The organism is Nocardia rhizosphaerihabitans (assembly GCF_014646295.1).
GTDB classification, from domain to species: Bacteria; Actinomycetota; Actinomycetes; order Mycobacteriales; family Mycobacteriaceae; genus Nocardia; species Nocardia rhizosphaerihabitans.
Genome location: NZ_BMNE01000003.1, coordinates 115,344 through 171,164, shown reverse-complemented (window position 1 = coordinate 171,164; position 55,821 = coordinate 115,344). Strand labels below are relative to the sequence as shown.

At 66.9% G+C, this 55,821-nt stretch carries 53 protein-coding genes and 7 pseudogenes (1 of these 60 cut by a window edge); 36 read left to right on the top strand and 24 right to left on the bottom strand.

All coding sequences use genetic code 11. The features are described 5' to 3' along the window. Positions 1-384: 384 nt before the first annotated feature. The gene (locus tag IEY60_RS13580) at positions 385-804 is read right to left on the bottom strand and encodes an Hsp20/alpha crystallin family protein (RefSeq protein ID WP_189027886.1); all 420 of its coding nucleotides are present in this window, start codon (positions 802-804) and stop codon (positions 385-387) included. Positions 805-961: 157 nt separating this feature from the next. Between IEY60_RS13580 and IEY60_RS13575 the strand changes: the two genes are divergently transcribed. The 3 genes from IEY60_RS13575 to IEY60_RS13565 all read left to right on the top strand — a co-directional run bounded on the left by IEY60_RS13575 (position 962) and on the right by IEY60_RS13565 (position 1,971). Beyond that, complete coding sequence (locus tag IEY60_RS13575) at positions 962-1,267, top strand: MerR family transcriptional regulator (protein ID WP_189027883.1); 306 nt, start codon at positions 962-964, stop codon at positions 1,265-1,267. Positions 1,268-1,372: 105 nt separating this feature from the next. Continuing rightward, positions 1,373-1,747, top strand: coding sequence for a hypothetical protein (locus IEY60_RS13570; RefSeq protein ID WP_189027881.1), 375 nt, complete (start codon positions 1,373-1,375; stop codon positions 1,745-1,747). Then, positions 1,744-1,971, top strand: a complete 228-nt coding sequence (locus IEY60_RS13565) for a hypothetical protein (RefSeq protein ID WP_189027876.1) — start codon at positions 1,744-1,746, stop codon at positions 1,969-1,971. The genes IEY60_RS13570 and IEY60_RS13565 overlap by 4 nt, the downstream gene beginning before the upstream one ends. Positions 1,972-2,232: 261 nt before the next feature. Here IEY60_RS13565 and IEY60_RS13560 read toward each other — a convergent pair whose 3' ends face one another. Together IEY60_RS13560 and IEY60_RS13555 are read right to left on the bottom strand one after the other, a co-directional pair. Continuing rightward, positions 2,233-2,799 carry a GNAT family N-acetyltransferase gene (locus IEY60_RS13560; RefSeq protein ID WP_189027874.1) on the bottom strand — a complete coding sequence of 189 codons (567 nt, stop codon included), beginning with the start codon at positions 2,797-2,799 and terminating at the stop codon, positions 2,233-2,235. Between the two features lie 139 nt (positions 2,800-2,938). Continuing rightward, positions 2,939-3,313 (bottom strand): annotated as a pseudogene (locus IEY60_RS13555) (alpha/beta fold hydrolase); the annotation flags it as partial. On the opposite strand from IEY60_RS13555, the gene IEY60_RS13550 reads away from it, so the two are divergent. Next, on the top strand, positions 3,300-3,611 hold the full coding sequence (locus IEY60_RS13550; RefSeq protein WP_229739803.1) for a TniB family NTP-binding protein: 312 nt from the start codon (positions 3,300-3,302) through the stop codon (positions 3,609-3,611). The pseudogene IEY60_RS13555 and the gene IEY60_RS13550 sit on opposite strands and share 14 nt — an antisense overlap. A 440-nt stretch (positions 3,612-4,051) precedes the next feature. Here IEY60_RS13550 and IEY60_RS13545 read toward each other — a convergent pair whose 3' ends face one another. Further along, a complete protein-coding gene (locus IEY60_RS13545; RefSeq protein WP_189027868.1) occupies positions 4,052-4,417 on the bottom strand; it encodes a DUF6086 family protein in 366 nt (121 codons plus the stop codon). 579 nt (positions 4,418-4,996) lie between these two features. On the opposite strand from IEY60_RS13545, the gene IEY60_RS13540 reads away from it, so the two are divergent. The 4 genes and pseudogenes from IEY60_RS13540 (at position 4,997) to IEY60_RS13525 (ending at position 9,369) form a co-directional block, all read left to right on the top strand. Further along, positions 4,997-5,653: a 2OG-Fe dioxygenase family protein gene (locus tag IEY60_RS13540; RefSeq protein WP_229739802.1), complete on the top strand. Its 657-nt coding sequence runs from the start codon at positions 4,997-4,999 to the stop codon at positions 5,651-5,653. Positions 5,654-5,741: 88 nt separating this feature from the next. After that, complete coding sequence (locus tag IEY60_RS13535; RefSeq protein ID WP_189027863.1) at positions 5,742-7,310, top strand: MFS transporter; 1,569 nt, start codon at positions 5,742-5,744, stop codon at positions 7,308-7,310. Positions 7,311-7,372: 62 nt separating this feature from the next. Then, positions 7,373-7,801, top strand: coding sequence for a hypothetical protein (locus IEY60_RS13530; RefSeq protein ID WP_189027861.1), 429 nt, complete (start codon positions 7,373-7,375; stop codon positions 7,799-7,801). Positions 7,802-8,120: 319 nt separating this feature from the next. Then, a pseudogene (locus IEY60_RS13525) lies at positions 8,121-9,369 on the top strand (IS110 family RNA-guided transposase). 20 nt (positions 9,370-9,389) lie between these two features. On the opposite strand, the pseudogene IEY60_RS13520 reads toward IEY60_RS13525, so the two are convergent. Then, positions 9,390-9,949 (bottom strand): annotated as a pseudogene (locus IEY60_RS13520) (transposase). A gap of 276 nt (positions 9,950-10,225) precedes the next feature. On the opposite strand from IEY60_RS13520, the gene IEY60_RS36505 reads away from it, so the two are divergent. After that, the gene (locus IEY60_RS36505; RefSeq protein ID WP_189027858.1) at positions 10,226-10,705 is read left to right on the top strand and encodes a glycosyl hydrolase family 65 domain-containing protein; all 480 of its coding nucleotides are present in this window, start codon (positions 10,226-10,228) and stop codon (positions 10,703-10,705) included. On the opposite strand, the gene IEY60_RS13510 is transcribed toward IEY60_RS36505, so the two are convergent. After that, positions 10,663-12,048, bottom strand: coding sequence for an MBL fold metallo-hydrolase (locus IEY60_RS13510; protein WP_189027856.1), 1,386 nt, complete (start codon positions 12,046-12,048; stop codon positions 10,663-10,665). The genes IEY60_RS36505 and IEY60_RS13510 overlap by 43 nt on opposite strands. A gap of 126 nt (positions 12,049-12,174) precedes the next feature. Here IEY60_RS13510 and IEY60_RS13505 point away from each other — a divergent pair, with 126 nt between their 5' ends. The 6 genes from IEY60_RS13505 (at position 12,175) to IEY60_RS13480 (ending at position 16,574) form a co-directional block, all read left to right on the top strand. Continuing rightward, positions 12,175-12,345 carry a DUF8730 family Cys-rich protein gene (locus tag IEY60_RS13505; protein WP_189027854.1) on the top strand — a complete coding sequence of 57 codons (171 nt, stop codon included), beginning with the start codon at positions 12,175-12,177 and terminating at the stop codon, positions 12,343-12,345. Between the two features lie 147 nt (positions 12,346-12,492). Further along, complete coding sequence (locus tag IEY60_RS13500; protein WP_189027851.1) at positions 12,493-14,679, top strand: MMPL family transporter; 2,187 nt, start codon at positions 12,493-12,495, stop codon at positions 14,677-14,679. Positions 14,680-14,765: 86 nt separating this feature from the next. Continuing rightward, complete coding sequence (locus IEY60_RS13495) at positions 14,766-15,035, top strand: metal-sensitive transcriptional regulator (RefSeq protein ID WP_189027849.1); 270 nt, start codon at positions 14,766-14,768, stop codon at positions 15,033-15,035. 19 nt (positions 15,036-15,054) lie between these two features. Then, positions 15,055-15,300, top strand: a complete 246-nt coding sequence (locus IEY60_RS13490; RefSeq protein WP_189027845.1) for a YgaP family membrane protein — start codon at positions 15,055-15,057, stop codon at positions 15,298-15,300. A 39-nt stretch (positions 15,301-15,339) separates the two neighbouring features. After that, on the top strand, positions 15,340-15,744 hold the full coding sequence (locus IEY60_RS13485) for a DUF302 domain-containing protein (RefSeq protein WP_189027843.1): 405 nt from the start codon (positions 15,340-15,342) through the stop codon (positions 15,742-15,744). A gap of 56 nt (positions 15,745-15,800) precedes the next feature. Beyond that, a complete protein-coding gene (locus tag IEY60_RS13480; RefSeq protein WP_189027841.1) occupies positions 15,801-16,574 on the top strand; it encodes a sulfite exporter TauE/SafE family protein in 774 nt (257 codons plus the stop codon). Positions 16,575-16,723: 149 nt separating this feature from the next. On the opposite strand, the gene IEY60_RS13475 is transcribed toward IEY60_RS13480, so the two are convergent. Beyond that, entirely contained in the window at positions 16,724-17,698 is a 975-nt protein-coding gene (locus IEY60_RS13475) for a helix-turn-helix transcriptional regulator (RefSeq protein WP_229739801.1), read from the bottom strand. A gap of 82 nt (positions 17,699-17,780) precedes the next feature. On the opposite strand from IEY60_RS13475, the gene IEY60_RS13470 reads away from it, so the two are divergent. The 4 genes from IEY60_RS13470 to IEY60_RS13455 all read left to right on the top strand — a co-directional run bounded on the left by IEY60_RS13470 (position 17,781) and on the right by IEY60_RS13455 (position 21,378). Further along, entirely contained in the window at positions 17,781-18,356 is a 576-nt protein-coding gene (locus IEY60_RS13470; RefSeq protein WP_189027835.1) for a VOC family protein, read from the top strand. A 223-nt stretch (positions 18,357-18,579) separates the two neighbouring features. Beyond that, positions 18,580-19,847 (top strand): IS3 family transposase gene (locus IEY60_RS13465; RefSeq protein WP_189027832.1). Its coding sequence is split into 2 segments (ribosomal slippage): positions 18,580-18,853 and positions 18,853-19,847, totalling 1,269 coding nucleotides; the frame shifts between segments, so codons are not numbered across the junction. Positions 19,848-20,444: 597 nt separating this feature from the next. Beyond that, on the top strand, positions 20,445-20,630 hold the full coding sequence (locus IEY60_RS36500; RefSeq protein ID WP_373291725.1) for a hypothetical protein: 186 nt from the start codon (positions 20,445-20,447) through the stop codon (positions 20,628-20,630). A gap of 196 nt (positions 20,631-20,826) precedes the next feature. Continuing rightward, the gene (locus IEY60_RS13455; protein ID WP_189027829.1) at positions 20,827-21,378 is read left to right on the top strand and encodes a M56 family metallopeptidase; all 552 of its coding nucleotides are present in this window, start codon (positions 20,827-20,829) and stop codon (positions 21,376-21,378) included. 495 nt (positions 21,379-21,873) lie between these two features. On the opposite strand, the gene IEY60_RS13450 is transcribed toward IEY60_RS13455, so the two are convergent. Both IEY60_RS13450 and IEY60_RS13445 read right to left on the bottom strand, forming a co-directional pair. Next, positions 21,874-22,839: an NAD(P)H-dependent flavin oxidoreductase gene (locus IEY60_RS13450; protein ID WP_189027827.1), complete on the bottom strand. Its 966-nt coding sequence runs from the start codon at positions 22,837-22,839 to the stop codon at positions 21,874-21,876. Positions 22,840-22,880: 41 nt separating this feature from the next. Further along, complete coding sequence (locus tag IEY60_RS13445; protein WP_189027825.1) at positions 22,881-24,437, bottom strand: class I adenylate-forming enzyme family protein; 1,557 nt, start codon at positions 24,435-24,437, stop codon at positions 22,881-22,883. Between the two features lie 90 nt (positions 24,438-24,527). Between IEY60_RS13445 and IEY60_RS13440 the strand changes: the two genes are divergently transcribed. The 7 genes from IEY60_RS13440 (at position 24,528) to IEY60_RS13410 (ending at position 33,516) form a co-directional block, all read left to right on the top strand. Continuing rightward, on the top strand, positions 24,528-25,721 hold the full coding sequence (locus IEY60_RS13440; RefSeq protein WP_189027822.1) for a thiolase family protein: 1,194 nt from the start codon (positions 24,528-24,530) through the stop codon (positions 25,719-25,721). A gap of 53 nt (positions 25,722-25,774) precedes the next feature. Next, complete coding sequence (locus IEY60_RS13435; RefSeq protein WP_189027820.1) at positions 25,775-26,716, top strand: winged helix-turn-helix transcriptional regulator; 942 nt, start codon at positions 25,775-25,777, stop codon at positions 26,714-26,716. Between the two features lie 176 nt (positions 26,717-26,892). Continuing rightward, on the top strand, positions 26,893-28,554 hold the full coding sequence (locus IEY60_RS13430) for an aldehyde dehydrogenase family protein (protein WP_189027817.1): 1,662 nt from the start codon (positions 26,893-26,895) through the stop codon (positions 28,552-28,554). Positions 28,555-28,556: 2 nt separating this feature from the next. Next, the gene (locus IEY60_RS13425; RefSeq protein ID WP_189029342.1) at positions 28,557-29,753 is read left to right on the top strand and encodes a thiolase family protein; all 1,197 of its coding nucleotides are present in this window, start codon (positions 28,557-28,559) and stop codon (positions 29,751-29,753) included. 34 nt (positions 29,754-29,787) lie between these two features. Then, positions 29,788-31,527: a class I adenylate-forming enzyme family protein gene (locus IEY60_RS13420; RefSeq protein WP_189027814.1), complete on the top strand. Its 1,740-nt coding sequence runs from the start codon at positions 29,788-29,790 to the stop codon at positions 31,525-31,527. A gap of 1 nt (position 31,528) precedes the next feature. Then, the gene (locus tag IEY60_RS13415; protein WP_189027812.1) at positions 31,529-32,041 is read left to right on the top strand and encodes a PaaI family thioesterase; all 513 of its coding nucleotides are present in this window, start codon (positions 31,529-31,531) and stop codon (positions 32,039-32,041) included. Further along, on the top strand, positions 32,038-33,516 hold the full coding sequence (locus IEY60_RS13410) for a carotenoid oxygenase family protein (RefSeq protein ID WP_189027809.1): 1,479 nt from the start codon (positions 32,038-32,040) through the stop codon (positions 33,514-33,516). The genes IEY60_RS13415 and IEY60_RS13410 overlap by 4 nt, the downstream gene beginning before the upstream one ends. Positions 33,517-33,621: 105 nt before the next feature. Here IEY60_RS13410 and IEY60_RS13405 read toward each other — a convergent pair whose 3' ends face one another. After that, positions 33,622-34,869: an acetyl-CoA acetyltransferase gene (locus IEY60_RS13405; RefSeq protein ID WP_189027806.1), complete on the bottom strand. Its 1,248-nt coding sequence runs from the start codon at positions 34,867-34,869 to the stop codon at positions 33,622-33,624. 255 nt (positions 34,870-35,124) lie between these two features. On the opposite strand from IEY60_RS13405, the gene IEY60_RS13400 reads away from it, so the two are divergent. Beyond that, on the top strand, positions 35,125-36,057 hold the full coding sequence (locus tag IEY60_RS13400) for a winged helix-turn-helix transcriptional regulator (protein WP_189027804.1): 933 nt from the start codon (positions 35,125-35,127) through the stop codon (positions 36,055-36,057). 260 nt (positions 36,058-36,317) lie between these two features. Here IEY60_RS13400 and IEY60_RS13395 read toward each other — a convergent pair whose 3' ends face one another. Continuing rightward, positions 36,318-36,458: a hypothetical protein gene (locus IEY60_RS13395; protein ID WP_189027802.1), complete on the bottom strand. Its 141-nt coding sequence runs from the start codon at positions 36,456-36,458 to the stop codon at positions 36,318-36,320. A 139-nt stretch (positions 36,459-36,597) separates the two neighbouring features. Between IEY60_RS13395 and IEY60_RS13390 the strand changes: the two genes are divergently transcribed. After that, positions 36,598-37,068, top strand: a complete 471-nt coding sequence (locus IEY60_RS13390; RefSeq protein ID WP_505827673.1) for an SNIPE associated domain-containing protein — start codon at positions 36,598-36,600, stop codon at positions 37,066-37,068. Between the two features lie 60 nt (positions 37,069-37,128). On the opposite strand, the gene IEY60_RS13385 is transcribed toward IEY60_RS13390, so the two are convergent. Genes IEY60_RS13385 through IEY60_RS13375 form a run of 3 tightly spaced genes read right to left on the bottom strand, consistent with a single transcriptional unit; the run spans position 37,129 to position 40,310 of the window. Then, the gene (locus IEY60_RS13385; RefSeq protein ID WP_189027797.1) at positions 37,129-37,944 is read right to left on the bottom strand and encodes an alpha/beta fold hydrolase; all 816 of its coding nucleotides are present in this window, start codon (positions 37,942-37,944) and stop codon (positions 37,129-37,131) included. Beyond that, a complete protein-coding gene (locus IEY60_RS13380) occupies positions 37,941-38,993 on the bottom strand; it encodes an FAD-dependent oxidoreductase (RefSeq protein ID WP_189027795.1) in 1,053 nt (350 codons plus the stop codon). The genes IEY60_RS13385 and IEY60_RS13380 overlap by 4 nt, the downstream gene beginning before the upstream one ends. 33 nt (positions 38,994-39,026) lie before the next feature. Beyond that, positions 39,027-40,310, bottom strand: coding sequence for a carboxylesterase family protein (locus IEY60_RS13375; RefSeq protein ID WP_189027793.1), 1,284 nt, complete (start codon positions 40,308-40,310; stop codon positions 39,027-39,029). A 97-nt stretch (positions 40,311-40,407) separates the two neighbouring features. On the opposite strand from IEY60_RS13375, the gene IEY60_RS13370 reads away from it, so the two are divergent. Together IEY60_RS13370 and IEY60_RS13365 are read left to right on the top strand one after the other, a co-directional pair. Continuing rightward, positions 40,408-40,992 (top strand): TetR/AcrR family transcriptional regulator, encoded by a 585-nt coding sequence (locus IEY60_RS13370; protein WP_189027791.1) that lies wholly within the window; start codon positions 40,408-40,410, stop codon positions 40,990-40,992. 883 nt (positions 40,993-41,875) lie between these two features. Then, positions 41,876-42,289 carry a hypothetical protein gene (locus tag IEY60_RS13365; protein WP_189027789.1) on the top strand — a complete coding sequence of 138 codons (414 nt, stop codon included), beginning with the start codon at positions 41,876-41,878 and terminating at the stop codon, positions 42,287-42,289. A 432-nt stretch (positions 42,290-42,721) separates the two neighbouring features. Here IEY60_RS13365 and IEY60_RS13355 read toward each other — a convergent pair. The 4 genes and pseudogenes from IEY60_RS13355 to IEY60_RS13340 form a co-directional block, all read right to left on the bottom strand. Then, positions 42,722-43,201: pseudogene (locus tag IEY60_RS13355) on the bottom strand (alpha/beta fold hydrolase); the annotation flags it as partial. 143 nt (positions 43,202-43,344) lie between these two features. Further along, positions 43,345-43,926 carry a class I SAM-dependent methyltransferase gene (locus IEY60_RS13350; protein WP_268241471.1) on the bottom strand — a complete coding sequence of 194 codons (582 nt, stop codon included), beginning with the start codon at positions 43,924-43,926 and terminating at the stop codon, positions 43,345-43,347. 14 nt (positions 43,927-43,940) lie between these two features. Then, the gene (locus IEY60_RS13345) at positions 43,941-44,864 is read right to left on the bottom strand and encodes an alpha/beta hydrolase fold domain-containing protein (protein WP_189027787.1); all 924 of its coding nucleotides are present in this window, start codon (positions 44,862-44,864) and stop codon (positions 43,941-43,943) included. A gap of 33 nt (positions 44,865-44,897) precedes the next feature. Further along, complete coding sequence (locus IEY60_RS13340) at positions 44,898-45,392, bottom strand: phenolic acid decarboxylase (RefSeq protein WP_189027785.1); 495 nt, start codon at positions 45,390-45,392, stop codon at positions 44,898-44,900. A 47-nt stretch (positions 45,393-45,439) separates the two neighbouring features. Here IEY60_RS13340 and IEY60_RS13335 point away from each other — a divergent pair, with 47 nt between their 5' ends. After that, a complete protein-coding gene (locus IEY60_RS13335; protein WP_189027783.1) occupies positions 45,440-45,907 on the top strand; it encodes a MarR family winged helix-turn-helix transcriptional regulator in 468 nt (155 codons plus the stop codon). 326 nt (positions 45,908-46,233) lie between these two features. Here the strand turns inward: IEY60_RS13335 and IEY60_RS36730 are convergent. From IEY60_RS36730 to IEY60_RS13320, 4 genes and pseudogenes are all read right to left on the bottom strand, one after another. Further along, positions 46,234-46,440: pseudogene (locus IEY60_RS36730) on the bottom strand (DUF4913 domain-containing protein); the annotation flags it as partial. Between the two features lie 21 nt (positions 46,441-46,461). Beyond that, positions 46,462-48,204: a phytoene desaturase family protein gene (locus tag IEY60_RS13330; protein WP_229739799.1), complete on the bottom strand. Its 1,743-nt coding sequence runs from the start codon at positions 48,202-48,204 to the stop codon at positions 46,462-46,464. Positions 48,205-48,312: 108 nt separating this feature from the next. After that, positions 48,313-49,933: pseudogene (locus IEY60_RS13325) on the bottom strand (MFS transporter). 160 nt (positions 49,934-50,093) lie between these two features. Continuing rightward, positions 50,094-51,104: an AurF N-oxygenase family protein gene (locus tag IEY60_RS13320; RefSeq protein WP_189027781.1), complete on the bottom strand. Its 1,011-nt coding sequence runs from the start codon at positions 51,102-51,104 to the stop codon at positions 50,094-50,096. 197 nt (positions 51,105-51,301) lie between these two features. On the opposite strand from IEY60_RS13320, the gene IEY60_RS13315 reads away from it, so the two are divergent. Next, a complete protein-coding gene (locus tag IEY60_RS13315) occupies positions 51,302-51,874 on the top strand; it encodes a TetR/AcrR family transcriptional regulator (protein WP_189027778.1) in 573 nt (190 codons plus the stop codon). Positions 51,875-52,131: 257 nt separating this feature from the next. Here the strand turns inward: IEY60_RS13315 and IEY60_RS35720 are convergent, their stop codons facing one another. Continuing rightward, a complete protein-coding gene (locus tag IEY60_RS35720) occupies positions 52,132-52,395 on the bottom strand; it encodes an NAD-binding protein (RefSeq protein ID WP_229739798.1) in 264 nt (87 codons plus the stop codon). 38 nt (positions 52,396-52,433) lie between these two features. Next, complete coding sequence (locus IEY60_RS35715; RefSeq protein WP_229739797.1) at positions 52,434-52,592, bottom strand: hypothetical protein; 159 nt, start codon at positions 52,590-52,592, stop codon at positions 52,434-52,436. Positions 52,593-52,885: 293 nt separating this feature from the next. Between IEY60_RS35715 and IEY60_RS13305 the strand changes: the two genes are divergently transcribed. From IEY60_RS13305 to IEY60_RS13290, 4 genes and pseudogenes are all read left to right on the top strand, one after another. Further along, positions 52,886-55,045 (top strand): MMPL family transporter, encoded by a 2,160-nt coding sequence (locus IEY60_RS13305; protein ID WP_189027776.1) that lies wholly within the window; start codon positions 52,886-52,888, stop codon positions 55,043-55,045. A gap of 83 nt (positions 55,046-55,128) precedes the next feature. Then, the gene (locus tag IEY60_RS13300; RefSeq protein WP_189027774.1) at positions 55,129-55,398 is read left to right on the top strand and encodes a metal-sensitive transcriptional regulator; all 270 of its coding nucleotides are present in this window, start codon (positions 55,129-55,131) and stop codon (positions 55,396-55,398) included. 43 nt (positions 55,399-55,441) lie between these two features. Further along, complete coding sequence (locus IEY60_RS13295) at positions 55,442-55,687, top strand: YgaP family membrane protein (protein WP_189027772.1); 246 nt, start codon at positions 55,442-55,444, stop codon at positions 55,685-55,687. Positions 55,688-55,721: 34 nt separating this feature from the next. After that, a pseudogene (locus IEY60_RS13290) lies at positions 55,722-55,821 on the top strand (DUF302 domain-containing protein); it runs 134 nt beyond the window's last position.

Here is a 55,821-nt window from a genome sequence, read left to right as displayed (position 1 = left end):
TCACCGGAAGAGTTCTTCGGGGATCGGTCGATACCCATCACCTCACTTTCGATGCCGGATCGGTCGAAACCAGCGGGCGCGCCTGCTACCTGCGAAGCGGACGGCGGCGGAGGGCTGCGCTGGGTTGCCGCTACCCGAGCCGCCGGCCGTCTTCGAGTTCGCCGGCGCGGCGCCGGGGGTGCTTCCAGGCGGTGCTGTGGCGGCTCATGCAGGCGAGGCGGGCACCACCGTGGCCGGGCGCCGATGGCGTCGATCTCGGCGATCAAGGCCGCGTAGTCGGGATCGAGCGCCACCAGATCGGTGTCGCACCACCACACTCGCCCGGGGCCGGTGTCGTAGCCGTTGTTGATGATCGAGGCTGACATCGTCGACCTCCACCACGGCTCAAACGTTGATGGCCTGACGTTCGCCGTCGCGGGCGATCTCGATCTTGCGTGGCTTGGCCTTCTCCGCGACCGGGATCGACAGGCGAAGTACCCCGTTGCGGTAGTCGGCGCGGATCTGGTCTGTATCGAGGCTCTCGCCCAGGAACAGCTGGCGGCTGAACACCCCGCGGGGGCGTTCAGCGGCGATCATCGACCGATTCGCGTCCAGGCCTGGCCGGGAGGCTCGCACGGTCACCACATTGCGTTCGACATCGAGGTCGAGGGAGTCCGGGTCGATACCGGGCAGGTCGAACTCGACGACGAACTCGTCACCGTCGCGCCAGGCATCCATCGGCATCGCTGCCGGCTGTGCCGCTGTGCCGAACACCTGCTGGGTCCACCGGTCCAGATCACGGAAAGGATCGGTGCGCATCAACATGGTCGCCACCTCCAACTCACTCCATTCGCGGTAGGATTGTCGTCAGATAACCTCTGCCATCTGACATAGATATTATTTAGCACTCAACCCAGATGAGTGCAAGTGCCGAAGCCAAGTAATCTGAGAGACAACCATAGGAATCGAGGTCAGGGCGCAGATGGTCTCCCTGCACGACCCAGTACCGGCAGCGCAGGCGGTGTACGCGATCTCCGTGGCCGCGGAGCTGGCCGGCATCGGGGTCCAGACCCTGCGCCTCTACGAGCAGCACGGCCTGCTCACCCCCGCTCGCAACGCGGGCGGCACCCGCCGCTACAGCGGCGAGGACCTGACCCGCCTGCACCGCATCACCACACTCACCAGCGAGGGTGTCAATCTGGCCGCGGTGGCCCGCATCCTCGAACTCGAGGACTCCGTGGCGGCCCTGCGCGCCGAATGCGATCGACTGCGCGCCAAGCGAAAGTAATCCCCCGAATGCGCCATCGGTCGATGACGCTTCAGTCCTCACCGGCGCCGCCTGGCGTGCGGTGAGCGTTGCGGATTTTGTCCTGCAGACAGCGGATCGCCGCGAATGTCGACCACGGGTCGCTCACGGTCAGGCCACCTCACAGCGGTCTGGCTCACCGACTTCGGCTACGGCTCCGGCTCGGAGCCCCGAGGACAACCCCACGTCGAGTCCGGTCGAGCCTTTGGCAGCCAGCGCGCGACTGATCGAGTGCCTCATGCGGTTCCGACCTCGGTCATCAACGACGCGAGCGCCGCCGGCAAGACCTGGGCCGAGATCAGCGCCGCGCTCGGCATGAGCGCCCAGGGCGCCATCGACCACCACCAGCACCAACGCGAGCTCATCGCGGACCAAGCCGATGGGGCAAGAGATCGCGCTTCGTCCGACCCTATGATCGCCCTGGCACTGGATGAACCGGTCAGGAGGCGCGAAAACGGATGAGCGCGAAAGTTCCTCGCAAGAAATTGACCATCGAGTTCGACGAACCCCTCCCGGCGGAGCTGTACGCGAACCTGGCTTCGCTGGTGTGGATGCAGCTACGCACGATCGCCGACGCGGCAGACTTCGAGTTCACGGTCTGCCATGACGGTCCTTCCTCGATGAACAAGGAGCTGAACCAACACTGGGATCAGTTCGCCCAGCAAGCCCAATGGGAGACCGAATAGCCGGGTTCCCAGGTGGTAATCCATCCGATCGGCGCCAACAGTTGATCGCGCGGGTCGAGCAAACGCGGACCTCTGCGGCGAGGGTGGGGCCCCGGTCGGGATCGTGGTCTGCCAGGCACAGGCCGCGCGCGGCCAACGCGCTTCGATCTCGGCGATCATCAGTGCGCCGAAGCTGCGGATCGTTCCAGATCGGATCGGCTGTACTCCAGCAGATCAGCGAGGATGTCGAGCCCCTGTCGCCCGAGTATGTTCGCCACCCGGTCACTCAGCATCGCGCGTAACCGGGTCGTCGCCGGATCCTGGGGCGCGGCGGCCTCGCTCATGCGCTCCACCCAGGCAGCGGGCCATGTCCAAAGCCATCAAGACGTCATCGACATAGCTATCACGGACAAGGAACTGGCCGACGAGTCTGCCTTCGACGCGGTAGCCGTGTGCAAGATAGAGCGACTGGGCTCGTGTGTTGGTCCCCAAGACACGGAGGGTGATCCGGCGGGCTCCGCGTTCGATCGCCTTGATCCGTGCTGCGTACAGAAGGAGGTGGCCGATGCCGTGGCCCTGATGGTTCGGGCCGACGGCGAATCCGTTGATCTCTTGGACATGGCCACTGGATGCAGGCACCGGGGAAGGTCGCAGCTTCACATATCCGAGGACGGCGTTGTCGTCGTATGCGAGCAGAACATTCTCCGGTGTTGTCCGATCGTCGAAGAACGGGGTTTCCCGCGGCCAGAGTGGGGCGGGACTCACCTGCGTCGACCAAGTGGCGTAGTCGATGGCAGCCAGCGCACGTTCGTCGCCATCGGCCGCGGTTCTTATCCCGATATCAGCCATCCCGTCCATGATTAGCGATGATCAACCCGGACGTGATGGGCTGACAAGCTATTTCGGACCCCAAGTGTGGTTCGGTCGATGGTCGAGCCCTCGGCCGCGTCCCGCGGCCAGGAGCAACGACTGACCGAAGATGACGCGATCAGCGGCGCAAGAACTCAATGCTGACACGCTCGCAGGCGTCCTTGGCCTCGGTGTTCACCCAATGGCCGCAGTTGGGGAACACATGCAGTTCGGCGTTGGGAATCAGCCGCAGCGGGATCGCCGCCATGTCCAGTGGGCACTGCCGGTCATCGAATCCCCATGTCAGCAAGGTGGGGCACTGCACCTTGTGCAGCATCGACCAGTATGGCGGCGTAGCCGACTGGGCGAGGAATTGTTGTTGCAGCGCAAACGCTTCCGCGCTGTACATCGCCTTCATCGTCTGTAGTGCGTCCGCGTGGTTCGCCGCTTGCCAGCGTTCCTCGATCAGATCGTCGGTGACCAGCTTCGGGTCGGACAACATGCAGTTCAGCCACTACCCGCAGTTCTATAGCCGTGTCGGGTTCGCCCACCACTACCGGCCACTCACCGGCGAAGAACTCACCATCGTCCTGAACCGGCACTGGCACAAACTCGGTCTCGAACTCGACCCTGACGACTTCATCGACGCCCAAGCCGTGGCCGCGGTCGCCCGCATCATTGGCGGCAATTTCCGTCTCCTGCAACGACTTTTCGCTCAGATCCACCGCATCTTGAAGATCAACGAACTCCATACCATCACCGCCGACGTCGTCGAAACCGCCCGCAGCACACTCGTCATCGGCGCCACCTGAGAGTGTGAGAACACCGCCATCTACTGCTGCGAGTCACACGTCTTCCCGGCCGGTCGTGGGTGTGGTGTTGGGGTACACCCCAGGTGGACGGACCTACCTACGGTTTTTCGGATCGTGTGGCCTGCGCTGGGGCGATTTCGAACAACCGAATGGCCGATTCGATGTCCACGACGCGGCGATCCTGGCCCAGGCGCTGCACCGGGTCGCCTACTGTCTGCACTCGCTGTCCACCGCCCTTCACTCGGTCACAACCGCAGAGGGTGGCACACTCGCACCCGCTGCCGCGCGCGCGATGGCCCGCGCGGCCGGCCGCCACCTTCAGCACTCTGTCCATGCATGTGATGCGGAATTGAACACCACCGCCGAGTAGACGTGAGGCCCGGATAGGGTTGGCGCCCAGCATCGTGACGCGGTCCGTCCAGATCCGTGAGCGGGTGCCGCTACCGAGGCATCGACTCCTGCATCGCTTCGATAGTGGCTACCAACTGCGCCTCTAGCTCGGATCTCTGTTCGAACGGTGTCCCCGTCCATGCGAGCATCGCGAGGGAGATCGCCAGGAAATTCTCGATCAGGCTGCGGTACACAGGATTCGAAGTCGACGCATAGTCATTCCGCAGCGATTCCGCGAACAACCTGAATTGGCCGAGGTCGACGTCGTATGCGTCGGGGTCGTTGCTTCGCTGGCGTAGACCGGTTGGCATATCGAGATAGGATTCGAGGCTGCTCGCGATCGCGATGAAGAGGCGTCCGGTTCGGGAACTCGGGTTCCAGACGGTATCGCCGTCTATTTCGAAACAGTGGCTCATGCGGCGAACTCCATTCCGCGTCGGCCGAGACCACCGTCCCGCGCCGCAGCACCAGTAGCGCCAGCAATCGCCGGTGCAGCACCCCGCTCGGTGTCACCTCCGCGCCGCCGGGCGCCCACACTCGCAGCGGTCCGAGCACCGCGCAGCGGAAGCGCTCGGACCTGCCTTCGTCACGCACCGGACAAGCCTACGACCGACGGTGCCGGACGCCGAGTTCCCGGGCGAACCCGAACAGCCACGAATCCGTCTGCGGCCGGTCTCCGGTGATCGTGCTTCCGCTCCTCGCGTTGCCGGTCATCAGAATGGCGCGGCACACGGAGAACGCCCTCGGGGCGCGCAGAGTCCGGCCACCGCGCGCCGCCGTCGTGCTCGGTGATCCGACCCGTTTCGCCTGCGGGCACGGGGGTACTCGCCCATCGCACGCCCGGAGGAAGGCAGGCCATCGTGATCAGAATGGCCGGCAGGTCACAGTCGACAGGGGCCGGGATGACAGCGGCCGGGCCATCCGCCGACCGGCCGCCCGCGGACCGTCGGCTGGACGAGGCCCGAGCGGCGCTGGTTTCTGTCGGCGCTCATGTCATGCCCGCTGCCGTCACGGCAGCCTGCCTCGATGTCTCGGGAACGCAGTGGGCGAACTTCGGTCGCCACTGGAACTCGCTGTGCGTGGACAGTTACGCCGCCGAGCGAGGAGCGTGCCGGCTGCGCCGGTACGGAAGGTTCGAGTTCACCGCGCCGACAGGGCCGATGAGACTGCTGCCACAGGAATCATTCGTGCAACCCGACGACAGCAATCCGCTCTACATCGACGTCGACCGCACGTTCGAGCCGTTGACCGATTCCTTCGTGGCCGACCCGATGCTGCGGGCGGTGCTGCGACTGCTCGGGCAGTCGGCGACGGCCCTGGACACCCCGGCATCGTGGCTGGTGAAGGTGCATCCTTTTCGGGGCGTGGCGTCGGCGGACGGGCAGGGACAGCCCACCCCCGAAGGACTGCACCGGGACGGCGTCACCCTGGTGTCATCGCTACTGGTCAGCCGACGCAACGCGACAGGTGGGCAGAGTTCGGTGTTCGATTCAGCCGGACGACCGCTGGTGACCACGACGCTCAGTGAGCCGGGAACGTTGTTGCTGGGCGACGACCGCCGCACCCTCCACAGTGTGTCGCCGATTCGTCCGTCGGACCCGAGCCATCCCGCGTATCGAGATGTGCTGGTGGTGACGTTCGCGCCGGGCTGAACCCGACGGCCGGATCGGCGTGCGTAGTCGACCGGCGGGTTTTCGCGTCATCGGAGAGCCGCAGACAACCAGCGCAGGAGGTGCCGCGATGGCCGAGGTTCGATCGAGAAGCGAGGCGACGCCGCTGCCTCTCATCCTCGCGCTCGCCATCGCCTTCACGGTCACAGTCGTCGACCCCCTGATATTCAGCCTGAATCTGCCGCAGGTCAGCCGCGCACTGGAGGTGCCATCGCAACTGGTCGGGTTGCTCGGCGGAGCGTCGACGCTGGTGATGGCCGCCGCTGTGCTCGCCGCGGGCAATCTCGGGGACGCTTTCGGACTCAAACGCCTGCTGATGCTCGGACTGGTCGTCGTGACGGTGGTCGACCTGGTCTCCATTTTCTCGCCCGGATACGGCTTCCTCCTGGTGATGCGCCTTCTGAACGGTCTGGGGATGACCGCCCTGCTCGGCGTGCCGCTGGCGTTGCTGAAGACATCGGTGTCGTCGAAGAAGCGGCCGGCCGCCATCGGTGTCTTCATGGCGATAGAAATGGTGCTGTGTGGGTCGATCCCCGCGGTGACCGGGTGGGCGGTGGCCGCCGCCGGCTGGCGGGTGCTGTTCGTGGTCGCGCCGCTGCTGTGCCTTTCCTCGCTGTGGCTGACCGCCCGGTACGTGCCCGAGGCACCCGTGCAGCAGCGCGGCCATCTCGACGTGGTCGGTGTCGGCCTGGTCGGCGCGGCCCTGCTGGCACTGGTCGTCGGCCTCGCGGCGGCGCAGAACGGCGTCACCCGGCCGACGACGCTGCTGCCGCTGGCGATCAGCGTGGCAGCGGCGGTCCTTTTCGTACGTCATGAACGTCGGGTCCCCGAACCAGCCCTGGACCTGGCGTTGTTTCGCAGCCGCCCGTTCAGCGTGGCACTCGCGGCAACCCTCACGCTGAACTTCCTCGTCGCCGGGCTCGGCATCGCCCTGGGGCAGTTCGGCAGCGTGGTGCTTTCGCTGTCTCCGGAGTCCATCGGCCTGCTGTACCTGCCCGGGACGTTGCTGATCGCCGGCGCGGTGGTCCTGGCCGGACGTCTGGTCGGCAAATACAGCCCACGACCGGTGATGGTCGTCGGCCTGGCCCTGATGACGATGAGCGGGCTGCTGATGGCGGGTACCGTCAGCCCGACCATGGCGATCTGGCTACTCGTGTCGGCCATCTGGTTGTGCAACCTCGGATCGCTGGTCACCTCAGCCTCGGTGTCGGAGGCGGTCCTCGCCGAAGCGCCCTCGGGGCATTCCGGCGCGGTGGCGTCCGCGCAGTTGGCGTCCGGGATGACCGGCTACGCGTTCGGACCCACCATCTACCTGCTGCTCCTGCACTTCTTCTTCAGGAAGGAGTGGCTCGCCGATGCCGAGGCTCGCGGGCTTACCGCGACCGATGCCGAGCGAACCGTGGACGCGGTCCGTGGCAGCCTGGCCCTCAGCCCGGGCAGCGCCGGATACGACCCGAACCTGATCCGGCACGCCTCCGGCCTGGACCTCGGGGAGGATTTCGCGGACGCGCTGCGGCTCACGATATTGACGGTCAGCGTCCTGCCGCTCGCCGTGGCGGTGGCGGCCCTGCTGTTGATGCCCCGCCGCACACGGGCTCCGCGGTCGGACACGCCGCCACCGTCGACTACCGGCACCTGAGTCCTCAGCGCGCGGGGCCGCTTGGATCGGGGGGCGTGCGCCGATCACCGTCCTCGTTGTCGATGACCAAGACGTGGGGCATCGCCGGCATGTTCGGGAGGTTCCGGGCGGTCATCACCTTCACCGTCTCGGAACGTCAGTACAGACTGATGTCCATGTCGTCTCTGTGCTCCGAAACGCGCCTTGCCGCATACGGTTCCGTCTCTACGTCGCTGGCCCTGCTCAGCGATCACGCGCTGCAGCGGGCCCTGGACGCCGCGGAGCCGCTCGGATCGGGCATCGGGGGGAAGTCGGTGTTGTTGGAGGTCGCCGGGAGGCAGGCGTTCGTCAAGCGGGTTCCGGTGATAGACTTGGAACTGCGGCCGGAGAACGTCCATTCCACGGCCAATCTCTTCGAGCTGCCGATGTTTTGCCACTACGGCATAGGCGGCCCAGCCATGACCACCAACTGGGTGCTCGCGGGCGAGTTCGCCGGCTTCCCGTTGATGTAGGGCAACTTGGTCTCCGCGCGCGGATTCCATGCGATGAGCGGCGTCGGCCGACGGCGAGCCGCCGCGCCCATCGCGGCACACAACAGACCGTGTTTGTGGGCAATGGTTTTGGCGCGTTGCCGAGTTCGTTTGCGGGCCATTCGACCGAACACCTCGAAATTCGCGAGTTCGCAGCTCTCAGAGAGACCGGTGTCGTGCGGGTGCGCTGGGAGCGCGAACAACTCATCGGAGGCCAGCCCATAGAGGCTCGTAAGTAGGGCGTCGCGCGTTCCTGCCTGGGTCTTGTGACCTGCGGAAATAACCGAGACATGGAGGATGGATGAGTCGCTACTGCGGAATCGATTGGGCCGAAGGCGATCACGACATCGCCATCGTCGACCACGACGGCACCCTGGTGTCGAAGAAGCGGATCGCTGACGATCCGGCCGGTTTCACGGCCCTCGCCCAAATGCTCACCGACGCCGGCGACACCGCCGAGGAACCGATCCCCGTTGCCATCGAAGCTCCACGCGGGCTCATGGTTGCCGCGATCCGCGCCACCGGCCGAGCCGTCTACGCGATCAACCCGATGGCCGTCGCCCGCTACCGCGAACGCCACACCATGGCGCGGTCGAAGTCCGATCACGCCGACGCGATGACCCTGGCCAACATCCTGCGTGTCGATGCCCACATGCACCGGCCGATCCCCGCCGATAGTGAACTCGCCCAGGCCATCGCGGTCTTGGCCCGCGCCCAACAGGACGCCGTCTGGCGCCGCACCAAGGCCAGCAACGAGCTGCGCTCGCTACTGCGCGAACACCACCCGATTTTCCTGGCCGCCTTCGCCAGCTCGTCAGCCACCAACCTCGCTAAACCCGAGGTCCGCGCCATCTTGGCCATCGCGCCGACCCCGGCCGCGGCGGCAAAACTGTCCCGGACCCGCGTCGCGGCCGCGCTGCGGCGGGCCGGACGCAAACGCGGTATCGAGGCCCTGGCCGAGGACATCATCGCCAAGCTGCGCCGACCAGGCCTGCGCCAGCCCGAACTGGTCGAGCAGGCCATGGGCCGACAGGCCCTGACGCTGCTCGCGACCCTCGACGCCGCCTGCACAGGCGCCGACGACCTCGAGCAGGCTGCCGCCGACGAATTCCGCAAACACCCCGACCACGCGATCATCACCAGCTTCCCCGGCCTGGCCGACCTCGCCGGCGCCCGCGTCCTGGCCGAGATCGGCGACGACCGCCGACGGTTCGCCGACGCCCGCGCGTTGAAGGCCTACGCCGGATCCGCACCGGTCACCCGCGCGTCCGGGCGCAGCGTCTCGATCACCTTCCGCCGGATCAAGAACGACCGCCTCGCCGCCGCGGGCTGGGTCTGGGGATTCTCCGCTGGCAGCAACCCCGGGCCCGCCCGAGAGCACTACCTACGTCGTCGAGCCCACGGCGACCGCCACTCCGCCGCCCTACGGCACCCTGGTGAACAAGATGCTCGGCCAGCTCTACTACTGCCTCCAGAACCGGCAAGAATTCGACCCCGTCAAGGCCTTCGGCCAACCCATCACATCCACCCCGGAACCCGTCGCGGCTTGACACTTAGAAGCATCGGAGGTCTATGAGGTTCGATTGCTGAGTCGTCGCCAGCAGATCAGTGCGGCGGCGAGGTCGAGAAATCCTTGATGGATGTCGGTGCGCCGTTCCCAACGGGTGGCCAACGCCGGTATTGGTGCAGCAACGCCAGGGTTTGCTCGACGATCCAGCGGCCGGCGGTCGCCTTGTCGCGAGTGCCGCGGCGCGGGGCCCGCACGTGCGAGCCGTCGGGGATGACGCGGCCGAAATCGATCAATCCCGCCCGGTGGCAGTGGGCGAGGATTGCGGTGTGCATGGCCTCGAACACCCCCGCGGTCTGCCAGTCGCGAAGCCTACGCCAGCAGGTCATGCCGGACCCGAACCCCAGTTCCTGGGGTAAGTCCTCCCACCCGATGCCGGTGATCAGCACGAACAAGATCCCTTGCAGGACAAGCCGATCGTTCATCCGTGCCGGTCCCGGCGTCCCGGGCGCCTTGACCGGCAGTAGCGGTTCGATCACTGTCCACAGCTGGTCGTCCACGATCCACGGCGCTGCGACGACGAAACATCCTGCACTACAACAGGACTCGCCGCTACCTGACAGAACCTGTCAGGAGCTCTTACAGCGCACACCTGCACGAATCGAATTGGGAGACACCAAATTCGACGAACTGTCCGCACATTGAGCTGATCTCGGGCGAGGTCGGTGGCAGGTATCGAGCAGTGCGATGGAAGTTCATGGGAGACACGCTGATTGGGTGCTGGATAGGGACGTGGAGTCCCGGTGGAGCGGTACTCACTACAAGCCAGGCTCCACCATGTGGACTTCACGTGATCCCTTATCCCGCCATCCTCGACGTCCCCCGGGAACTGGTGGAGTATGTGCCGAGGTCGCCGGCCGCACAACGACGCACGAGGCACCCACTGCGGCAGCCGGGCGCTGACCTGCTGGAAGCGCTATTCCTGCTGGCGTGTTTCGGCAAACAGGACGACATCGCGGTACTCGGGACAGGCTTCGGCATCAGCCGCGCCACCTCCTACCGGCGAGACCCGCCACGACACGCTGCGGCTTCATCCGGTCCCGCACGCCGAACTCGACAGCACCGAGTTCACGGTCTCCTGTCGGGGGCAACCGATCACCATCACCGTCACCCACAGCCGGGTCACGCTGCGCCTGCACCCCAGCGCCGCGTCACCGATCCGACTGTGTGTCGAGGATGTGGAGCGCACCCTGGGGCCCGGCAGATCTGGGACGTACCATTGCCCTGCGACACCACGGTTCTCGCCAACAGTTGACGACCGCACGCGATGTCGCCGTCAGGCCGGTGTCGTCGCCCGGTGCTCGACCCACGCGTTGTAGCCGCCGACCAGGTCGCTGACCTGCTCGATGCCCAGTGATCGGAGCAGCGACGCGGCGACGCTCGAGCGCCATCCGCCCGCGCAGTGCACCACGATCGGCACCCCGGTGGGCAGCTCGCCGATCCTGGCACGCAACTGCGCCAACGGAATGGGCTTCGCTTCGGGGATGTAGCCGAACTCGCGCTCGCCCGGATTGCGGACGTCGACGAGGGCGACCCGGTCGACGTCGAGCAGCCGCCGTAGTTGCTCGACGGTCGTTCGCGGCGCCGCCCGCACGAGATCCGCCAGCTCGGCGGGAAAGACTCCGTCGTGGTCGACCGTGAAGTATCCGACCGCTTCGTCGGACCCGATGCGGGCCAGTCGTAGCGCGGCGTCCTGCTCCTCGCCGGGATAGGTGATCAGTACTATCCGGTCACCGATTCCGGCCACCATTCCGCCGGTTTCGGCGAAGCGGCCGTCGAAACCGACATTCACCGATCCGCGCAGGTGCCCGGCGGCGAAATCCTCGGGGGTACGGGCATCGAGGATGACTGTGCCGGAGGCCGATTCGTCTCGAACCTGCCGCGCGGTGAACGCCGGGATCGCGCGGTGCGGATCCAGCACCGCGCGGTTGCCCTTGTTGAGGGCGGCGTCGACGTGGAAGTACTCCGGGACAGCCGGCTGACCGTCGGTGATCAGCGCGACGAAGGATTCCTCGCTCATCGGCCGCACCGACGGATTGGTTCTGCGCTGTTCCCCGATCGTCGAGGTCAGCTCCGCGGACAGGTTCTTCCCGCACGACGAGCCCGCACCGTGCGCGGGCATGACGATCACCGAGTCCGGCAGTGCCAGCAGGGTCTCGTGGATCGTCCGGTACATCGCCCGCGCGAGATCGGTGGTGGAGCTGTCACCGAGGTTGACCAGGTCGGGTCGGCCCACATCTCCGATGAAAAGCGAGTCACCGGTCAGCACCGCCGTCGGCCGGGCCGTCGGGTTCTCGCGCACCAGCAGGCTGATCGATTCCCACGTGTGCCCGGGAGTGGACAACACCTCCAACTCGACCTCGCCCAACGACACACGCTCGCCGTGCGTGAGCCGACGGATCGGGTACGCGGTATCGGCCGTCTCGCCGAAACCGATCCACGCCCCGGTGGCGGCGAGCAGCTCGAGATGGCCGGAGACGAAGTCCGCGTGGAAATGCGTGTTGATCACGCCTTCGATCGTCAGCCCGAGTCGCCGTGCGTCGTCGAGATACTCGGTGACATCGCGCCGTGGATCGACGACGACGGCCCGGCCGGTGCTCTCGTCGCCGATCAGGTACGAGGCATGGGACAGGCATTCGAGGTAGTACTGCTCGAGAATCATCACGTTTCCTCCATTCGACGACACGTTCGCACTGCCGCTGTGGACAGCCTTCCACATACCCCCTAGGGTATGCAAGTACCCCCAGGGGTATATTCGATCCGAACCCCTACTCCCCAAGGAGGAGCCATGTGCTACCCCGTCACCTGTTCGACCTGCAAGAAGACCACGTGGGGCGGCTGCGGATCGCACATCGCCAGCGTGATGGATGCGGTGCCCGCATCGCGGCGGTGCACCTGCGAGACACAACCCGACCGCACCGGCAACCGCGGGATCTTCGGCCGCATCCTGGGCCGGTGAGCGCCCGAGCCGGGCGCGCGAGGCACCGCCGGATGGAGTGACAACCGGCGGCACCGCCTGACGCACCACCCGCCCAGCCGATTCCCAACTCCCCCCGGGGCGAATCCCGCCCGAGAATATACCCCCTCCCGTATAAGGAGCGTTGCGTTGAGCAGCAACGCCACCTCCGTTGGCGAGCAGTTGCCGACGACATCGAAGCCCGAGCACGGATCCGCCCCGCCGAGGAATCCGGCCAGGGCGCTGGCCCGCTGGGGAGCGCGGATGGCCACGCACACGAAGTGGGTTTTCGGTGTGTGGCTGATCGCCCTGGTCGCACTCGGCGCCGCGGCGCCGAGTGTGTTCGACTCCCTGGCGGGCGCAGGCTGGCAGGCCGACGGCTCGGAATCGGTGCGCGCCCGCGAGCTGGCACAGCAGCATTTCGGCGGGAACTCCTCAGCCGCGGTGCACGTGGTCGTGCACTCCGACTCCGCACTCGTGTCCGATCCGGCGATGCAGCAGGTCCTCGCCGAGGCGGTCGCCCTGTTCCAGGGCGACGACCGCTTCGGCGAGGTCATCACTCCCCAACCCGGGATGACGATCAGTCCGGACGGCCACACCGGCGTCATGATCGCCGGCGCCGCCGCCGGTACGGACGAGATGGTCAAGGCGGTCGACGACCTCGGGAGCGAGCTGACCGCACTGTCGACCGAGCACATCGAGGTCTACCCCACCGGCGCGTCCGCACTGTGGAGCGAGTTCAACAAAGCCAACCACGACGCCATGATCAAGGCGGAGATGCTGTCCTGGCCCGTGACACTGGCGATCATGGTGCTCGCGTTCGGCTCACTGGTCGCCGCGGGCCTGCCCCTGCTGCTGACTCTCGCGGGCCTGGTGGCCTCCGCGGGCGGCCTGGTGCTGCTCAATTCCGCCACGCCGATCTCGGTGTGGGCGATGAATTTCGCCCTGATGTTCGCCCTGGCGCTCGGCATCGACTACGCCCTCTTCATCGTCGCGAGGTTTCGTGACGCGCTGCGCAAGGCCGCGGATACTCGTGCCGCCGTCGCCGAGACGATGGACACCGCGGGCAAGGCGGTCGTCCTGTCCGGCCTGACCGTGCTGGTGAGCTTGTCCGCGGTGTTGCTCGTCCCCGCACCCGCGGTACGGACCATGGCCGTGGGCATCATGCTTGCCGTCGCGTTCGTCCTCGCCGCCACGCTGACGCTGCTTCCCGCCGCACTGGGCGCCCTCGGCCCGAAGATCAACGCCGGATCGCTGCCCTACGCCACCCGTCAGCAGCACCGCTCGCCCCGGTTCGAATCCTGGGGCAACCTGCTGCACCGGCACCCGTGGCCCTTCGCCATCGGCTCCCTGCTGGTGCTGACGGCATTGGCGATCCCGGTACTCGGCCTGAAGGTGGCCATGCCGTCGATCCAGGTCGTGCCCACCGACGCTTCGGTGCGCCAGGGCTACGAACTGATCCAGGCCCAGATGGGCGAGGGAGCGCCCGGTATGTTCCAGATCATCGCCCCCACGGCCGACGCCGAGGCGACCGCCGCGACCGCGAGGACGACCGAGGGTATCGCCATGGTCACCCCGCCGATGCCCAGCGCGGACGGCTCCGATCACGTGATGCTCCAGGCGATTCCAGCGGTCGACCCGTCGGATGAGGCGATGGGCGCGATCCTCGATCGTTTGCGCGCCGATCTGCCGGCGCAGGCACTGGTCGGCGGCGCTCCCGCGGAGAACCTCGACCTTCAGCAAGCACTCGACGACTACCTGCCGGTGATCATCGGCGTCATCCTCGTGCTCGGTTTCGCACTGTTGCTGGTCGCGCTCCAGGCTCCGCTCATCGCCGTGCTCGGCACCGTGGTGAGCCTGCTCTCGACCGCGGCGGCGTTCGGTGTGGCCAAGCTGATCTTCCAGGACGGCCACGGTGCGAGCCTGCTGGGATTCACCCCGCAGGGCTTCCTCGACGGCTGGGGGCCGGTGTTCTTCTTCGCGATGATCTTCGCCATCGCGATGGACTACACAGTGTTCCTGCTCGCGACAGCGAAGGAGCACTACGAGGAATCGGGCGATCCGAACGTCGCGCATGTCATGGGTCTGGCCCATTCGGGCCGCATCATCGCGGCGGCCGCGGCGGTGATGGTCGCGGTGTTCTTCACCTTCGCACTCGCGGAGCCGTTGCCGCCCAAGGAGATGGGGATCATCCTCGGCGTCGCCGTGCTCCTGGACGCGGTGTTCATCCGCCTGGTCCTGCTGCCGGTCCTGCTGCGCCTGACCGGTCACGCCGCTTGGTGGTCACCCGCCTGGTTGCGCCGCGTGCTACCGAAGGTGACCTTCTCGCACGGCTGAGGCGATCGGGGTATGTGTGGCGCGGGTTACCGCACCACACATACCCCCTAGGGTATAGTTGGGTCAGGTTCGAGAAAGGAATCGCCATGGTCGGAAATGACGAGAGTATCGCGCTGGTACTCAACCGGCTGCGCCGCGCGCACGGGCAGCTCGCCGGGGTGATCTCGATGATCGAGAACGGGCGCGACTGCAAAGATGTCGTCACCCAGCTCGCGGCGGTCTCGCGCGCACTGGACAAGGCGGGATTCAAGATCGTCGCCAGTGGACTGCGCGAATGCCTGGCCGGCGACGCCGCCGAGGGCAAGGAACCCATGAGCGAAGCGGAGCTCGAGAAGCTCTTCCTCGCCCTCGCCTGACGACAAGGTGGCCGGATCCATGGGAGATCTCCCCCACGATCAGGGCTGGACTGTCGAACGAGTGGTGCCGCTCATGGCCGGAGTCGTCGTGCTGGCGAGTGTCGCTTCGGCCCTCGTCTTCACGCCCTGGTGGCTGCTACTCACCGCCTTCGTCGGCGTCAATCTCGTCTTCTATGCCGCCGCGGGCTGGTGCCCAGCGAGCCTGCTCATGGAAAGAGCCGGACTCGCGCGCACCGACTGCCGCGCCCGATCGACCAGCCACTGACCCCACGAAGACCTGGACCAACGAGAACGGGGAGCACGGATGAACCTCGCACTGTCCACCACATTGACGACCTCGTTCGACGACGCCGTCACTCGGACCCGAGCCGCGTTGCAGGAACAAGGTTTCGGAGTGCTGACCGAGATCGACATGCAGGCCACCATGAAGGCCAAACTCGGCGCCGACATGGAGCGGTATCTGATCCTCGGCGCCTGCAATCCGCCGCTCGCGCACCGCGCGGTGGAGGTGAACCGGCAGATCGGATTGCTGCTGCCCTGCAATGTCGTCGTGCGCGAGGACCCGGCCGTGCCGGGCACGGTTCGCATCGAGGCGATGAATCCGCAACTGCTCGTGCAGGTCACCGACGAACCCGCGCTCGCGCCGATCGCCGACGACGCGGGCAGCCGCCTGCAAGCCGCGATCGATGCGCTGACCGCCGAAGACTGACCAGTTCCGAGCCCGAACGATGACGCCGCACTGCCCGAGCCAGGAAGGAGACACCGATGACGATCCTCGTCACCGTGCTCCTGGGTGCTGTCATCGGAATCCTGCTCGGCCTGCTCGGCGGCGGTGGGTCGATCCTCGCCGTGCCCGGGCTCGTCTATGGACTCGGGATCCCGCTCGGGCAGGCGGTTCCGATGTCACTTCTGGTGGTCGGCCTCTCCGCGGTGGTGGGCGCTGTCCCCAAAATGCGCTCCGGCCGGGTCCAGTGGCGGGTCGCGGGCGTGTTCGCCGTGACCGGACTGCCCGCCGCGTTCGCCGGGAGCGCCGCGAACCGCGTCCTTCCGCCGGCGCTGACTCTCGCCGGCTTCGCACTCGTCATGATCGCCGCCGGAGCCCGGATGCTCGCGAGTGAGGACAGCATCGGTACCGCGTGCCGGGTGGACGAATCGACCGTCAACTGGCGTCGATGCACCTCGCGTGCCGTTCCGGTCGGCCTCGGCGTCGGTTTCCTGACCGGGCTGTTCGGGGTCGGTGGCGGTTTCCTCATCGTCCCCGGCCTCGTTCTGCTGCTCGGCATCGAGATGCCGGTGGCCATCGGTACATCCCTGGTGATCGTCACCGCCAACTCGGCCTCGGGACTCCTCGCCTATCTGGGCGATCTCAGCCTCGACTGGCGAGTCGCGGCGGCCTTCGCCGCGACGGCCATCGGCGGATCGCTCGTCGCGGGCCGCTACGGACAACGAGTTGACGTCGCGCGGCTGCAGCGATGGTTCGCCTACTTGATCTTCACGGTGGCGGCCTTCGTACTCGTCGACGTGATCTTCGTGCGCTGACGGCCGCGGTATCCTCCGTGGCTCTCACCTGGAGGTGAGCAATGATCGCAGTAGGTCAACCGGTCACATTCGAACAATGGCTGTAACCCAGCTTGTGCATGGGCGGTCACTGCTGGACGCCGCCTACGACCCAGAAGCATGACGTTTGTTCAGCGACTGGGCGTGGATGCGGGTGTGGCGAGGAGGAGCCTGGATCCCCAGTCCTTCACGAAGTCGATGGCTTCGGGTGGTCCGTGCACGATGAACGGCGCGCCGATCGAGACGAGGCAGAAGGTTGCCCAGTCCAGGGACTCGGCGGCGATATGGACCTCGCACGATCCGGGGTCGATGGCGGCGACGGTGCCATAGTGGACGACTTCGGCTCTGACGCGTTCAGCGGAGGCTTGGATGGTGGCGTGGACCCGGTACCTCGACGGCATCGACCCGATCCGGTCGCGGACGTACTCCACCGGATCGCCGCCGGGCAAGCGGCGCGGTGCGAATTGCGCGCCGGTGCGGCGTGGTTGCGTGATCCGGTCGATTCGGTACGTGCGCCAGTCGGTGCGATCGAGATCCCAGGCCACCAGGTAGAGGCGGCTTTCGACATTGACGATCTGATGCGGTTGGGTGGTGCGCTGCGAAGTGGCCGCGTCGTTGCCGCGGTAGGAGAACGAGACGGTATCGGCGTCCCGGCAGGCCAGCGCGAGGGTGGTCAACGCAGTGACATCGTCGATCCCGGCTCGGTGGTATCCCTCACCGGCGGGGGTCGCGACGGTCCGCAGACTGTCGATCCGGCGGCGGATACGAGTGGGCAGGACCTGGACGATTTTGGCCATGGCGCTCATCGCGGCTTCCGCGGAGGCGGGATGGACGCCGGTGGCGATCTCCTTCAGCCCCAGCACCGTCGCGGCGGCTTCCTCCTCCCCCAGCACCAGTGGCGGCAGGCAGGCACCCGCGCTGAGCTGGTAGCCGCCGCCGGTTCCGCGCGTCGTGACGATCGGATAGCCGATTTCCTGGAGACCGAGTACATCGCGCCGGACGGTCCGCTCGCTGACATCGAGCCGGCGCGCGAGATCGGCACCGGACCAGTGGCGACGGCTTTGCAGCAGACCGAGGAGCGCGAGGGTGCGAGTGCTGGTGGACACACCCCCGAGGTTAGGCGCACTTGTGGCCATATCCTGTCCGCAACTGCGATGAACCTGGAGGTACCAACCGAAAGGAGACAGTATGTCCACCACTCCCGTAGTTCCTCCGGCGCCGGCCGGATCCGCAACGGTCGACCCCTTCATCTTGACCGACGACGCGGCAGGTCTGCTCGACTTCCTGGTCGATGTGTTCGGGGCGATCGAGGTCCCCGAAGCGCGGACCACAGATACCGACGGCCTGATTCTGCATTCCGAACTGCGGATAGGCGATTCGACGCTGATGATCGCCGACCGCAAACCGGGCTGGCCGTATACGCCGGCCTTCGTTCGCGTCTACGTCGACGATCCAGCCGCCACGCTCAAACGAGCCGCCGCGCGTGGTGCGCGGATCGTCACCGAGCCGACGGACTTCTGGGGCGACGTACTGTCGCGCTTCGCCGACCCGTTCGGCCACCTGTGGTGGGTGTACAAGCACAATCCGGATAACGCGTCGTGGGATGAAGGATCGGCGGACGGAACCGGCGAAGGCGACTGGGGGCAGGCCGATTCCGACGCGGGCGAGCAGTCCTGGGAATCGTTCGCGACACCGGAATTGACCGCCGTTCATTCCTCGCTCATGGAAGCGATGGCGTCGCTGAAGGATCCGCGCACCCGCTGACCCCGTCGACTATGCCCTGCGGCCGCGCACGCGCCGCAGGGCATTCGGCCTTTCGGGGCAAGGACTTTCGGGCCGCCTCAGCTTGTGGCCGAATTTCGTCCACAACAAAGGTTTTGATCGCCTTGTACCCCATCGAGAGGCAGGACGTGTGAATCGCACCGGTGAGTCCGGAGTCGCCCCGGGTTTGGTGCCCGCCTTCTTTCTTGGGAAGGATGGGCAGATCATGCCTGCCAAGTACGATGAAGCGACCAAGGCCAAGGCTGTCCGGCTGGTCGTCGAGCACCGCGACGACTACGACAGCGAGTGGGCCGCGATCACCGCGGTCGCGTCCCGGCTCGGAATGACCGCCGAAACCCTGCGGAAATGGATCCGCCAAGCCGCGATCGACACCGGAGCTATCGAGGGTGTCTCGACGGAGTCGGCGAAGGTGATCCGGGAGCAGAAACGCAAGATCGCCGAGCTGGAACAGACGATCGAAATCCTCAAGGCAGCAACAACTTTCTTCGCGCGGGAAAGCGACCTGCGACACCGATAATCTGTGCGTTCATCGCCGAGCATCGCGCTCGGTTCGGGGTCGCTTCGATCTGCCGTGCACTGACCGCGCACGGCGTCAAGATCGCCCCGAGAACCTTCCATGCCTGGGCGCGGCGAGCACCGTCGAAACGGGCGCTGTGGGACACCACGGTCACCGAGATCCTGTCCGGGTTCTACGAGCCGGACTCCGACGGCCGACGGGCACCGGAGTCGCTCTACGGTGCCGAAAAGATGTGGGCCCACCTGCAACGCCAGGGCATCACGGTGGCCCGCTGCACCGTCGAACGGCTGATGCGCGAACAAGGCTGGCGTGGTGTCACTCGCCGCAAAAAGGTCCGCACGACCGAGCCGGACCTGGCCGCGTCGCGGGCACCGGACCTGGTCGACCGGCGGTTCCGGGTTCCAGCACCGAACATGCTGCTGGTCGCGGACTTCACCTACGTTCGCCTGGTCACAGGTGTGTTCGTCTACACAGCGTTCGTGGTCGACGCCTACGCCGGCCGGATCCTGGGCTGGGAATGCTCGACCAGCAAAACCACCGTGTTCGTCGAGGCCGCGATCCGCCAGGCGGCCGCGATCCGCGACCGTGAAGGACACCCGCTGACCGGCAACACCATCCACCATTCCGACGCCGGGTCGCAATACACATCTTGGCGGCTGGGGGAAACATTGCTGCTGTCGGGAATGGTCCCATCGATCGGATCGGTCGGCGACGCATACGATAATGCCTTGGCGGAGACCACAATTGGTCTCTACAAGACCGAAGCGGTCCGTGATGACTCACCGTTCCGGCGCGGCCCGTTACACCGACTGGCCGACGTCGAACTCCTCACCGCGGATTGGGTCGACTGGTTCAACCGGTCCCGGCTGATGCATCGCCTCGGCCGCAAACCACCGGTCGAGTTCGAAGTCGACTACTATGCCAGCCTGACCCAGCACCCCGCCGGAGTCAGATAACCGGGTGCGCATCAAACCCGGGGCGACTCGCCTCGAGTGTGCCTCCTGCGGGTCTCCCGCCGACACCCATGACGTCTTCGCCGAAATGGGCCCGAGCGGCGGATGGGCGCGTAGCGTCCCCGCAGCCTCGAACCGGCGTCGTTCGAGTGGTGTCGATGATCTCGTGGGGCCAGCGATGGTTTCGCGCCCCCGAAGGGACGCGATCACGTTCACACACGTCGGGTGTGGTGACAGGTTCTCACCACGCTTCTCCTGCAACGAGTGCGGAGTCGAACTCGGATCGTCCACCGTGACGGTTGAGTCGCGATCCAGCTGAGAAGATACGTCACGATTCGTTCCAGCACTTCGGCGGATTCGAACAGCAGAAACGGCGAAGGCAGTATCTTATGCGGAGCGGCGAGATGGGACGAGCGATGGTGAAAGGCCTGGGTGCGCTGGAGAACCAGGTGATGACGGTGCTGTGGGAGGTTCCGGACGCGCTGTCGGTGCACGATCTCGTCGATCGCGTAAGCCGGGAGCAACGAACTCCCGCCTACACCCACCATCCTGACGGTCGTGACGCATCTCTGGTAAAAGGGCTGGGTTCAGCGGGAGAAGATCGGCCGACGGTACCGCTATCGCCCCAGCCGCTCCCGCGCCGAAGCGACCACCGATTTGCTGCGTGAGATTTTCGACGCGAGCCCGGATGCACCCGGCGCGTTGTTGCATCTGGCGCGCACCGCGAGCGCGCAGGAGGTCCAGGCGTTGCGGCAGGGCTTGTCCGCTGGCGAGGACGGATCGTGATCCTGCTCATCGCCCTGCTGGCCGCTGGCGCGATCCTGGCCCTGGGCACACCCGCAGTCCTCCGGCGCATCGACTTCGGCGGCGCGCCAGTCGTGGGTATCGTGGCCTGGATGGGCGCGGTGTCGGCGACGATCGCGGTCGGTGTGCTGGCATTGGCGGCGTGGCGTGGCCGGGAGACCCACCTGGCAACTCATTGGTGGGTGCGGTCGCACAGAGCCTCGCCGAGATCGAGCTCACGATCGTCACCTGGACAGCGGACCTGATCTTGCCGGCCGCCATAGCCGGATTGATCTTGCCTGTGGGACTCGTCGCCCGTGTCGCCGTCGTCCACGTGCGAAAATGGTCGGCTCATCGTCGGCGGCACACCGCACTCCTCGCATTGCTTAGCCGCGTCGATCCAGCCAGCACCGGCCTGGTATGGCTCGATCACCCGGTGCCGTTGGCATACAGCGTCTCAGGACGCGGCGGGTATGTCGTGGTCACCGATGGTCCGGCCCGCTGCCTGACCGAGGCACAGTGGCGTGCGGTGCTGGCGCACGAGCACGCGCATCTGCGCGCCCGCCACCATCACATCCTCGGTGTGTGCCAGGTGCTCGTCGGCGCCTTCCCCTGGATTCCGCTATTTGCCGCCGCGCCGTCGGCGTTGACGACCCTGGTCGAGCTCGCAGCGGATCGCGCTGCCGCGATCCGCACCGATCCACACTCACTGGGTTCGGCGCTGCGCACCGTTGAGAACCGTTGTGCCTGACGTCGGAGGGCCTTCTGTCACCGCGCCTGGTGATGGAAGGCCACTGGCAGAGTAGTGGACGGTGTCGGCAGCGTCGCCGAGCAACACGACGTCGCCCGCATGCGATCGAGGGCAGGTTACCGCGCGCAACCGCACATCGTGGGCGCGGTTGCCAATGACGCGATGGCCCTGCACAGTTCCACTGAACACCTTCTCCAGGTGTGCCAGCGACTCATCGTCGGAACCTGATTACGAGAGGACAGCATCGGGGTAGAAAATCGCTGCCGCTCAACGAATTCGGAAAGAATTCGCTTGTCGTGTGCGCGAGGCGGAGCTGTCCCGACCGACGTTGACGCACCGGCGTGATCAAGATCAGGACTGACGGATCATCCGGGAAGGTGAACTCCTTCCGCGATCCGCGCGCCTTGATCATTGCTCTTCGACGACGCCGTCCGACCTGACTTGCTCGCTGAAGCCGCCTGCTTGTTCGGCCTCAGCGCAACGCGCCGTCGACCCTCATCGCGCGACGGCAGCGATGATCCGGCTCGACCGTCGCAGCGCTGCGACGTACTCCGTCTCGATCCGATCGACGATGGCGTGCACCGGTTCGATGACGCGGATGGGCTGCAGCCCCTGGCCTGCCGCCCAAACGTCCTTCCATCGCTTCATCGACTCGGTGCCCGCGGTGTAGTTCTTCTCGCCCGTCTGCGGGGTCAGGTTGTCGGGGTCCAGGCCGCAGGCGAGGAGGCTGGGTTTGAGCCAGGAGGCGGGGGTGCCGGTGATGGCGGAACTGATCACGAGGTCGTCGGGTCCGTGGTCGACGACCATCTGCTTGTACCCGTCGACGGCCATACTCTCCGCCGCCGCCAGGAACCGAGTACCCATGTAGACCAGGTCAGCGCCCGCGGTGATCGCGCCCGCGACACCGTGACCGTCGCTGATGCCGCCGCCGATGATGATCATCCCGTCGAAGAATTCACGCACGGCGGAGGTGAACGCGAAGGGTGACAGGTGGCCGGTGTGGCCACCCGCGCCCGCCGACACGCAGGCCATACCGTCGACGCCCGCGGCAGCGGCCTTGTGCGCGAGGCGCAGGTTGACCACGTCGGCGATGACCGCGCCGCCGTATCCCTTGACGATGTCCATCACGGGCTTCGGGGATCCGAGGGCGGTGATGACGATCTGCGGCTGGTATTCGGCGATGAGGCGCAGGTCGTCCGCAAGGCGGGCATTGCTGCTGTGCGTGATCACATTCGCCGCCCACGGGGCCACCCGGCCCTCGGTGGCCGCTGCCGCGCGGAGCGCATCGGTGATCGTTCCCATCCAGGTGTCGAGGTCGGCCGCCGTGCGGCAGTTCTGCGTCGGGAACGATCCGACGACGCCCGCGGTGCACGCCGCGGTGACCAGCTCCGGACCGGACACCAGGAACATCGGCGCCGCGACGACCGGCAGGCGCAGGGTGGACAGGGACGAGTCGGTCATGGTGTTTCCTCTGTCGGGGAGCGGTAAGTGCTTGGGCGAGTTCATGATGCGGCGCGGACGAGGGCGTCGAGCAGCGTTGCCGCCGCTGCCCGATCGACCTTCCCCAGCGCGGTCAGTGGCAGCCGGTCGACGCGGTGCGCGGCCTTGGGGCGTTTGTAGTCGGGCAGCCGGGTCCGGCTCTCCGCCAGCACGACGTCGCCTTCGACACGCGCGCCGGCCGCCGAGGTGTACGCGGCGACGATGCGTTGCCCCCACACCTCGTCGGGCAGCCCGACGACAACGACGTCGTCGACTCCGGGGATCGCGGAGATCGCCTCCTCGACCTCGCGGGGATAGACGTTGTACCCGCCCGTGATGATCATGTCCTTGCTGCGGCCGGTCAGGTGGATGTAGCCGTCCGGGTCCCGGTAGCCGAGGTCGCCGGAGTACAGGTGTCCGTCGACGTGGCTCTTACCCAGATCCGTTCGCGTGCCCGCGTTGTGATAGCCGGGGCTGACAGCGGGTCCGGCGACGACGAGCTCGCCGATCTCGCCGTCGGGGACCGGGTCGTCGTGGGTACCGAACACGATGGCCGCGGCCGGGCAGGCGCGCCCCACCGACCCGAGCAGTCCGGCGTTGTCGATCACGCCGCGGCGATGGTCCGCCGCGGTCAGCACCGTCAGGGGCGGGATCGCCTCGACCATTCCGTAGTACTGAACGAGATTCGGTGTGATGCGGCGATACGCCTGCCGGATGTGTTCGACCGGCATCGGAGCGCCCGCGTAGGCGAGCATGCGCAGGCGTCGCAGCACCGACAGCCGGTCGTCGTCGAATTCGAGCAACCGGGCGATCACCGTTGGTACCAGGGCGGTATGGGTCGCGGCGTGTACCCCGACGGCATCGATGAGACCCGCCGGGCCGACGTGATCGAGGAGTACCTGGCGGCCGCCCGCCTCGAGGACCGGCAACACGAACAGCCCGCTGGTGTGAATGACGGGGCCCGCGTGCAGGAACACCGCGGGGTCGGCTCCGTCGAGGGTGCCGGCGAGCACCTGGTCGCGCATCGCGGCGAGCGATGCCAGCCGGTTCGCGTGCGTCCGCTCGGCGCCCTTCGGGATGCCGGTGGTCCCGGACGAATAGTGCAGCGCGCACAGCGAATCCGGCTCCGGCGTCGGCAACCCGGCGTAGTCGGCGGCAACGGTCGCCAGCTCGTCGAGCGAAGGTCCGGCCGACGCGGTCGGGTCGACGGCGATCACGGTCGATGTCGTCCGCGCGGCGAACTCGGCCGCCCCGGCGATCCGGGTGTCGACGATCAGGGCGTCCGGCGCGCAGTCCCTGACGACACGTTCCCACTCCGCCGGGCCCACCCGCGGGTTCAGCGACGCCCGGACGAAGCCGCCGATCGCCAGCGCGAGGTCGACTTCGACGGCCGCCACGGAGTTGCCGAGCAGGACGACGACCCGGCTGCCCACCGCGATGCCGAGGTCACGCAGGCCCCCCGCCAGCGCGTGTGCCCGGTCGGACAGTTCGGTGAACGACCGAGTCCCGTGGCTGTCCTCGATCGCGGTCGCGGGTCCGTACCGATCGGCCGCGGTACGGACCACATCGGCTATCGACATGAGGCTCCTTCCATTCGCTACAGTTATTGAAGTAGACAACGGCCGGCGAATTTCCGCAAGGGGCCGTGCCGATCACCCAGGAGGAGTCCCATGACCGAACGCCATTCCCTCGCCGACCGACGCGCATCGTGGGTGATCGACGCGGTCCGGACGCCGTTCGGCGCGGTCCGCGGCGCGCTCTCCCACGTCCGGGCCGACGATCTGGCCGCGCTGCCGATCGCCGACCTGGTCCGCAGGCATCCGACCCTCGATCCCGGCCGAATCGACGACGTCGTCTGGGGAAACGCCAACGGCGCGGGCGAGGACAACCGCAATGTCGCGCGGATGGCGGTGCTGCTCGCGGGGCTCCCGCACACGATCCCGGGCGTGTCGGTCAACCGGCTGTGCGGCTCCGGCGCCGAGGCGGTGTTGTCCGCGGTCAGGCGGGTCGCCGTCGGTGACGCCGAGATCGTGATCGCGGGCGGCTCGGAGAGCATGAGCCGCGCGCCGTACGTGCTCCCGCCGGTGGACTCCGCATTTCCACGGCGGATGGAACTGATCCCCACCACCGTCGGGTGGCGCATGCCCAACCCGCGTTTCCCCGCGGCCTGGATCGAGACGCTCGGCAGGTCGGCGGAATTGGTGGCGGAGCAGCTGGGCGTCGGGCGCGCCGAGCAGGACGAATGGGCGCTGCGGTCCCATGAGCTGGCGGGTCGGGCGTGGGCGGGCGGCGTGCACGACGGCTTCGTCACGCCACACCCCGACCTCGACCGCGACGAACCGATCCGGGTGACCGACGCGGTGACCCTGGCCGCGCTGCGTCCGGCCTTCTCGCGCGACGGCAGCGTCACCGCCGGGAATTCGTCGCCGATCAGCGACGGAGCGGTCGCGGCGCTGATCGGCACCGGAGCCGTCGCCGACGAGCTCGGTGTGGAACCGCTCGGCCGGGTGCTGAGCTCGGCGGTGGTCGGCGCCGAACCCGACAAGTTCGCGCTCGCACCGGTGGCCGCCATCGCGAAAGCACTGGACCGCGCGGGGCTCGAGCTCGCCGATGTCCGGGTGCTCGAGCTCAACGAGGCGTTCGCCGCGATGGTCCTGTCGTGCCTGCGGGAACTCCCCGGCATCGCGGTCGATCGGGTCAATCCCTTCGGCGGCGCCATCGCCCTCGGCCATCCGCTCGGCGCGTCGGCGGCCAGGATGGTGGTCGATTGCCTGCGCCACCTGCGTCGGCTCGGCGGCGGCGTCGGCGTGGCGTCGGCCTGCATCGGTGTGGGGCAGGGCATCGCTATTGTGTTGGAGGCCTGAGCGAACGATGCGCGGGAGACGATCGTCGCGGGCGGGACCGGGAGGTGGATGAGGTGACCGAATCCGGGACCACCGCTCCGCAGAGCCCGGTCGCCCAGACGATCGACCTGCTCGGCGACCGGTTGACCCTGGCCATCCTGCGCGAGGCCTTCGTCGATCACGCGCGCCGCTTCAGTCAGTGGATCGACCACACCGGCGCCCCGCCCGCCATGCTGACCGCACGCCTGAACGCGCTGGTCGAGGCGGGTCTGATGGAGCGCAGGCCGCAGCCGAATGGCGGCGACCGCCACGACTACCTGCTGACCGAACTCGGCATGGCGACGTGGGAGATACTGGCCAGCGTCTGGGCGTGGCAGCGGGAGTGGTCCCCCGAAGGGCTACTGCAACCCGAGCTGGTGCACATCGACTGCGGCCATCGGGGGCCACCGGCGATGATGTGCGGGCACTGCGGCCGCACCGTCGGCACCCGGGATGCCCAGCTCGAACTGGACCGGGAATCGCTGGTCCTGGTGGCGCGCAGCGGGCGACGGCGATCGACCCGCAATGCCCCGTCCGTGAGCCGCGCCGACCTGCAGTTCACCGAGGTCATGGAGGCGATCGGCGACCGCTGGAGCGCCATGGTCACCGGCTTGGCGCTGTCCGGGGTGCGCCGCTTCGGGGAATTCCAGTCCATCCTGAGCATCTCGCCGACAACCCTCACCGAACGGCTGGGACGGCTGTCCGAGATGCAGATTCTCGCCCGGAGCGAACGCGGTAACGGGCGCGAGTACGTGCTGACCCCGCGCGGACGGGGACTGTTCCCGATCTTCGCTTTCCTGCTGTCGTGGACGGAGCTCGCGCATCCCGACGCACTCCCGCTCGGCCCGAAACTCCGCCACCCCGAGTGTGGTTCGTGGCTGCTGCCCGCGCTGCGCTGCCGTGGCTGTGAGGTCGCGGTGGAACGCACCTCCGTGCGCTTCGAACCTTTCCCGTTCGGCGCTCAGTTCCCGCGCTAGCCGGCACGCTCTCTCCCTCGCGGGCGGTCCGGCCGCCGTCGACCGTTGACAATTCCTGCTGTGTCCTGCTTCACTTCAATAACAGTAGTTGATTCGGCTGAAGCGGACACCTACCTCCGCGCTCCCGATCACTGACTGATCTCGCCACACATCTGTTGACACAGGAACGAGCGCCGATGTTCTTCGAAACCCACCTCGAACAGTTGCGGGCGGCGGCGGAGGCCAACCGCACCCGCGTCGCCTGGACCGGGTACGCGCCCATCGCCCCGCCCGGCGTCGCGCAGGCCGATGCCATCCTCGCCACGTTCGACGGTGCCACCCTGACGCTCTCGTCGCCCACCGACTCGGTGATCACCGCCGACGAGATCTCGCCGTACACCGGGAAGGCGCTCAACGTCAGCTACCACGCGCCGTCGGTCGACCAGGCGCTCGCGGGCGCGGCGGCCGCCGCCCGCGCCCTCCGCGACGCCGATATCGAGCGCCGGGTCGGCGTGTGCCTGGAGGCGCTGCACCGGATCCACCAGCGCGGCCAGGAGTTCGCGGCGGTCACCGCGCACACCACCGGGCAGAGCCTGAACATGGCCTGCAGCGGCAGCGGGACCAACGCCCTCGACCGCGGCCTGGAAGCGGTGGCGATGGCCTGGTCGGCGATGACCCGGGTACCCGGACAGGTGACCTGGCAGCAGCGGTTCGGCAAGTCGGACGTGACTCTGCGCAAGCGATTCCGCGCCCGCCCGCTCGGCACCGCGCTCGTCATCGCCTGCGCCTCGTTCCCCGCCTGGAACGCCTACCCGGCGATCCTCGCCAACCTCGCGACGGGAAACCCGGTCCTCGTCAAGCCGCACCCCCGCTCGGTCCTGGCGACCGCGCTCGCGGTCGGCGTGATCCGTGAGGTGCTGGCCGAAGCGCAGTTGCCCGCCGACGCCGTCCAGCTGGTCGTCGACACCGCCGAGGCTCCCGTCGCCGGACAGCTCGCCACCAGCCCCGAGGTGCGGATCGTCGATTTCACCGGCAGTCCCGCCTTCGGGTCGTGGCTGGAACGCAACGTCCCGAATACCCTGGTGTTCACCGAGACCGCGGGCGTCAACACCGTCGTCCTCGATTCCGTCTCCGATCTGTCCGCGGCGATGCGCACGCTCGCCGGCGGTCTCTCGCTCTTCAGCGGCCAGATGTGCACCACGCCGCAGAACATCTACCTCCCCGACGCGGGCGTGCGCACGGACGCGGGCGTGATCGCCCGGGACGACGTCGTCGCCGCGCTCCTGTCCGCGATCGACGACCTGGCGGGCGCGCCACGCCGCGCCGCGGCCGTCTGCGGCGCGCTGCAGTCCGACGCGACGCTGCACTCGATCACCGCGCTCGCCGACGTGGCCGAGGCGAGCGGGACCCTGCTGCGCAAGCCGGTACCGTACGTCCACCCCGACTATCCCCGGGCCAGGGCGGTGACCCCGCTGGTCGTGCGGGTCGATCCCCGTCGGGGGGACACGCTTCCCGAGGGCGAGCAGTTCGGTCCGGTCGCGTTCCTCGTCGACTGTGCCGACACCGCGGCCGCGGTGGCGCACGCGACCGCGAGCGTCCGCGGCCACGGCGCGATCAGCTCGTACCTCTACTGCACCGACGACGCCGTCGTCGACGAGGTGGCCGACGCCTACGCCGATGCCGGCGCCTCCCTCTCGGCGAACCTGGTGTCCTCGATGCCCATGCAGTTCGCGGCCGCCTACAGCGACTACCACGTCACCGGGCTCAACCCCGCAGGCAACGCGACCCTCACCGACGAGTCGTTCGTCGCCGGGCGCTTCCGCGTCGTCCAGGACCGCCGCCAGGTCGAGGGGGCGTGACCATGTCCCAGTTCTCCTCCGGCGTCTACATCTACGACGCGGTCCGCACACCGAAGGCCCGGGTCCGGCGTCAGGGCGGCACCTTCGCCGACGTACCCGCGCACGAACTCCTCGCCCAGCTGCTGTCCGCCCTGCGGGAACGTGGCCTCCCCGCCGATACGGTCGACGATGTCATCGTCGGCACCAGCACGGCGGTCGGTGAACAGGGCGGCAATGTCGCCAGGGCAGGCGTGCTCTGGGCGGGCTGGCCCGACCACGTCGGCGCGGGCGTGGTCTCGCGACTGTGCTGCTCTGGACTGGACGCGATCGAGTCCGCCGCGGCCAAGGTGGCCTCCGGTATCGCCGATGTCGTCGTCGCCGGTGGCGTCGAGTCGATGTCCCGGGTGCCGATGCTGTCCGACCGGCCTGCCTTCGTCGGCGACGAGGAACTCGGCGACCGCACCGGCTACGTCACCATCGGGGTCTCCGCGGACCTGACCGCGGCCGAATACGGTTTGACCCGAACCGATCTCGATGCCTACGCGGTCACCTCGCACCAGCGCGCCGCCGCGGCTCCGCCGTCCCGCTCGGTGATCGCGGTCCGATCGGGCGACACCACGATCCTCGACTCGGACGAGGGCCCCCGACCCGACGTCAGCCTCGAATCCCTCGGCGAACTCTCGCCGCTCTTCGGCGAGGACCCGTCGTGGAGCAGAGTCGCGAAGCGCCTGCCCGCGGTCGCGCGGCCGGCGGGTGGGCTGCACACCGCCGCCACCGCTCCGCAGATGGCCGACGGTGCGGCGTTGGCGGTGTTCGGATCCGCCGCCGCACGCGATCGGTTCGGCAGCGAGCCGATCGGGGAGGTGGTCGGCTTAGCCCAGGCCGCCGTGCGCTCGCCGCTGCTCACGGCATCGGTCGCCGCCTCGCGGCGCGCCATCGAGAAGGCCGGGATCACCGCGGGACAGCTCGACGTGATCGAGGCGAACGAGTCCTTCGCCGCGTCGGTCCTGGTGATGATCCGGGAACTGGGGCTCGATCCGCACCGGGTCAATCCACTCGGCGGATCGCTCGCCACCGGCCATCCGCTGGGTGCGGGTGGCGGAGCTCTCCTCGTCAACGCCCTCGACCAGCTCGCCCGCGTCGACGGCGAATACGCCCTCGTGACCATCCCGGCGGCGCTCGGGCTCGGCGCCGCCGTCGTCGTCCGCCGACTCCGTTGACCGGCTACCCAGATCACCGCACGAAAGAGACACCATGAACGCCATCCCGGACGGCATGGCCGCCGACCGCTTACGCCCCTGCCACCCCGATCACCGTGTCGCGGACTACCTGGAACGCCGGTGGTGGTCACCGCTGACCGTGCTCGATCTCCTCGACGGCCACGTCCGCACCCGCGGCGAGTCCTGCGCGGTGACCGATCCGACGAACCTGCCCGAGCTGTGCGGGCTCGAGCCCGCGGAGCTGACCTGGCGGGAACTCGACGCCCGCGTCGACGACCTCGCCGCCCAGCTGCACGAATCGGGTGTCGGCCCCGGCGACGTCGTCGCGGTGCTGATGCCCAACTCCGTCGCGCTGACCGCGACCTACTTCGCGCTGTGGCGCCTGGGCGCGATCGCGGCCCCCATGCCCGCCTCGTATCGACGGCACGAACTGACCCGGATCGTCGAATCCGCCTCGGCCGTCGCGGTGGTCACCGTCACCGACCTCGGCGACCGGGCGCCGTCCGAGGAAGCACTCAGCCTGATCGGCGAACTGCCCTCGCTGCGCACCGTGTTCACCTTCGGTGCGGCCGTGTCGAGCGCAGGCAGGCCCCTGGACGCGGATCCCGCCACCGAGGAATCGCGCGAGGCCGTGCGCCGCGTCTACGGGGCACTGCCCCGATCGGTGAACGACTGCGTCACCATCTGCTGGACCAGCGGAACCGAGGCCGCGCCCAAGGGCGTGCCCCGCTGCCACGGCGACTGGATCGCGGTCGGGCAGGCGGTTCAGGACGGTCTGGAGACGGACCCCGCCGCGGTCATGCTCAACCCGTTCCCGATGGTGAACATGGCCGGGTTCGCGACCTCGCTGCTGCCGTGGCTGCTCGGCGGCGGCCACCTGGTGCTGCACCACCCGCTCGACCTGGCCGTGTATCTCGATCAGCTCCAGCGCTACCGGGTCACCCACACGAGCATGCCGCCCGCGATCCTCACCATGCTGCTGCAGCGCGCGGACCTGCGCGCCGCGCACGACCTGTCGGCGCTGCGCCGGGTGGGGTCGGGTGGCGCTCCGCTGCCGCCGGGCGTCGTGCGCGACTGGCAGTACTCGCTCGGCGTGGAGGTGCTCAACTTCTTCGGGTCGAACGAGGGCGTGTGCCTGCTCGGTGCCCCGTCCGACACGCCGGACCCGATGATCCGCGCCGAGTACCTGCCGAATTATGGTGCGCCGGAACGTACTTGGGTCACCGGGGTCGCCGAGCGCACCTCGGTACGGCTGGTGGATCCCGCGACCGGTGAGCAGGTCACCGAGGTCGGCGGGCGCGGCGAACTCCGCCTGCAGGGCCCGACGATCTTCGCGGGCTACCTCGCGGGAACCGCCGCGTCGAGCCCGTTCGACGACGACGGATACCTCTGCAGCGGGGACATCTTCGAGCTGTGCGGCGACAACGGCGAGTACCTCAGGTTCGTCGACCGCAGCAAGGAGATCATCATCCGCGGCGGAATGAACATCGCTCCGGCCGAGATCGAAGGGATCCTGATCGACCATCCCGCGGTCGCCGACGTGGCGGTCGTCGGGTACCCCGACGACGTGCTCGGCGAGAAGTGCTGCGCGGTCGTGGTTCCCGCGACAGCAGCCGGGGTCGAGCTCGAGGACCTGGTGAGCTTCCTGCGGGCGAAGGAGGTGGCGTCGTTCAAGCTGCCGGAGCGGATCGTCACGGTCGACGAACTGCCCCGGAACCCGATCGGCAAGCTGCAGCGGCGCGACATCCGCAGCGCGATCGAGAAAGTCGGCTGACATGGAATCACCGGTCGAGGACCGCGCACCGGTGGGCAGTCCACGCGAGACGCCGACCGGGTCGGCCCGGCCCCTCGTCGAGGAGCTGAACGCGATGCTCGGCGGGCGGTTTCCCGGCCTGATCGGCATGCGCGTCCGGGCGGCCACGGCCGCGGCGGTCACCGGCGAACTGCCCGTTCGCGAGGCGCTGCTGGCGCCGAACGGATATCTGCACGCGGCCACCGTCGTCGCCTTGGCCGACACGGTGTGCGGTGTCGGCGCGCGGCTGGCGCTCCCCACCGGAGCGTCCGGATTCACCACTCTCGAACTCAAGACCAACTACCTCGGCACCGCACGGTCGGGGACGGTCACCGCCGACGCGACGCTCGTCCACGGCGGGCGGCGCACCCAGGTGTGGGACGCCACCGTCCGCGACGACTCCGGACGGGCGATCGCGCTCTTCCGCTGCACCCAGCTGGTGCTCTACCCCACAGCGCCACAGCGCCACAACAACACTGAAACGGAGCAGGCATGACTTCCACCCAGCCCCGGGCGAACGGCGACCCCATCGCCGTCGCTCGCCCGGTCGACGCCACCGACAATCCGTACACCCTCGGCGTATTCGCGCCCGTCCACGACGAACTCACCCTCGACGATCTCACCGTCATCGGGGAAATTCCCGCCGACCTCAACGGCGTGTATCTCCGCAACGGCCCGAACCGGCAGTTCGAGGCGCCGGGCCGATATCACATGTTCGACGGCGACGGCATGATTCACGCCGCGCACTTCGAGAACGGAAAGGTGCGGTACCGCAATCGGTATGTCCGGACCAAAGCCTTCCACGAGGAGTCCGAGGCGGGCCGCGCCCTGTGGACCGGTCTCATGGAGAACCCCCAGGACAATCCGTGGGGCAACGGACACGGTCTCGGGATCAAGGATTCTGCCAACACCGACGTCATCTATCACCGTGGCCAGGTCCTGGCGACCTGGTACCTCTGCGGAACGCCCTACGCCGTCGACCCGTTGTCGCTGGAAACCCTCGGCGCGCAGGACTTCCTGGGCACCCTCGTGGGTGACATGATGGCGCACCCGAAGGTCGACGAGGCCACCGGCGAGCTGATCTGGTTCGACTACGGCCCCGACCAGGACTTCCTGCGCTACGGCATCATCGGCGTCGATGGTCGCCAGACGCACCTGACCCAGATCGACCTGCCGGGTCCGCGACTGCCGCACGACATCGGGATCACCGACAACTACTCGATCCTCATGGACCTGCCGCTGGTGCAGGACCACGACGCACGCCGTGCGGGCAAGTACCGGATCTTCTACGACCAGGAGCTGCCCGCTCGATTCGCCGTCATTCCCCGGCACGGACAGGGCAGCGAGGTGCGCTGGTTCGAGGTGAAGCCCTGCTACATCTACCACGTCGTCAACGCGTGGGAAGTGGGCGAGGAGATCATCATGGATGTGTGCCGGGTGAAGAACCCGCAGCACCAGACGACGTTCGCGTCGCCGCTGTCGAACATGCTCGCGTACATGCGACTCGACGCGCAGCTCTACCGATACCGCTTCAACCTGCGCACAGGCGCCACCATCGAGGCCGAGCTCGACAACGCCAATATCGAGTTCCCCAGTGTGGATTCGCGGGTCATGGGCCGCTCGCACCGGTACTCGTACAGCATGAGCCTCGGCAACGAACCGACCCTGTTGTTCGACGGACTCGTGCGCTTCGATTCGCAGACGGGCGCCAAGGAAGAGCACAAATTCGGTTCCGGGCGTTGGGGTTCGGAGGCGCCGTTCGCGCCGCGCGACGGATCGACGGGCGAGACCGACGGCTACCTGGTCTGTTTCGTCAACGACGAGGCCGAGGACCGGGGCGAGATCAATATCTTCGACGCCGAGGATGTCGCGGCGGGACCGATCGCGCGGGTGCTGTTGCCGCGCCGGGTTCCCTCCGGCTTCCATGCAACCTGGGTGCGCGCCGATCAGCTGGCCGAGGCCCGCGGGTAGTGGTCAGAGCCCTCGGTCCGCATCGGCGGGCCGAGGGCGATCCGAAAGTCTCCTGGGCGAGGTGGGCGAAACCCGCTCCGCCCAGGAGACTTTCGTCGTTTGCGATCAAGCGGGCGTCCGGGTGCCCCGGGTGACGACCGTGGACACCGCGGTCGTGAACGATCCACCGATGTTGACGGTGAGGGCACGCCGGGCGTTGTCGACCTGATGATCCCCCGCCCGGCCGGTGACCTGGCGAGCCGCGTCGAGCACCATGCGGACGCCGGTGGCGCCCACCGGGTGCCCGTGCGACATCAGCCCACCGCTGGGGTTCACCGGCAGCCGCCCGCCGAGTTCGATCGAGCCGTCCATCACCGCCTCGCCGCCCTTGCCGGGGGCGGCCAGCCCGATGTGCTCGAGGGTGACCAGCCCGTTGATGGTGAAGCAGTCGTGGATCTCGGCGACATCCAGATCCGCGACCCCCGAGATCCCCGCGCGCCGGTAGGCGTCCTCGACGGCTCCGCGCAGGTGCGGGAAGAGATAGTCCTGCTCGGCGCTCTGGGCGAGTTTGTCCGCGAGCAGCAGAGTCGCGGTACGGTGGCCGAATCCGGCGATCGTCGCTTCCTGGTCCAGGTCCGCTCCGGTCCGCTGTGCCCACGCCCGCGCGAACTTCGGCCCGGCCAGCACCACGGCGGCGGCGCCGTCGGTGATGCGGCCGCAGTCGGTTTTGCGGAGCATTCCCTCGACGATGGGGTTCACCTCGTCGTTCTCGTCGAAGGATCCCGCGGGGAAGTCCCAGTCCCGGGTCTGCGCGAGCCCATTGCGGGACCCGTTGCCAAACGCGATCTCGGCGAAACGGCCGAGATGCGCGTGGTCGAGACCGTAGCGCCGCTCGTACTCCACCGCGATGTCGGCGAAGAGCGCGGGCCACGGATACTTCACCTCCAGCGCCTCCCGCCCCGCCCACGCCGCGGTCCCCAGGTATTCGGCGGCCGTCTGCGCGGACACGTTGCGCATCAGCTCGACCCCGACGACCAGCGCGACGTCGTATCGGCCCGACTCGATCTCCGCGCACGCGGCGAGGACGGCGGTGCTGCCCGAGGCGCACGCCGCTTCGTGCCGCGTGCTCGGCAGTCCGTCGAGTCCTGGCACCGCCGCGATTACCATGCCGCCGAGCTGGGACTGGCCGGCGAAGAGTTCGCCGGCCAGGTTGCTCACGTGGATGACGCCGACCTCGCGGTCGTCGACTCGTGCGTCGGCCAGGGCGGCAGGCACGGTCTCGGCGAACATGTCGACCAGGCCGAGCCCTTCCTTCGACCAGTTCCTGGCGAAGTCGGTTTGGGCGCCGCCGAGAACGTACACGGGGTGTGTCATGTGTTCCTCCTTGTTGTCGCACTTCAAGCTCACGGCGACCCCATCATTACTACAATATTAAAAGTCACTCTGCAATACTGGAGTCCGGTCAAGGGTTCATGCAGAGTGGCGAGTAGTTGCGGCAGTAACTCAACGACAACCCCATCACGCGGAGCGTATGATGTTGAATTCACTACTCTATAAATAGTCACAATCTGCGCACTATGCGCCGCACTGTGGCAGTCCCGGCCCGACCCCGTTTGCGATGATGGACGCATGCCCACAGTCCGGCCCCGAGCCGCTGCGCCACCGATCCCTCCGGCGTCGTCCGCGCTGGGGCACGCCCTGCTCATCATGGGCGACAAATGGAACCTGCAGATTGTGCGGGCCGTTTTCGACGACACCGTGCGTTTCGCACAACTGCGCGACAGGTTGGGGATCTCCGACGCCGTTCTGTCGCACCGTTTGGGTCGACTGGTCGACGACAGGATCCTCGACGCGCAGCCGTATTCGACCTCGCCGCCGCGCAACGAGTACCGCCTTACCGATCTCGGCTGCGATCTGTGGCCGGCCTTCGTCGCACTGTGGAATTGGGACCGTTGCTGGACACCCGACCGACCGACCACCCTCCTTCGCCACCGCATCTGCGGGCACGTCATCACCCCGGTGTTCGGCTGCGGTGATTGTCAGGCGATCGGGGTCACCGCGCGCGACGTACGGACCGATGTCGACGCGCCGCTCCTCATCGACGTCGCGGACCGCCGCTCCCGGCGCACGGCGAGAAGCGACGCGGCAGCGCTGGACTCCTGTAGCGTGCTCGCCGATCGGTGGTCAACCTTCCTGCTGGCCGCCGCACTCGAGGGCAACCGCCGCTTCGGGGACTTCCAAGATCGGCTCGGATCGATCTCGCCGGTAACCCTGACCGACCGCCTCGCGTACTTCGTCGACCAGGGAATGCTGATCCGCACACCGATTGTCGACGGCGCCCGGCGGCAGGAGTACCGCACCACACCCAAGAGCCTCGACTTCTTCCCGGTCTTCGCGGCACTGAACTCGTGGGCTGCGCGGCACCTGTCCGAATACGGACGGTCCGGCCTGACCATTGTGCACAACGCTGGCGACCATCTACTCGAACCCCGATACACCTGCAATGCATGCAATGCCGAGTTGCATCGCACCGACACCGAATTCCGGCGCCTGCGGCGTTGATCTTCTCTGCCACCTCGAGCAGCCGATCCATCGACCGCGCGGCGATCACCACCCGGCCCCCGCCGCGCGAACCAGCGCGCGGTTACCTCCCCCACCCCGAACGAAGCCCCGGTGATCACGACCACTTTGCCCTCGACTTCGCGGCGCAGAGCGGCCTGGCTGCGTAAGCCTCGGGGTCCGATGCCCCAGGCGATCGCTCGCGCGAACGGTGTCTCGACGATCCGCGAGGGACCGGTGGGTAGAACTTCAGACATCAGAGATCACTCTGTCGTCCTCGACATGGTGGACAAGGAACCGAGGTAGGCCACGGCTTGCGGATCCGCGAGCGCGGCATCGATCGCCCTCTGCGTGAGCTCGATACTCGGATCGGTGCGCAGTGCGGCCAAGATGGTGCCGAACATAGGAGTATCTGGCTCGGTCGTGGCTGAGCAATCCTGATCTCGATCCTGCCATTGGTGGGGCCGGTGCGAAGAAGCAGCCTCCCTGGAACGGTCTTGACTTCTATGTCGCTGTCGGTGAAAGCCAGCACCGCAACTCGGGATCTATACCTACCGCCATCCTCTTACCGACGCGGTCGCCTACCGGGAGGCACTGACCGTGTTGCAGGGTGAGATCAAAGCGATGGCGCGGCGCGATGGTGGCGCGATCGAGGCGTCGTTGTCCTGGCACGTCAACGGTTCGCTGACCGAAGGCCGCAAGGCGATCAGGGAGTACTCCAAACTGATGTTGCGTGCCTACAACGCCGAAGCCGACAATCTTGTGCGCAGTCTGAAGCCGTACAAGCTGCAGAGCGCGCTCGACCGGCTCGACAAGGTTGCCTTCACCATCGAGCGGCTGGGGATGAGGTTCACTCTTACGCTCACCTCCGCGATCGCGGGCAACTTCCTCGCGGCCGGCGGTTCGGACCCGGTGGCGTCGGCACGGTGGCTGATTCTCGGCATCGCGGCACTGACCGTCATCGGTACGGCCACCGCGTTCCTGGTGACCACAGGACGAAGGAACCAGGCGTAGCCATGACACGGTGATGCCGGGCGAGGGATAACTCCGCCCGGCATCGTCGCAGTGCGGCACTCAGCCCCGCACGGTCGATCCGAGGAACTCGAACAGCTCCGCGGCAACGTGTTCCGGCAGTTCGAGGCCGGGGAAATGAGTTTCCCCGGGCAGCCGGCGATAGCTGAACCACGGGTGGCGAGCGGCGAACTCGGCGTGCAGCGCGTCGTAGGCGTCGGTCTTCGGGTGCGAGAACACATGCCGGATCGGACGTGTCCCGCTCATCAGCTCCATCCGCCGCATCGGCGAACCCCAAGTGTGGTAAGCCTTTTCGACCTCCCGACCCGAGCGTGCCCACATGTCGTAGCCGTGCCCGCCTGCTTCGAACCGAACATGGTTCAGCACGGCCGGATGGGTGCTGCCGTCGAGCCACGAACGCAGGAGGCCGTCGCGGGCCGCTTTCCAGGTCGCCGGGTCCTGCAGGGCGGCGACGCCCGCGGCGAATTCCGGCGGCGGGGGCGTCATGATGAGATCGAGCAGCAGCACGGCCGGAACCCGGTCGACTCCGAGCCGGTCGGCCACCTCCAAGCCCACCCACCCGCCGTGGGCGTGCGAGAGCGGAACGAACGACTCCACTTCGAGGGCGTCGAGCAGGCCGATGGTGTCGGAAACCTGTTCGGCCACACCGAATTCGCCGACCGGAGTCCGGTCCGGTCCGTGTCCGCGCCAGCACACCCGGATGACCCGGTGCCGCTCACGCAGATGCGGTAGGAGCGGGTTCCAGGCCCGCAGATCGTGCGCCCACCCGTTGAGCAGGACGATCGCCGGGGCGTCGGGGGCGTATCCCTGGTCGTCGAAGGCGATGTCGACGCCGTCGATGTTCATCGTGTTGATCATCCTGTTCTCCTTCTCCGATCCGCGGCACCGCGGACACTGTGGGGATCGCTGCGCGCGTCTGCGCCGTCGCCGGTCGTCGGTCGCAGCCGTGTGGCGGCCAGCTGCGAGCTGGTCAGCCCGGGCAGTCGGCCCGCCAGCGTCAGCAGAGGGTCACGCGCGAGGTCCGGGACGCTGTTGAGCAAGCGCATCCGATACGAGGTGCGCTGGGCCCGTTCGATTCCCGGACGCTGCTCGACCTTGAGCCGGTGTTGCGCGCGACGCCTGATCTCCGAATTCCCTGGTCGAACTTCGAATACATCCGGTCGACGGCGTGGTAGGTATGGGAAGCTGCGCACCCAGGAATCGATGTCGACGACGTCGCCGCGGGTCGCGGCGTCATCGCTGTCGGCGACCACGGCGAGGTAGAGGGACTCCGGCGTGCACGGCGTGTACAACAGTCGGCGGCGTCCCTGGAAGTGTTCGAGATGCTTGGCGCTGTCCGTGGGCGGGAGGTGGTCCGGCGCGGAGGGCACCATCAGCCGCGCCGCCCCCTCGCGCATCCGGACCCGCCGCGCGGTGAGCCCGAGCCGATCGCGGAACGGGGGGTGGACTCCGTTGGCGACGACGATCAGATCAGCGGTGGCGCAGCGGCCGTTCGTGAAGTCCACCTGGCCGTCGGGGGTCACGTCGACCGCGGTGGAATCGGTGACGAGTTCGGCTCCGGCCGCGAGAGCGGCCTGCGCCAGCGCCGCGACCAGCTGGTTCCGCAGCAGGGTGTAGCAGCGCGGCTGACCGTCGCCGTTGATGTCGATCCGGTAGAGCGGCCTTCCGTGCCGCGATCGTGCCTCGATCGCCGGGCCGATGTGTGCGCCCCGAGTCGCCGCCGCGTACGCGCCGATCTCCGCCAGCGCGGACAAACCGTTGTCCCAGACATAGATTCCGGCGCCGACCGCGCGGATCTCGGATTGACGTTCGTGTACTCGCACACGCCAGCCCTGCCGCGCGAGCGCCGCGGCGGCGGTGAGCCCGCCGATACCGCCGCCGATGACTTCAGCGTGCCGAACAACCATGGGCCGCTGTCCTTTCTGGTGGGATTCGAGCGCTCAGGGGATCGAATGGATGGTCGGGGAACCGGGCATGCAGCGCGGCCATCCCGGATCTCCGGTGTGCACGAAAGCACCCCACCGGCGCCGTGTCCGCGTGCCGAGTTCACGAATGTCGGTGCGGCTCAGCGGTCGCACCATGGCCGCGTCCCGCCAGGCGTCGTCGTCGCCGAACAGCAGCGGCAAATCGAGGCAGTGGCAGGCACCGAACGGGTTGTCCCGATGCAGTCGCTGCACCCGATAGCGGTAGACCTCGGCGCCGTGGGTGGCGAGCAGATCCGCGAAGTCGGCGGTGCCGTCTTCGAAGGCCTTGCGTCCCACCAGCCGCTGGATGCCGGACGTGACCGGCGAACCGCACGGCAGACGGCGAATCCGGGAGAACACCGGATGCGCGCCGCCGTAGAAGGCGCCCATCTCGTCGGCGGTCGTCCCGATGATCACCGGCAGGCCACCCGCTCGCCGCACGACCTCGCGTCGCCATACGGATTCGCCGGGGAGCGGATCGACGCCGGCGATCGGCGCGAACGGCGGCGCGGCGTTGAGTCCGCCTGGGCCGGCCGACGCGCGCACCGCCGTACCCTGCGCGACCAGGATCTCGGCGGTGGACGCCTCGCGCGGATCGCGGCCGAGCGCGGCGAGAAAGCGCTGCGCCGCGCGCTGCGCCTGGCTCGCACGCTGGAATCCGATGCCGAACGGCGCGCTCTGCACGATGGCGCGCTGGAACAGCCCCCTGGTGGATTCGATGCCGAGCATCGCGACGACGGAATGCGCTCCGGCGGACTGTCCGGCCACGGTGACCCGGCCGGGATCACCGCCGAACTCACCGATGTGCTCGCGCACCCAGGTCAGCGCGGCGATCTGGTCGAGCAGACCGAGATTGCCCGGCGCGACACCCGGCATGCGCAGATAGCCGAGGACGCCGAGACGATAGTTGATCGAGACGACGACGATGCCGGTCTCCCGCACCAGCTCGGTCGAGTCGTACAGATTCCACGCCCCACTGCCGACCAGATAAGCGCCGCCGTGAATCCACACCAGCACCGGGCACGGGGCCGAACCCGCTGTCGCGGGTGCGGTGACCACCAGCTCGAGACAGTCTTCCGACTGCGGCAGCGGCAGCGACGCGCCCATCACCTGTTCCAGCCGACCCGGTAGTTGCGGCGCGATCACCGGCTGCCGCCCACCCTCCGGCCTGCCTTCGTAGGGCACCGATTCGGGAGGGCCGAACCGGTCCGCCCTGGCGAATCGGATGCCGCGGACCACCACGACGTCGCTGTCGCTCATCTCGTTCCTCCTGCACTCTATCGCAAGTCGACTTGCGATATCCGCCACGCTAGGCCCCCGCACGGCACAACGCAAGAGAACTTGCGATAATGGGGACATGCCCCCGCCTGTCGAGCACATCCCGCAACTTCGCGGAGCGCGGCTGCGGCGCGCTGTCCTGGACGCGACGCTCGCCCGCATCGAGACCGTCGGCATCGACGCCGTGCGTGTCGCCGATATCGCCGCCGACGCCGGAGTACACGAGACCTCGATCTACCGGCGCTGGAAAACGCTGCCGCGGCTGTTGCTCGACGCGCTGCTCTCCCGAATGGAGTCCCAGATCCCCATCCCCGACACCGGATCGGTGCGTTCCGACCTGCTCGCGTTCATGACGACGCTGGTCCGGTTCGCCCGCGCCCCCTCCGGCACGGCCCTGATTCGCTCCACCGTCATCACCGAAGTCGATGCCGACGCCGACGCGGCCCGCCGCGAGTTCTGGGCCGTGCGGCTCGCTGCGTCCGAGGAGATCGTCCGGCGCGGTATCGAGCGCGGCGAAGTCACGGCCGGGACGGACCCGCGCCTGACCATGCTGATGCTGGGCGGGCTGGTTCACATGTACGCGACCCAGTTCGACAGCGACATTCCCGACGGCTTGGCCGAACACTCGGTCGACCTGCTCCTGGCCGGACTCGGACCGCGCTGAATCCCCGCTTCGCGACCCCGAACCCATCGAGTTGAGCGACCCGCCGACGCCGTACCGACGGCCAGCGTGGTTGTTCTAAACAAGCGGCGCGACCGGCCAATTCAGGGCTTGCCGGGTGGACCCAAGATTTCCCCACGCGACGAAGACCTTGGACCGCATGGTCGGCGGTGTCGACGAACGTGATGACCGGACCATCGACGACACCAATCCATCCGGTTTCGAGGGCCCGTCACAGCAGGAGAGGCATTGACAAGGTCTGCGATCACCGGCGGATTGCGGTACTGGGTGCTCAGCGCGACGCAGCGAGGATGCTGTTCGGTGCTCGAACAGTCCTCGCGGTCCAGCGGTCCGTTCCAACCACCGCTTCCTCACAGCATGCCTTCCTTCGAGTGATTCCTCCTCCCGCGGACGTCACGTCCGACGGGTGATGCACAGTGCGCATCACCCCACCGATAGGTTCTGGTGACAAGAGGCGATGGAAGATCGACTGGCACAACCGGCTCCAGCACCGACACTCGGATCTGCGAACGAATCCCCACTCAGACGCGGTACCGATTCCGGCAGTTCGAGGTGCGCAAAGCCTCCGCTTACAGACCACGTGCATGTCGGACCGCCACAACGCTCAGCCTCGACGCTCGCCTCATCCGACAGGTCCTTGATCGCCAGCTCCCGCATGCTCCGCTCGAGTTGGAACTGGTGCTCAACTCAACAGCAGATGAGTTGCCCGACACCAGGCCTGCACCGAACTGCCGTGGCCGACGGGCATGACACCGCGCGAACAGGGTGGGCCGGGTCAGCCAAGCTGTCACGCTCTGCAAATCGACACCCCCAGAACTTCGACTTCAGCACCGGGTTCTCCGACCTGGTCGGGGCCGTATCGATCATGCGCGTCACGCCGCACCGCCTGGCCAAGGCTCTGACCGCGGAGAAACTCGTGACCGCAGGCGGGCTCTCGGCCGGCGCCCTGCTCGAGGCAGTCACCGAATTCCAGGCCATCCTCGAGCACATGGCCACGGACCAGCTCGACCACACCGTAGTCCTGTTGGCCCGGGCGCTCGCCGAGTGGGACCTGCGCCTGGGTATTCCCGACGGAGCTGCCGAGCAGTACCGGCCCGTGAAGAACCTCGCCGAGGTGGTACTCGGGTCGGCTTTTGCCTACCAGCTCATCCGGCCGTCTTTCGGCCGACCAACCCGGCGGGATGGTTCAAGGCAAGGACCCCACGTTGCCACTGGCCGAACTCCAGTCGGCATGGATCCAAGGAACACCGCCGCTTCGTCGAGTTCGCCGACACCGTAAAACGCGACCGGGCTATCGGAATCTGCTATGGCGCAGCAGGAATCGGGAAACGCTGTCCGCTTCGCGATACGCGCGGTGGGACAAGGCCGAACCCCTGCTTACCAAATGGGGACCCCGCGAAGAATCGGACAAAGACATCTACGCCGCGCTGTCGCGCTCGCGCACCGTGTTCTACACACCCACCGTCGCGGCTGCCTCACGTGAACTACGCGACGACCTCAAACGACTGCACACCCGAGTCAACAGCTGTATCGACCAGCATGTGGATGCCCAGCCCGGTCCGCAGCCGATGCCCGACTACATCGAGCTGGTCGTCATCGACGAGTCCGAACGCCTCTCCGCCACCGGGATCGAGCACTTGCGCGACCGGTACGACCGCGGCGAGCACGGGCTGCTGTTCATCGGTATGCCCGGCATCGAGAAGACCTTCTCCCACCGTGCCAGTCCATCGCGGGTGGGGTTGTCGGCGAATTCCTGTAGCAGCCGTGACCCCTCGCTCGGTCCGGGACTGAAAATGTTGGTGCCGACACCGCCGATGGCAACGAGCTTGTCGATCCGCGAGGAGTGGTTGATGGCGACGTTCGTTCCGACGACACCGCCCATGGAATTGCCGACCACGGCAGCGGATTCGATCCCCAGCGCATCCATGAAACGGATGACGGAGTCGTCGGCTGCGAGGACCGGATGCCCGCCTACGGGGTCGCTGACGCCGAAGCCGGGGAACTCGAGGGCATAGCAGTGATAGTGTTCGGCGAAGGCCGCGAGATTGCCGCGGTAGTTTCGCCAGCCGCTGACTCCGATTCCGGATCCGTGTAGCAACACCAACGGCGGCCCGTCACCAACCTCGTGATAGCGCAGTACCCCCTTCTCGGTGTCGACGTCTCTCAGGGTGCTCTCGTATGTCAGATCCACACATCCAGATTGGAACACGTTTCAGTTTCTGCGCAGCGTGGCAGTGAGCGGCTGCCCGAGTCCGAGATGCGTTCAGCAACTGCCTCGAGACACTGAGACTGTCTGGAACCCAACGAGTCTCGACAGAGGCTCACCGGGTTGACTCAAACCGACTGTTCGGGGGCCAGATCTTGGGCGGAGGGCAGTGCTGGCGGTTCGCTGATGACACTGATGCGGAAACCGGCCGCGGTGAAGGCCTCGGTCATCGCGTGCAGCGGTCGGTCCCAGAAGCTCAGTTGGGCGGTCTGCCCGCCCATGGTCCATTCTTCGGTCCGGTTGCGGGTCTGGAAATAGTTGGTCTCCTGCCCGGCCAGGCACTGGCCGAGAGAGTTTGCGAAAGGATGCTCGACCGAGGCGATGAGTCGTCCGCCGGGAGCCAGCACGCGTCGCAGCTCGGCCGGTGTCGGTCCCCAGTCTTGCAGGTAATGCAGCACCAGAGACGCAACGACGTCGTCGAACGCGCCGTCAGGAAACAGCAGCGGATCTGCCAGATCAGCGACTCTCAGGTCCGCGTCGTCGCCGAGGCGTCGTCGGGCCTGCTCGAGCATCCCAGCGCTCGCGTCGATGCCGGTCACGACAGCGCCCCGATCGCACACTCTCACTTGCCACCCGCCCCCGGACGGCGTCCGTGGTCCGGGCGGATGGTCGCCAGGTACTTGGACTGCGAGATTCCTCGCGCTGCACAAGGCGCGCTGAACGGTCAGGAGTGGGGTTTCGTGGTGTCGTCCATGGCGCGGCGGACTTGTTCGACGAGCAGGCGGTACACGTTTTCGGTGATGGTTCGGCTGTTCGGGTCGTAGAGGTTGTAGGCGTGGTCGACGTCGGGGACGTCGTAGTGCAGCGTCAGCGCTCCTGCTTTCCTCAGGGCGTGCGCGAATCGCACGCCTTCGTCGCGGAGCCGGTCCAGCGCACAGGTGATCACGACGGCGGGCGCGATCCCGGCGATGTCGCGGGAGTTCTCGCCCCATGCCGGGGAGGCCAACGCGTCGCGACGTGTGAGTGGGTCGGGAATGTAGGCGGTGTTGAAGATTTCGCACAGCCATGGCGTGATCATGGCTTGCGACGCCCGGGCGTTCTTATCCTTGCCCGGGGTGACCAAATCCAGTGGGGCATAGTGCACGACCTGCAGACGTAACCGCGGCGTGCCGAGGTTACGCGCCAGCCGCGCCGCGCCGGCGGCGATCGCACCTCCCGCGCTTTGGCCTCCGACGCACAGTCGCGTTCCGTCCCAGTGCTGCCCGGTGGCAGCGGCCCAACTCAGTACGTCGTAGGCCTGTTCGACGGGGACCGGGAACCGATGGGTGGGAGCCAGCGCGTAATCGACGTTGACGACGGCGATTTCAGCGTACGCGGCCAGGTAGCGACACCATGGATCGTCCTGCTCGTAGTCACCGAGGACGTATCCGCCGCCGTGGAAGTTGACGTATACCCCGCGGGCGGGTCGGTGGCGTGGCGGGTGGTAGACCGTTGCGCGCACCTCGCCGTGGCGGGTTGGAATGTCCAGTTGTGTCGTGGCCGCCGCGACGTCACCGAAGCGCAGGGCGGGGGCGGGCCGCAGACGCTTGACTCGTTGCAGGAGCCACGCCGCGAGATCAGCGACGGGAGGCGTCGAGAGAACCGACATCCGAGATTCCTGGCCCTAGGAGATAGTGCGGCATCAATCTTGCCCGTCGCGGCCCGGCGGGGCCGTGTCGATCACCGATTCGTCGTCAATGCCGACGTACTCGAGCAGGGTGATGGTGGCGAATTCGGGCACGACGTGGGTCGGGTACGTGGGTCCCTGGTTGCGATAGGTGCGCATCAGCTCCAGGTGATCGTTCTGGTACAGAACGGTTTTCGCCGGATTGTCGGCGACCCAGCGAGGGAAGAAGATCGTTCCGTGCAGCCGTCGTTGGCCGGGCATCACGTTGACCACGACCGAGGTCCCGGTGGGCTCGTGCCAGGAGATCTTATGGACGTCGTCAGCGAGCTGGACCAAGTCGACGGTTTGGTCGCGAACCCAGCGGCCGCCAACCATTCCCGAGCGGATCCGGTAGTCGATGGTCGTGGCGTTCTTGACGTACATCTCGTAGGTCCAGCCGTTGTCGTAGGTGTAGACGAACCGGCGCCCGATCAGAGTGGATCGGGAAGGCTCCTGGCCATCTACGCGCATGCCAGTAGTATTGTCACAAAACTATTTTGCTACAAGGAGTACTTGCAGTGAGAGAAACCACATCTTCGGCGCGGGAGTTCGCCCAGCTCCTGGGCCCGCTTCGACGTGCGGTGCTCAAGTCGACACGACAGGCCGCGGGGCTACCCGAGCTCTCCGAACCGCAGATCGAGGTGCTACGCCTGCTGTCGAGCGAGGGACCGGTGGCACCCTCGCGCATAGCGGGCGCGCTACAGATGGCATCCTCGACGCTGAGCAACTTGCTCAAGGCGATGACCGACGGCGGGTTGGTCGAACGCGCCCGGCGAGCCGATGATCAACGGCGAGTCGACGTCGCGATTTCGCCGTTCGCCCGGGAACTCCTGAACACCTACGACGCGACCAGCCTGCGAACCATCGAAAACTTCCTCGACGAGCTCGCCGACCACGAGCGGGCGGCTTTCGATGCCACTGTCCCCGTCCTGCGCCGCATGTGCGCCGCCTTCGCCGCCACCGAGCGCGCAGCGACCCACGGGTAGAGAAGACGGAAATGGCAGTTTCCCACCAGAGTTGGTGCGCCCAGTAGTGTGCGGCTTCTGCGCCGTCGACGCCGAGCAGCACCCCGATCTGAGCACTGCGGCGCCGCAACGTGTTCACCACATTCTCCACCGCGTTCAGCTGCTGCTGCGATCCCTGCGCTGGCGTGAATTCGCTGTAGGCGGGGTGGATTCCGCAGAAGCGCGCCAACCGGTCGTAGTCGGCTCCCAGTCCCACAACAACGCATCCCGGTCGATCGGGGTCGTCGACCCGGGTGCCCCGAACCAGTTCGCTGGGATCGGTTCGGCGGATAGGCCCGGTCTGTTGACATGCTGGTCGGGGGTGCAGCGGTGCAGGGCCCGTTGGCGGCGTCAAGAATGTGGGCGACGTGCGGGTCGAAGTGCGAGAGCGGGAAAGTGCTCAGCCTCGACCCTGCCTTGGAGCGACGCCTCGCCTCGAACGCGGCATGAGGTGTGCGCGGTCTTTCGGCTGAGCCACGAGCATCGCGACGTCGAGGATGGGCTCGGCGCGCCAGGACAGGGTGCGTTGGATGCCGTTAGGGCTCCTGCCCCGCCACAGCGCTCATCCCCCGGGTCGTGGAGAGCGGATCGAAATCGCCCGACCACACGGATAAGGCGGCAGGATCAGCGATGACGGCACCGGAATTGATCTCGGTCACCAGATCCCGCTCGGTGACGGCCGCTGCCGCGTGTACTCCGCTGAGCATGGCGCCGACGGTTCCTGGGCCCCAGCGAGTGCTCGTGCCGGCGAGGAAGAGTCCCCCGATCGAGGTCGATGAGCCCGGACGCAAGCTCGCGAACTGATCGATGCTGACCTTCAGCCCGAACGGTGCTCCACCGCTGTTGCCGACAAAGCGCGTCTGTGTGGCGGGCGACCCCAACTCCGCGAGCTTGATATGGGCCGATGAACCCGGAAACGCTTGTTCCATACGCTCAGCCATGCCGTCGAGCACGATCGTCTTGACCTGTTGATAGGTGCTGCTCGCACGGTAATCACCGGTCGTGAGGTCGTAGCCGTCGAAGCCCCAGAGCCGGGGATCGAAGGGAGTGATCGTTTGGACCTCGACGGTCGAGTTGGCGGTAGGTGCCGCGCGCCTATTGCCTGGATCCCGCCGTGAAGACGACTGGACGAACATCGGCTGCCTGGCCGCCATCTGTCGCGCCCACTCGGTCCCGTTGCCGGCAAAGCCGCTACCGTCGATCAACTGTCGCGACATACGTACCAGCGACCACAGGGACGTGGCATCCGCCCAGGTAGGTATCGCGAAGTAGTTGCTGTTGGGCTGCACGCCGGTGTCGAACTCGATACCGAAGAAGCCGTTGATGAGTGGTCGCGACATGGACCAACTCTTGACCCGGGCGCGTTGGGCGAGCGGCAGGTTCTCCAGGCCGACGAGTTCGGTGAAGGTTTTGATGATGTCGGCGTCGGAAACCACGGTCGGCGCGAGGATTGTTTCCCCGTCCCGCAAGCGGACGCCGGTCACCGTTCGGCCGGCGAGCGTGATCGCGGAGACTCGGGCGTTGGTGCGTATTTCACCGCCGTGGGAGGTGATCACTTCGGCGAATCCGGCAGCTAGCATCTGCCCTCCGCCCTCCGGGTAGAACGAGCCGCTGCCGACGTAGTCCTGCAGAAAACCGGCCATCGCCACGGTCGGAATCTCCAGCGGTGTCGAGGCCAGGGCTCCGCACTGGACCGACAGCGCGAGAATCGACCGTGGCGAGAACCCGCAGGTCGTGAGGAACACAGCAAAGGGCATAGCCGCGAAGAGTGCCGCTCGGCCCGACCGTGCCAGAGCACGCCCCGCCGCCGCATGGGACGAGACCGTGGAACGGTTGGCGATTTCACCCAGTCGACGCATGACCGAGTGATAGCGCTGCACCGCGGCCCGCTCCGTGGGGAAGGCCTCGAGCAAACTCGACAGGTAGGCATCCCATCCCACCGGCACCGCGAGTTCGAAGTCAGGCCCGATGATGCGATCGAACCCACTCTGGTCCATCGGGAGCCAGTTCAACCGGTCATCGAGCGCCAGGCCACGCATAATCGTCGAGACGATCCCGTCAGGCCCGCATTCAGCGAGATAGTGGACCCCGCAATCGAATTCCCAACGCCCTCGCCTGCGGAACACATGTGAGGATCCGCCGAGCGCGCTGTACTGTTCCAGGACCAGAACGCGCTTGCCTGCAGCGGCCAGGTACGCTGCCGCTGACAGACCGCCCAGCCCTGATCCGATCACAATCGAGTCGTACTGTGCCGGAGTGGATTTCGACGGTGACATCATCGTGTTTCCCTTCTCAGTGAGCTCGTGAGGTGCGAGCTGATCGATCAGCCGGTGCCGACGAACAGGCCGGGTAGAAGATGCGACGAGTTCGTACGGTTCGCACCCCGCTCATGGATTGCTCCTCTCTTTCCATGCGAGGAGCACAGATCCGTCCGCGGGTTTCCACGGCAGGAAGATGGCGATGACGACCGCGACGAGCAGTGATGCCGATACGGTGACATAGGACGCGAGCTGGAAGCCCTCCAAGGACGCGGCTTTCATCGCGTAGATCAGATCGGCCTTCTGCTGAGCGAAGGCGGGGTTGGTGGGCCGCTTGACCATTTCCAGTACGGCGATGACACTTTCGCGAGCAAAGCTCTTCTCGTTCGCAGTCATCAGGAAGTCGGGGATGGCATCGATGCGTGGGCCGACCTTGGTCGTATACACCGACGCCACGATTGACCCCAGCACCGCGACCCCGAGAGTGCCGCCCGCCTCGCGGGTGGTGTCGTTGACCGCCGAACCGGCTCCCGCCTCGTCGAGAGCCACCGACGACATGATCGATTCCGTCGCCGGACCCTGCACGATCGCCAACCCCAGCCCCATCAGCACCATCGAGACCAGCACAGGACCCATATACGGCGTCTCCACATTCACCTGACCGGCGATGAACATCCCGACACTCATCACCACCAGACCGAAGACAATGACCGCGGTGGTACCGACCTTCTGGGCGATGAGTGTCGCCAGTGGGGCACCGACCGCGATAGCCACGGCGAATGGCAATGAATGCACACCGAACTGCAGCGGCGACAACTCCATCACACCCTGGAAGTACTGGGTGATCATGAACAAGAATCCGAACATGGAGAAGTAGGCGACCATGATCGCCACCGCAGGCAGGGAAAATCGCCGGATACGGAACAGGCTCATGTTCAGCACCGGCGAGCTGGTTCGCATCTCCCACCGGACGAACACCGCGAAGCAGACCACCGCGAAGACAAAGCCGACCAGGCTGATCGGGGAAAGCCAGCCCTGATTCGGTGCCTCGATAATTGTCCACACCAAGGCGGTGACGCTCAGCAGCGACAGAGCGATGCCGACGACATCGAGCCTGCCGGTGTGTGCGGCCCTCGACTCCGGGACCAGTAGGCGAGCAAAAACCAAGATGACCACGGCGACCGGGATATTCACCCAGAATACCGAGTGCCAGGAGAAGTGCTCGAGTAGCCAGCCGCCAGCAGTGGGCCCGATCGCGATAGCGAAGCCGGCCATCGCGGTCCACGCGGCGATAGCGATAGCCCGTTCCTTGACGTCGGTGAAGATGTTGATGATCATCGCCAAAGTCGCCGGGAAGACAGCGGCGGCGAACACTCCCATCGCGGCACGAGCGGCGATCACCTGGCCGAGATCGGTCGCCGATGCGCCACCCACGGACATGATGGCAACGCCTACCAGTCCGAGCATCATCACCTTGCGTCGGCCGAAGCGGTCGCCGAGATGACCGAACGCCAGCAGCAGGCCCGCGAAGGTGAGCGTGTAGGCATCGACCACCCACTGCAACCCGCCGAAACTGGCGTGCAACTGCACGCCCAGAGACGGCAATGCGACGTTGAACGACGGTGTTGTCGAGCACCACAAGCAATTCCGCAGCGCAGATGACGACCAGGGCCAGCCATCTCCCCTGCCTGCTCAGGACTGACGTCTGCGTTGCCCGCTCGGCTGGTTCCACAACAGGTGGGTGGGGCATGATGGGATCGACTCCTCGTCAATGCGATGGGGGCGAGCTCGGGAGGGTGGCTGCCGACCCGGCTGAGCCCATGGGCTCAGCCCGGGCCGACAGCCACAAAGGTGCTGGCGGCGGCGGCTCAATTCCGCGACAGCACCGGCTTGGACGGGAACGCCAAGGATCAGGACGCCGTGCGCCGGAGGGGTTCGGATCGGAAGCGGGTGGTGGGCCCGTCGATACCGAGTACCTTCCACATCCGACGGGAGATCGGGTTGAGCAACCCGATCTCAGCGGCTAGTGCGCGGACATCTGCGAAGAAGTCGGCGAAGGCCTGTCTCGAATCCGGCGAGCCGTAGAACACTTCCCTGCGCACCGAGTGGGGGATGCCGGCCTCAGCGAAGAACGCCCGCGGCGGGGTGACGATAGCTCGGCCGAGCGCGAACATGATGATCGGCAAGGCCATCGACAAGCCCAGCTTGTGAACCGGATTGGCTTGCGGCACGCGCTGTTTGAGGAATTCGTGTGCGAACGAGATGTGGCGTGCTTCCTCGGCCACGTGGATGGCCATCACCGAGCGCATGATCGGATGCACCTCCTCGCCGGAGCGCAGGATCGCCTTCTGGATGTGATCGATGGGCTCCTCACCGGCCAGTACACCCATGAAGAACAGGTTCGGAAACAACGCTCCGGCAGGCCCGACCACGTATCCGAGCAGCGTTTTCAACCATGGGGTCATCCCGGGCACGTCGATACCGATGCGGTTGACCATCTCCTGGAACATCAGGTTGTGATTGCACTCCTCGATGATTTCGTGAGTGCAGTACCGGAACTCCGGCGAGCCGTTGGGCAGCCGGTAGGTGTGCTGGATCATGCCGCTGATCAGCAGCAGCTCGAACTGCAAACCGACCTTCGCGATATTGGATTGACGATACTTGCCGATCGCGATCTGGCGCTCGCGCGGCAACGCCCGATACCAGCGGTGAGGTCCCAGCATCTCACCGGACACCGTCAGGATCCAGCGCTCAGGCGCGGCGTCGGCGTCGAAATCCGGATCCTCCCAGTCGATATCGAGATACGGGTCGAAGCGCCGGTGCACCGAACCCTCCGACAACAGCGACAACGCGTCTGCGTATGCCCCGGCCTCGCCTACGAGATCGTCACCCACCCGGATTTCGTTCAGTTCGATCGCCATTGATCTCTCCTCGCACGATTGTATGTAACTGCCCGTCACACTATGGCTAGGCTAGTAGAACAGATGGTCTGCCGCAAGCGGAGATCGCCTCGGCATCCAGGGTTTTTCAGATCGGCAACACCGAAGAGAGCACCAATTGGTCTACTTTTAGGATCGCCGCTAGGCTTGTGGTCTGGTACCGAGGCGGGGAGAGACTCATGGCTGCGGACGCACGGCGGCGGTTGATCGACAGCGCGATCGAACTCATCCGACGCCGAGGAGTGGCCGGCACCGGGGTGGCCGATCTACTCGAGCACAGCGGCACCGCTCGACAGTCGATCTATAAGCACTTTCCCGGAGGAAAGACCGAGTTGATCGAGGAGTCCGTCCGGACCGCGGGGGCCTGGATCGAACAGATGATCGAGCAGATGGCCGAAGCGCTCTCCCCACCGGAAATGCTGGACGCGTTCGTCGAGTACTGGAAATGGGTGCTGGTGACCAGCGACTACCAGTCCGGATGCCCGATAGCCGCCGCAGCATACGGCGGCAGCGAAGCACCAGGCGCCCGAGAACTTTCCAGCCAGGCATTCCGACGCTGGGAACAGCACCTTGCCGAGAAAGCTATCGCACAGGGCGTACCGGAACGGACAGCTCAGAGCCTCGCGACGATGACAATCGCGGCAATCGAAGGCGCGGTCATGATGTCGATCGCAGACCACAGCATCGCGCCCCTCATCCGCACACACGACCAACTCCGCGAACTGCTCCAGATCCATCTCGAAGCGCCTTGATCACGCACCGATCCAGGGACAGCGGCAAGGTCGGCAGCTGGCCACCTAGAGCGGACAACCGCTTCGATCCTCAATCGCCCACCCAAAGAACGAGGGTCATCCGCGGTCGCATGTGGATGCGACCCGTCTCGATCCAGCAGGATCGGCAGCCCGACGAGACACACAGCAAGCCCAACGAGCACGCAGGTGCTGCGGTGCCGGAGTTCGCTTCGGGATGCTCCAGGTACCAGATCGAACTCTTTGCCAGCCAGAAACTTTCACCGGCGACAGACCGATATCAGGCGATTAGCCGGCATCTCGGCAGCGACCGGCGCCGCCATCTCGACATCCAGCGGCGCCGGCGCCGCCACCTGCGTACCGCGTTCTACCACCGTGGTCGAGATTCCCCGCCACACCAGGTTTTCGGCCAGCTCCACGCCGATGAATCCGGCACCGACGACCACCACCGACCGCGCGTCGGCCACCGCCTCAACCATGCGGTCCACATCCTCGACATCCCGCAACACCAGCGCGCGTCCCACTCCGGGGACAGGCCGCACAACCGCTGACGCACCGGTACTCACACCAGCTCATCGAAGGATTCGACATACTCGCGAGCTGTATCCACCTCATGGACGATCACCGTACGTGCGACCGGATCCACCGCGACGACTTCATGGCGCACTCGCACGTCCAGGCGAAACCGCGCGGAGAGCCCCTTCGGGGTCTGCAGCAGCAACGATTCCCGCTTAGGGATCACGCGCCGACGTAGTAGGGCAGACCGCAGTTCGCGAACGAGACGTGATCGCCACGCTCGAAAACGACGATCTCGGCCGATTCATCCAGTCGACGCAAACGCGCAGCTGCCGACATACCCCCCGGCAACCCCACCAACGATCACAACTCTCATCTCGCGTCTCCTAGCGGTCTCGGCACGGCCTGTGCCGCATGCCACTCTTCCGATTTTTATACCCCAGGGGGTATCTTTGGCTCGACAGTCAATATACCCCCAGGGGTATGAAAGGAAGAATGATGAGCGACTCTCTGACGGTTTCCCCAGCTCGAAGCACGGAACCGCCGGGCATATCCGGCGGTATCCTGGGTCGGCTCGGCGCGACGATGGCGGGCCGGTCCAGGCTCGTTGTCGGCGTGTGGCTCGTGCTGCTGGTCGCCCTCGGCTCCGCCGCACCGAGCGTGTTCGACTCGCTCGCAGGGGCAGGCTGGCAGGCCAACGGTTCGGAATCGGTGCGCGTGCGCGAGCTGGCGCAGCAGCACTTCGGAGGCAATTCCTCAGCGGCGGTGCAGGTCGTCGTCCATTCCGACGCCTACACCGTCGACAGTCCACAAGTTCAGCAGGCTCTCGAAGAGATCGGCACCGTGTTCGAAGGGGATTCCCGCTTCGGCGAGGTGATCGCACCACAGCCCGGGATGTCCATCAGCCCGGACGGACACACCGGCATCCTCATCGCCGGCGCCAACGCCTCCACCGACGACATGGTCAAAGCCGTCGACGAACACAAGGAAGCGCTCACCGCGGTGTCGGGGGACGGGATCGACGTCTACCCGACCGGCGCCTCAGCGCTGTGGAGCGACTTCAACAAGGCCAACCATGACGCCATGATCAAGGCCGAGTTGTTCTCGTGGCCAGTCACATTGGCGATCATGGTGCTGGCCTTCGGGTCGATGGTCGCCGCCGGGCTGCCGCTCCTGCTGACCCTGGCGGGGCTGATCGCGTCCGCGGGCGGATTGGTCCTGCTGAACCAGGTCACCCCGATCTCGGTGTGGGCGATGAACTTCGCGATGATGTTCGCCCTCGCGCTGGGCATCGATTACGCACTGTTCATCGTTGCCCGTTTCCGTGACGCGCTCACCACCGCACCGAATTCCAGAGCAGCCGTCGCCGAGACCATGGACACGGCAGGGAAGGCCGTTGTGCTGTCCGGACTCACCGTCCTGGTCAGCCTGTCGGCCGTGCTGATCGTGCCGGCACCAGCCGTGCGCACCATGGCGGTCGGCATCATGTTCGCGGTCACATTCGTTCTGCTCGCCACCATGACGCTGCTGCCGGCGGCACTGGGCGCCCTGGGCAGCAAGGTCAACGCGGGCGCACTGCCGTACGCCAAGCGCCAGCAGCACCGCTCACCGCGATTCGAGGCGTGGGGCAAGTTGCTGCACGACAAGCCCTGGCCGTTCGCCATCGGCGCACTACTCGTGCTGATCGCGCTGTCGGTGCCTGTCGTCGGCCTGAAGGTGGCGATGCCCTCGATCCAGGTCGTGCCCGATGACGCGCCGGTCCGGCAGGGCTACGAACTCGTGCAGGCCCAGATGGGCGAGGGTGCGCCGGGCATGATCCAGATCATCGCCCCGACAGGTGAGGCCACACAGGTCGCCGAAGCCGCCAGAACCGTCGACGGCATCAGCATGGTCACCCCCGCCCAGCCCGCGACCGACGGTAGCGGCCTGGTCATGATGCAGGCACTGCCCGACGTCGACCCATCGGACGAGCGGATGGGCGACATCCTGGACGACCTGCGTGACACCATGCCGGCCGACGCGCTGGCAGGCGGTGCTCCAGCCGAGAACCTGGATTTGCAGGACGCCCTGGACAAATACCTGCCGATCATCGTCGGAATCATCCTGGTGCTGGGCTTCGCACTGTTGCTGATCGCACTCCAGGCGCCGTTGATCGCCGTGCTGGGCACCGTGGTCAGTCTGCTGTCGACCGCCGCGGCGTTCGGGGTCGCGCGCCTGATCTTCCAGGACGGCCACAGTGCGGGCCTGCTCGGATTCACTCCGCAAGGGTTCCTCGACGGCTGGGGGCCGGTGTTCTTCTTCGCGATGATCTTCGCCATCGCGATGGATTACACAGTGTTCCTGCTGGCGACCGCCAAGGAGCACTACGAACACTCCGGTGACCCCGAGATCGCGCAGGTCGACGGGATGGCCCATTCCGGCCGGGTGATCTTCGCCGCCGCGGCGGTCATGGTCGCGGTGTTCTTCACCTTCGCACTCGCCGAGCCGCTGCCACCCAAGGAGATGGGAATCATCCTCGGCGTGGCGGTGATGCTCGACGCCTTCGCGGTCCGGCTGGTGCTCCTGCCCGTGCTGCTGCGCTTGACCGGCCACGCCGCGTGGTGGTCCCCCGCGTGGCTGCGCAAGGTTCTCCCCTCCATCAGCTTCGCCCACCACTGAGATCACATCCACGGGCTCGCCGCCGGCGGGCCCGTGGATACCCCCGGGGGTATGCGGGGTGAACCACACAGAAAGGCACCACCATGGTCGGCAACGAAGAGACTATCGCCCAGGTCCTCAACCGCCTTCGCCGCGCGAACGGACAGCTCGCCGGCGTCATCTCGATGATCGAACAGGGCCGCGACTGCAAGGACGTCGTCACCCAGCTCGCCGCCGTTTCACGCGCCCTCGACCGCGCCGGGTTCAAGATCGTGGCGACCGGCTTGCGGGAATGCCTTACCGGAGACACCGCCGACGGCTCGGAACCGATGACCGAAGCCGAGCTGGAAAAGCTCTTCCTCGCCCTCGCCTGATCACACAATGTGCTGGCGAGCAACATGATTGGATGAATTGCCCATGCCGAATCTCCCCCGACACCAGGGCTGGTCGATCGAGCGCCTCGTGCCGCTACTCGCAGGCGCCTTCGTTCTGATCAGCGTCCTGCTCGCGGTCACGTTTTCGCAGTGGTGGCTGATCTTCACCGGTTTCGTCGGCGCGAATCTGCTGTTCTACAGCGCCGTCGGCTGGTGCCCCGCGACATTGCTGCTGCAGCGCGCCGGCGTTCCGGCCACCTCCGCCGACTGCCCGACACCGCGTCGCTGACGACGAACATCCACCGACCGAAACGCTACCGATCATGAGCCCGGCAGTGTCCACCACCGTTCACACGAGCTTCGACGAAGCTGTCGAACTGATTCGAACCGCCCTGTCCGCATAAGGGTTCGGAGTTCTCACCG

Bases quoted from the DNA above. Each gene is read 5' to 3' on its own strand.
- IEY60_RS13320 (WP_189027781.1), bottom strand. From the start codon at position 51,104: ATGGCGATCGAACTGAACGAAATCCGGGTGGGTGACGATCTCGTAGGC.
- IEY60_RS13345 (WP_189027787.1), bottom strand. From the start codon at position 44,864: ATGTCGGTTCTCTCGACGCCTCCCGTCGCTGATCTCGCGGCGTGGCTC.
- IEY60_RS13340 (WP_189027785.1), bottom strand. From the start codon at position 45,392: ATGCGCGTAGATGGCCAGGAGCCTTCCCGATCCACTCTGATCGGGCGC.
- IEY60_RS13580 (WP_189027886.1), bottom strand. From the start codon at position 804: ATGTTGATGCGCACCGATCCTTTCCGTGATCTGGACCGGTGGACCCAG.
- IEY60_RS13415 (WP_189027812.1), top strand. From the start codon at position 31,529: ATGGAATCACCGGTCGAGGACCGCGCACCGGTGGGCAGTCCACGCGAG.
- IEY60_RS13300 (WP_189027774.1), top strand. From the start codon at position 55,129: ATGGTCGGCAACGAAGAGACTATCGCCCAGGTCCTCAACCGCCTTCGC.
- IEY60_RS13470 (WP_189027835.1), top strand. From the start codon at position 17,781: ATGTCCACCACTCCCGTAGTTCCTCCGGCGCCGGCCGGATCCGCAACG.
- IEY60_RS13495 (WP_189027849.1), top strand. From the start codon at position 14,766: ATGGTCGGAAATGACGAGAGTATCGCGCTGGTACTCAACCGGCTGCGC.
- IEY60_RS13490 (WP_189027845.1), top strand. From the start codon at position 15,055: ATGGGAGATCTCCCCCACGATCAGGGCTGGACTGTCGAACGAGTGGTG.
- IEY60_RS13550 (WP_229739803.1), top strand. From the start codon at position 3,300: ATGCAGTTCAGCCACTACCCGCAGTTCTATAGCCGTGTCGGGTTCGCC.
- IEY60_RS13370 (WP_189027791.1), top strand. From the start codon at position 40,408: ATGCCCCCGCCTGTCGAGCACATCCCGCAACTTCGCGGAGCGCGGCTG.
- IEY60_RS13395 (WP_189027802.1), bottom strand. From the start codon at position 36,458: ATGTTCGGCACCATCTTGGCCGCACTGCGCACCGATCCGAGTATCGAG.
- IEY60_RS13540 (WP_229739802.1), top strand. From the start codon at position 4,997: ATGCCCGCTGCCGTCACGGCAGCCTGCCTCGATGTCTCGGGAACGCAG.
- IEY60_RS13575 (WP_189027883.1), top strand. From the start codon at position 962: ATGGTCTCCCTGCACGACCCAGTACCGGCAGCGCAGGCGGTGTACGCG.
- IEY60_RS13565 (WP_189027876.1), top strand. From the start codon at position 1,744: ATGAGCGCGAAAGTTCCTCGCAAGAAATTGACCATCGAGTTCGACGAA.
- IEY60_RS13445 (WP_189027825.1), bottom strand. From the start codon at position 24,437: ATGTCGATAGCCGATGTGGTCCGTACCGCGGCCGATCGGTACGGACCC.
- IEY60_RS13480 (WP_189027841.1), top strand. From the start codon at position 15,801: ATGACGATCCTCGTCACCGTGCTCCTGGGTGCTGTCATCGGAATCCTG.
- IEY60_RS13425 (WP_189029342.1), top strand. From the start codon at position 28,557: ATGTCCCAGTTCTCCTCCGGCGTCTACATCTACGACGCGGTCCGCACA.
- IEY60_RS13410 (WP_189027809.1), top strand. From the start codon at position 32,038: ATGACTTCCACCCAGCCCCGGGCGAACGGCGACCCCATCGCCGTCGCT.
- IEY60_RS13380 (WP_189027795.1), bottom strand. From the start codon at position 38,993: ATGGTTGTTCGGCACGCTGAAGTCATCGGCGGCGGTATCGGCGGGCTC.
- IEY60_RS13570 (WP_189027881.1), top strand. From the start codon at position 1,373: ATGTCGACCACGGGTCGCTCACGGTCAGGCCACCTCACAGCGGTCTGG.
- IEY60_RS13560 (WP_189027874.1), bottom strand. From the start codon at position 2,799: ATGGCTGATATCGGGATAAGAACCGCGGCCGATGGCGACGAACGTGCG.
- IEY60_RS13545 (WP_189027868.1), bottom strand. From the start codon at position 4,417: ATGAGCCACTGTTTCGAAATAGACGGCGATACCGTCTGGAACCCGAGT.
- IEY60_RS13315 (WP_189027778.1), top strand. From the start codon at position 51,302: ATGGCTGCGGACGCACGGCGGCGGTTGATCGACAGCGCGATCGAACTC.
- IEY60_RS13440 (WP_189027822.1), top strand. From the start codon at position 24,528: ATGACCGAACGCCATTCCCTCGCCGACCGACGCGCATCGTGGGTGATC.
- IEY60_RS13385 (WP_189027797.1), bottom strand. From the start codon at position 37,944: ATGATCAACACGATGAACATCGACGGCGTCGACATCGCCTTCGACGAC.
- IEY60_RS13430 (WP_189027817.1), top strand. From the start codon at position 26,893: ATGTTCTTCGAAACCCACCTCGAACAGTTGCGGGCGGCGGCGGAGGCC.
- IEY60_RS13530 (WP_189027861.1), top strand. From the start codon at position 7,373: ATGACCAAGACGTGGGGCATCGCCGGCATGTTCGGGAGGTTCCGGGCG.
- IEY60_RS13330 (WP_229739799.1), bottom strand. From the start codon at position 48,204: ATGATGTCACCGTCGAAATCCACTCCGGCACAGTACGACTCGATTGTG.
- IEY60_RS13405 (WP_189027806.1), bottom strand. From the start codon at position 34,869: ATGACACACCCCGTGTACGTTCTCGGCGGCGCCCAAACCGACTTCGCC.
- IEY60_RS13305 (WP_189027776.1), top strand. From the start codon at position 52,886: ATGAGCGACTCTCTGACGGTTTCCCCAGCTCGAAGCACGGAACCGCCG.
- IEY60_RS13505 (WP_189027854.1), top strand. From the start codon at position 12,175: ATGTGCTACCCCGTCACCTGTTCGACCTGCAAGAAGACCACGTGGGGC.
- IEY60_RS13450 (WP_189027827.1), bottom strand. From the start codon at position 22,839: ATGACCGACTCGTCCCTGTCCACCCTGCGCCTGCCGGTCGTCGCGGCG.
- IEY60_RS13295 (WP_189027772.1), top strand. From the start codon at position 55,442: ATGCCGAATCTCCCCCGACACCAGGGCTGGTCGATCGAGCGCCTCGTG.
- IEY60_RS13400 (WP_189027804.1), top strand. From the start codon at position 35,125: ATGCCCACAGTCCGGCCCCGAGCCGCTGCGCCACCGATCCCTCCGGCG.
- IEY60_RS13535 (WP_189027863.1), top strand. From the start codon at position 5,742: ATGGCCGAGGTTCGATCGAGAAGCGAGGCGACGCCGCTGCCTCTCATC.
- IEY60_RS36505 (WP_189027858.1), top strand. From the start codon at position 10,226: ATGTGCCGAGGTCGCCGGCCGCACAACGACGCACGAGGCACCCACTGC.
- IEY60_RS13420 (WP_189027814.1), top strand. From the start codon at position 29,788: ATGAACGCCATCCCGGACGGCATGGCCGCCGACCGCTTACGCCCCTGC.
- IEY60_RS13375 (WP_189027793.1), bottom strand. From the start codon at position 40,310: ATGAGCGACAGCGACGTCGTGGTGGTCCGCGGCATCCGATTCGCCAGG.
- IEY60_RS13485 (WP_189027843.1), top strand. From the start codon at position 15,340: ATGAACCTCGCACTGTCCACCACATTGACGACCTCGTTCGACGACGCC.
- IEY60_RS13365 (WP_189027789.1), top strand. From the start codon at position 41,876: ATGCGCGTCACGCCGCACCGCCTGGCCAAGGCTCTGACCGCGGAGAAA.
- IEY60_RS13510 (WP_189027856.1), bottom strand. From the start codon at position 12,048: ATGATTCTCGAGCAGTACTACCTCGAATGCCTGTCCCATGCCTCGTAC.